52 protein-coding genes (2 of these 52 cut by a window edge) are annotated in these 56,851 nt (G+C 63.2%); 34 read left to right on the top strand and 18 right to left on the bottom strand.

What is annotated here, in order from left to right:
- The 9 genes from JMY24_RS01040 to JMY24_RS01000 form a co-directional block, all read left to right on the top strand.
- Positions 1-390, top strand: the 3' portion of a protein-coding gene (locus JMY24_RS01040; protein WP_128595722.1) for a DUF192 domain-containing protein. It extends 126 nt beyond the left edge of the window; only the last 390 of its 516 coding nucleotides appear in the window; the start codon falls outside the window, past its left edge; it ends in the stop codon at positions 388-390.
- Positions 391-755: 365 nt separating this feature from the next.
- On the top strand, positions 756-2,861 hold the full coding sequence (fusA, locus tag JMY24_RS01035) for an elongation factor G (protein ID WP_128595723.1): 2,106 nt from the start codon (positions 756-758) through the stop codon (positions 2,859-2,861).
- A 215-nt stretch (positions 2,862-3,076) separates the two neighbouring features.
- Entirely contained in the window at positions 3,077-3,601 is a 525-nt protein-coding gene (locus tag JMY24_RS01030; RefSeq protein ID WP_128595724.1) for a cupin domain-containing protein, read from the top strand.
- A 17-nt stretch (positions 3,602-3,618) separates the two neighbouring features.
- Positions 3,619-4,647, top strand: a complete 1,029-nt coding sequence (locus JMY24_RS01025) for a HoxN/HupN/NixA family nickel/cobalt transporter (RefSeq protein ID WP_128595725.1) — start codon at positions 3,619-3,621, stop codon at positions 4,645-4,647.
- A gap of 374 nt (positions 4,648-5,021) precedes the next feature.
- Complete coding sequence (locus JMY24_RS01020) at positions 5,022-6,695, top strand: ABC transporter substrate-binding protein (protein ID WP_128595726.1); 1,674 nt, start codon at positions 5,022-5,024, stop codon at positions 6,693-6,695.
- A 41-nt stretch (positions 6,696-6,736) separates the two neighbouring features.
- Positions 6,737-7,744: an ABC transporter permease gene (locus tag JMY24_RS01015; RefSeq protein ID WP_201701306.1), complete on the top strand. Its 1,008-nt coding sequence runs from the start codon at positions 6,737-6,739 to the stop codon at positions 7,742-7,744.
- A complete protein-coding gene (locus JMY24_RS01010) occupies positions 7,741-8,610 on the top strand; it encodes an ABC transporter permease (protein WP_128595727.1) in 870 nt (289 codons plus the stop codon). Before JMY24_RS01015 ends, JMY24_RS01010 begins: the two co-directional genes overlap by 4 nt.
- Positions 8,607-10,808, top strand: a complete 2,202-nt coding sequence (locus tag JMY24_RS01005) for an ABC transporter ATP-binding protein (RefSeq protein ID WP_201701305.1) — start codon at positions 8,607-8,609, stop codon at positions 10,806-10,808. Before JMY24_RS01010 ends, JMY24_RS01005 begins: the two co-directional genes overlap by 4 nt.
- Positions 10,809-11,054: 246 nt before the next feature.
- Entirely contained in the window at positions 11,055-11,525 is a 471-nt protein-coding gene (locus JMY24_RS01000; protein WP_128595728.1) for a hypothetical protein, read from the top strand.
- Between the two features lie 161 nt (positions 11,526-11,686).
- Here the strand turns inward: JMY24_RS01000 and JMY24_RS00995 are convergent, their stop codons facing one another.
- The gene (locus JMY24_RS00995; protein WP_128595729.1) at positions 11,687-12,532 is read right to left on the bottom strand and encodes an aldo/keto reductase; all 846 of its coding nucleotides are present in this window, start codon (positions 12,530-12,532) and stop codon (positions 11,687-11,689) included.
- A 207-nt stretch (positions 12,533-12,739) separates the two neighbouring features.
- On the opposite strand from JMY24_RS00995, the gene JMY24_RS00990 reads away from it, so the two are divergent.
- Complete coding sequence (locus tag JMY24_RS00990; RefSeq protein WP_128590219.1) at positions 12,740-13,486, top strand: GntR family transcriptional regulator; 747 nt, start codon at positions 12,740-12,742, stop codon at positions 13,484-13,486.
- Positions 13,487-13,528: 42 nt separating this feature from the next.
- Here JMY24_RS00990 and JMY24_RS00985 read toward each other — a convergent pair whose 3' ends face one another.
- Positions 13,529-14,947, bottom strand: coding sequence for a CoA transferase (locus tag JMY24_RS00985; RefSeq protein ID WP_128595730.1), 1,419 nt, complete (start codon positions 14,945-14,947; stop codon positions 13,529-13,531).
- Between the two features lie 127 nt (positions 14,948-15,074).
- Here JMY24_RS00985 and JMY24_RS00980 point away from each other — a divergent pair, with 127 nt between their 5' ends.
- On the top strand, positions 15,075-16,304 hold the full coding sequence (locus tag JMY24_RS00980) for a citrate/2-methylcitrate synthase (protein ID WP_201701304.1): 1,230 nt from the start codon (positions 15,075-15,077) through the stop codon (positions 16,302-16,304).
- Between the two features lie 60 nt (positions 16,305-16,364).
- Here JMY24_RS00980 and JMY24_RS00975 read toward each other — a convergent pair whose 3' ends face one another.
- Complete coding sequence (locus JMY24_RS00975) at positions 16,365-16,670, bottom strand: DUF2917 domain-containing protein (protein ID WP_128592462.1); 306 nt, start codon at positions 16,668-16,670, stop codon at positions 16,365-16,367.
- A 170-nt stretch (positions 16,671-16,840) separates the two neighbouring features.
- On the opposite strand from JMY24_RS00975, the gene JMY24_RS00970 reads away from it, so the two are divergent.
- The 4 genes from JMY24_RS00970 (at position 16,841) to JMY24_RS00955 (ending at position 21,925) form a co-directional block, all read left to right on the top strand.
- Positions 16,841-18,253, top strand: coding sequence for an aminotransferase-like domain-containing protein (locus tag JMY24_RS00970; RefSeq protein ID WP_201701303.1), 1,413 nt, complete (start codon positions 16,841-16,843; stop codon positions 18,251-18,253).
- A gap of 384 nt (positions 18,254-18,637) precedes the next feature.
- Entirely contained in the window at positions 18,638-20,098 is a 1,461-nt protein-coding gene (gene mdtD / locus JMY24_RS00965) for a multidrug transporter subunit MdtD (protein WP_128595732.1), read from the top strand.
- 15 nt (positions 20,099-20,113) lie between these two features.
- A complete protein-coding gene (locus tag JMY24_RS39550) occupies positions 20,114-20,410 on the top strand; it encodes a pentapeptide repeat-containing protein (protein WP_413231214.1) in 297 nt (98 codons plus the stop codon).
- A 240-nt stretch (positions 20,411-20,650) separates the two neighbouring features.
- Complete coding sequence (locus JMY24_RS00955) at positions 20,651-21,925, top strand: EAL domain-containing protein (protein WP_128595733.1); 1,275 nt, start codon at positions 20,651-20,653, stop codon at positions 21,923-21,925.
- Here JMY24_RS00955 and JMY24_RS00950 read toward each other — a convergent pair.
- On the bottom strand, positions 21,881-23,068 hold the full coding sequence (locus JMY24_RS00950) for a sigma-70 family RNA polymerase sigma factor (RefSeq protein ID WP_128595734.1): 1,188 nt from the start codon (positions 23,066-23,068) through the stop codon (positions 21,881-21,883). The two genes, JMY24_RS00955 and JMY24_RS00950, sit on opposite strands and share 45 nt — an antisense overlap.
- 200 nt (positions 23,069-23,268) lie before the next feature.
- Here JMY24_RS00950 and clpP point away from each other — a divergent pair, with 200 nt between their 5' ends.
- Positions 23,269-23,928 (top strand): ATP-dependent Clp endopeptidase proteolytic subunit ClpP, encoded by a 660-nt coding sequence (clpP, locus tag JMY24_RS00945; RefSeq protein ID WP_128595735.1) that lies wholly within the window; start codon positions 23,269-23,271, stop codon positions 23,926-23,928.
- Positions 23,929-24,035: 107 nt separating this feature from the next.
- Positions 24,036-25,526, top strand: a complete 1,491-nt coding sequence (locus JMY24_RS00940; protein WP_128595736.1) for an NYN domain-containing protein — start codon at positions 24,036-24,038, stop codon at positions 25,524-25,526.
- A 73-nt stretch (positions 25,527-25,599) separates the two neighbouring features.
- Here JMY24_RS00940 and JMY24_RS00935 read toward each other — a convergent pair whose 3' ends face one another.
- From JMY24_RS00935 to xseA, 3 genes are all read right to left on the bottom strand, one after another.
- Positions 25,600-26,175 (bottom strand): glycine zipper family protein, encoded by a 576-nt coding sequence (locus JMY24_RS00935; RefSeq protein ID WP_201701302.1) that lies wholly within the window; start codon positions 26,173-26,175, stop codon positions 25,600-25,602.
- A 342-nt stretch (positions 26,176-26,517) separates the two neighbouring features.
- Positions 26,518-27,096 (bottom strand): superoxide dismutase [Fe], encoded by a 579-nt coding sequence (gene sodB, locus JMY24_RS00930; RefSeq protein ID WP_128592567.1) that lies wholly within the window; start codon positions 27,094-27,096, stop codon positions 26,518-26,520.
- Positions 27,097-27,314: 218 nt separating this feature from the next.
- On the bottom strand, positions 27,315-28,694 hold the full coding sequence (gene xseA, locus JMY24_RS00925; protein ID WP_201701301.1) for an exodeoxyribonuclease VII large subunit: 1,380 nt from the start codon (positions 28,692-28,694) through the stop codon (positions 27,315-27,317).
- A 546-nt stretch (positions 28,695-29,240) separates the two neighbouring features.
- On the opposite strand from xseA, the gene lpxK reads away from it, so the two are divergent.
- From lpxK to JMY24_RS00900, 5 genes are all read left to right on the top strand, one after another.
- The gene (gene lpxK / locus JMY24_RS00920; RefSeq protein ID WP_201701300.1) at positions 29,241-30,257 is read left to right on the top strand and encodes a tetraacyldisaccharide 4'-kinase; all 1,017 of its coding nucleotides are present in this window, start codon (positions 29,241-29,243) and stop codon (positions 30,255-30,257) included.
- The gene (locus JMY24_RS00915; protein WP_007180583.1) at positions 30,238-30,441 is read left to right on the top strand and encodes a Trm112 family protein; all 204 of its coding nucleotides are present in this window, start codon (positions 30,238-30,240) and stop codon (positions 30,439-30,441) included. The genes lpxK and JMY24_RS00915 overlap by 20 nt, the downstream gene beginning before the upstream one ends.
- Before the next feature lie 298 nt (positions 30,442-30,739).
- On the top strand, positions 30,740-31,540 hold the full coding sequence (gene kdsB / locus JMY24_RS00910; protein ID WP_201701299.1) for a 3-deoxy-manno-octulosonate cytidylyltransferase: 801 nt from the start codon (positions 30,740-30,742) through the stop codon (positions 31,538-31,540).
- 207 nt (positions 31,541-31,747) lie between these two features.
- Positions 31,748-32,413, top strand: a complete 666-nt coding sequence (gene adk / locus JMY24_RS00905) for an adenylate kinase (RefSeq protein WP_128585168.1) — start codon at positions 31,748-31,750, stop codon at positions 32,411-32,413.
- A 172-nt stretch (positions 32,414-32,585) separates the two neighbouring features.
- A complete protein-coding gene (locus JMY24_RS00900; RefSeq protein WP_128595740.1) occupies positions 32,586-33,344 on the top strand; it encodes a 3-hydroxyacyl-CoA dehydrogenase in 759 nt (252 codons plus the stop codon).
- 147 nt (positions 33,345-33,491) lie between these two features.
- Here the strand turns inward: JMY24_RS00900 and JMY24_RS00895 are convergent, their stop codons facing one another.
- Both JMY24_RS00895 and murJ read right to left on the bottom strand, forming a co-directional pair.
- A complete protein-coding gene (locus JMY24_RS00895; RefSeq protein WP_128595743.1) occupies positions 33,492-34,334 on the bottom strand; it encodes a SirB1 family protein in 843 nt (280 codons plus the stop codon).
- 5 nt (positions 34,335-34,339) lie between these two features.
- The gene (gene murJ / locus JMY24_RS00890) at positions 34,340-35,890 is read right to left on the bottom strand and encodes a murein biosynthesis integral membrane protein MurJ (RefSeq protein WP_201701298.1); all 1,551 of its coding nucleotides are present in this window, start codon (positions 35,888-35,890) and stop codon (positions 34,340-34,342) included.
- 503 nt (positions 35,891-36,393) lie between these two features.
- Here murJ and rpsT point away from each other — a divergent pair.
- Complete coding sequence (gene rpsT, locus JMY24_RS00885) at positions 36,394-36,672, top strand: 30S ribosomal protein S20 (RefSeq protein ID WP_020069158.1); 279 nt, start codon at positions 36,394-36,396, stop codon at positions 36,670-36,672.
- A 182-nt stretch (positions 36,673-36,854) separates the two neighbouring features.
- On the opposite strand, the gene JMY24_RS00880 is transcribed toward rpsT, so the two are convergent.
- Positions 36,855-37,202 (bottom strand): DUF3579 domain-containing protein, encoded by a 348-nt coding sequence (locus JMY24_RS00880; RefSeq protein ID WP_128585165.1) that lies wholly within the window; start codon positions 37,200-37,202, stop codon positions 36,855-36,857.
- A gap of 449 nt (positions 37,203-37,651) precedes the next feature.
- On the opposite strand from JMY24_RS00880, the gene argF reads away from it, so the two are divergent.
- Both argF and JMY24_RS00870 read left to right on the top strand, forming a co-directional pair.
- A complete protein-coding gene (gene argF / locus JMY24_RS00875; RefSeq protein ID WP_128595741.1) occupies positions 37,652-38,581 on the top strand; it encodes an ornithine carbamoyltransferase in 930 nt (309 codons plus the stop codon).
- 272 nt (positions 38,582-38,853) lie between these two features.
- On the top strand, positions 38,854-40,080 hold the full coding sequence (locus JMY24_RS00870) for an argininosuccinate synthase (protein ID WP_128585163.1): 1,227 nt from the start codon (positions 38,854-38,856) through the stop codon (positions 40,078-40,080).
- Between the two features lie 302 nt (positions 40,081-40,382).
- Here JMY24_RS00870 and murB read toward each other — a convergent pair whose 3' ends face one another.
- A complete protein-coding gene (gene murB / locus JMY24_RS00865) occupies positions 40,383-41,435 on the bottom strand; it encodes a UDP-N-acetylmuramate dehydrogenase (protein ID WP_201701297.1) in 1,053 nt (350 codons plus the stop codon).
- Between the two features lie 174 nt (positions 41,436-41,609).
- Between murB and JMY24_RS00860 the strand changes: the two genes are divergently transcribed.
- Positions 41,610-42,095 (top strand): YajQ family cyclic di-GMP-binding protein, encoded by a 486-nt coding sequence (locus tag JMY24_RS00860; RefSeq protein ID WP_128585161.1) that lies wholly within the window; start codon positions 41,610-41,612, stop codon positions 42,093-42,095.
- Positions 42,096-42,357: 262 nt separating this feature from the next.
- Here the strand turns inward: JMY24_RS00860 and plsY are convergent, their stop codons facing one another.
- The gene (gene plsY, locus JMY24_RS00855) at positions 42,358-43,002 is read right to left on the bottom strand and encodes a glycerol-3-phosphate 1-O-acyltransferase PlsY (RefSeq protein ID WP_128595744.1); all 645 of its coding nucleotides are present in this window, start codon (positions 43,000-43,002) and stop codon (positions 42,358-42,360) included.
- A 161-nt stretch (positions 43,003-43,163) separates the two neighbouring features.
- Positions 43,164-43,655 carry a Cys-tRNA(Pro) deacylase gene (ybaK, locus tag JMY24_RS00850; protein WP_128595745.1) on the bottom strand — a complete coding sequence of 164 codons (492 nt, stop codon included), beginning with the start codon at positions 43,653-43,655 and terminating at the stop codon, positions 43,164-43,166.
- A 140-nt stretch (positions 43,656-43,795) separates the two neighbouring features.
- Between ybaK and JMY24_RS00845 the strand changes: the two genes are divergently transcribed.
- On the top strand, positions 43,796-45,358 hold the full coding sequence (locus JMY24_RS00845; protein WP_128595746.1) for a class I adenylate-forming enzyme family protein: 1,563 nt from the start codon (positions 43,796-43,798) through the stop codon (positions 45,356-45,358).
- A 43-nt stretch (positions 45,359-45,401) separates the two neighbouring features.
- Here JMY24_RS00845 and xerD read toward each other — a convergent pair whose 3' ends face one another.
- The 3 genes from xerD to queG form a co-directional block, all read right to left on the bottom strand.
- Positions 45,402-46,361, bottom strand: coding sequence for a site-specific tyrosine recombinase XerD (xerD, locus tag JMY24_RS00840; protein ID WP_128595747.1), 960 nt, complete (start codon positions 46,359-46,361; stop codon positions 45,402-45,404).
- Positions 46,358-46,828 (bottom strand): methylated-DNA--[protein]-cysteine S-methyltransferase, encoded by a 471-nt coding sequence (locus tag JMY24_RS00835; protein WP_128595748.1) that lies wholly within the window; start codon positions 46,826-46,828, stop codon positions 46,358-46,360. Before JMY24_RS00835 ends, xerD begins: the two co-directional genes overlap by 4 nt.
- Positions 46,829-46,913: 85 nt before the next feature.
- Positions 46,914-48,161: a tRNA epoxyqueuosine(34) reductase QueG gene (gene queG / locus JMY24_RS00830; RefSeq protein WP_128595749.1), complete on the bottom strand. Its 1,248-nt coding sequence runs from the start codon at positions 48,159-48,161 to the stop codon at positions 46,914-46,916.
- 17 nt (positions 48,162-48,178) lie between these two features.
- Here queG and tsaE point away from each other — a divergent pair, with 17 nt between their 5' ends.
- Both tsaE and JMY24_RS00820 read left to right on the top strand, forming a co-directional pair.
- Positions 48,179-48,751, top strand: coding sequence for a tRNA (adenosine(37)-N6)-threonylcarbamoyltransferase complex ATPase subunit type 1 TsaE (gene tsaE, locus JMY24_RS00825; RefSeq protein WP_128585155.1), 573 nt, complete (start codon positions 48,179-48,181; stop codon positions 48,749-48,751).
- Positions 48,733-50,328 carry an N-acetylmuramoyl-L-alanine amidase gene (locus JMY24_RS00820; RefSeq protein ID WP_128585154.1) on the top strand — a complete coding sequence of 532 codons (1,596 nt, stop codon included), beginning with the start codon at positions 48,733-48,735 and terminating at the stop codon, positions 50,326-50,328. The genes tsaE and JMY24_RS00820 overlap by 19 nt, the downstream gene beginning before the upstream one ends.
- A gap of 119 nt (positions 50,329-50,447) precedes the next feature.
- Here JMY24_RS00820 and JMY24_RS00815 read toward each other — a convergent pair whose 3' ends face one another.
- Positions 50,448-51,329: an EamA family transporter gene (locus JMY24_RS00815; protein WP_128595750.1), complete on the bottom strand. Its 882-nt coding sequence runs from the start codon at positions 51,327-51,329 to the stop codon at positions 50,448-50,450.
- A 176-nt stretch (positions 51,330-51,505) separates the two neighbouring features.
- Between JMY24_RS00815 and JMY24_RS00810 the strand changes: the two genes are divergently transcribed.
- Together JMY24_RS00810 and trxA are read left to right on the top strand one after the other, a co-directional pair.
- A complete protein-coding gene (locus JMY24_RS00810; RefSeq protein WP_128585152.1) occupies positions 51,506-52,381 on the top strand; it encodes a pirin family protein in 876 nt (291 codons plus the stop codon).
- Between the two features lie 96 nt (positions 52,382-52,477).
- On the top strand, positions 52,478-53,326 hold the full coding sequence (gene trxA / locus JMY24_RS00805; RefSeq protein ID WP_128595751.1) for a thioredoxin: 849 nt from the start codon (positions 52,478-52,480) through the stop codon (positions 53,324-53,326).
- 212 nt (positions 53,327-53,538) lie between these two features.
- On the opposite strand, the gene tcdA is transcribed toward trxA, so the two are convergent.
- Positions 53,539-54,390 carry a tRNA cyclic N6-threonylcarbamoyladenosine(37) synthase TcdA gene (gene tcdA / locus JMY24_RS00800; RefSeq protein WP_128595752.1) on the bottom strand — a complete coding sequence of 284 codons (852 nt, stop codon included), beginning with the start codon at positions 54,388-54,390 and terminating at the stop codon, positions 53,539-53,541.
- Between the two features lie 218 nt (positions 54,391-54,608).
- Between tcdA and pdxH the strand changes: the two genes are divergently transcribed.
- The 3 genes from pdxH to JMY24_RS00785 form a co-directional block, all read left to right on the top strand.
- The gene (pdxH, locus tag JMY24_RS00795; protein ID WP_128595753.1) at positions 54,609-55,250 is read left to right on the top strand and encodes a pyridoxamine 5'-phosphate oxidase; all 642 of its coding nucleotides are present in this window, start codon (positions 54,609-54,611) and stop codon (positions 55,248-55,250) included.
- A gap of 143 nt (positions 55,251-55,393) precedes the next feature.
- Complete coding sequence (locus JMY24_RS00790; RefSeq protein ID WP_201701296.1) at positions 55,394-56,608, top strand: SAM-dependent methyltransferase; 1,215 nt, start codon at positions 55,394-55,396, stop codon at positions 56,606-56,608.
- A gap of 71 nt (positions 56,609-56,679) precedes the next feature.
- On the top strand, positions 56,680-56,851 hold the beginning of the coding sequence (locus JMY24_RS00785) for a DUF72 domain-containing protein (protein ID WP_201701295.1). Its footprint extends 1,193 nt past the window's final position; the window shows 172 of its 1,365 coding nt (coding positions 1-172); the start codon lies at positions 56,680-56,682; the stop codon falls past the right edge of the window.

Below are 56,851 nucleotides of genomic sequence, written 5' to 3'. Positions count from 1 at the left end.
GCCGGCGCGAAACAGCCTGGCGAATTTCCGCGCGCGAAGCTCACCGCCGGCATGTTCGTAATCGACGCGGCCGTCGCCGCTAACGACGCGGATCGCGAGCAAGGTCTGATGTATCGCACGAAGCTGGCACCGAACGAAGGCATGCTGTTCGTGTTCAACGAGAACGCCGTGCATTGCTTCTGGATGAAGAACACGCTGATCCCGTTGTCGATTGCGTTCATCCGGGCGGACGGCACCGTGACCGACATCGACGAAATGCAGGCGGAAACGACCAACAACCACTGCCCGAAGAACAACGGCGTCTACGCGCTCGAGATGAGCAAGGGCTGGTTCACGTCAAAGGGTATCAAGCCCGGAATGAAGATTCAGGGGCTGCCGGCTGCGCAGTAACTCGCGCACGAGTTTGCACGGCGGTTCGTGGGTAGATCGCGCAGTGCTCCGCCGCACACACCGCCTCATTTCGCAGCGGCAGCGCTGCTGAAAAGCCAGCCGCTTCGTCAGATGCGTCACCGAAAAGCCGTCGCCTTCTCAGAGGCGCCGGCTTTTGTCATTCTCGCCGTGCGCTGCCCGTTAATCTTGCATTACAGCACCGCCGCCCCCCGCCCCGCCCCGCCAGCCCTCGCCTGGCAAGATTCCTGCAAAAGACGGGCCGACGCGCTATCCTAGTATTCTTAGCAACGCAGCATCCCGCGGTCCGGACGGCACAGACTGCCGCCCGCCAACCGTTTCAGGCGCGCTATTCCAAGGAGGTTCACGTGCCCCGCAAGACTCCCATCGAGCGCTACCGGAATATCGGCATCAGCGCTCACATCGATGCCGGCAAAACCACCACCACCGAACGCATCCTGTTCTACACCGGCGTGACCCACAAGATCGGTGAGGTTCACGACGGTGCGGCGACGATGGACTGGATGGAACAGGAGCAGGAGCGCGGCATCACGATTACGTCGGCGGCCACGACTGCCTTCTGGAAAGGCATGGCCGGCAACTATCCGGAGCATCGGATCAACATTATCGACACGCCGGGTCACGTCGACTTCACGATCGAAGTCGAGCGCTCCATGCGAGTGCTCGACGGCGCCTGCATGGTCTACGACTCGGTGGGCGGTGTGCAGCCGCAATCTGAAACCGTCTGGCGTCAGGCGAACAAGTACAAGGTGCCGCGCATCGCGTTCGTCAACAAGATGGACCGCGTCGGTGCAGACTTTTTCCGTGTGCAGCGGCAGATCGGCGAGCGCCTGAAGGGCGTCGCGGTGCCGATCCAGATTCCAATCGGCGCGGAAGAACACTTCCAGGGCGTGGTCGATCTGGTCAAGATGAAAGCCATTTTCTGGGACGATGAGAACCAGGGCATCAAGTTCGAATACCGTGACATCCCGGCGGAGCTCGCTGGCACCGCGAAGGAATGGCACGACAAGATGGTCGAGGCCGCCGCCGAGGCGAACGAAGAACTGCTCGACAAATACCTGGGCGGCGAAGCGCTGACCGAAGAGGAAATCAAGCACGGCATTCGCGCGCGCTGCATCGCCAATGAAATCGTGCCGATGCTGTGCGGCAGCGCGTTCAAGAACAAGGGCGTGCAGGCCATGCTCGACGCGGTGATCGACTATCTGCCGTCGCCGGTCGACGTGCCGGCGATTACCGGTCACGACGAACACGACAAGGAGATCGAGCGTCACCCGAACGACACCGATCCGTTCTCTGCGCTCGCCTTCAAGATCATGACGGACCCGTTCGTCGGCCAGCTGATTTTCTTCCGTGTGTACTCCGGCGTCGTGAATTCGGGCGACACGGTCTACAACGCGATCAAGGAAAAGAAGGAGCGCCTCGGCCGGATCCTGCAGATGCACGCGAACGAGCGCAAGGAAATCAAGGAGGTCTACGCGGGCGACATCGCCGCGGCAGTCGGCCTGAAGGAAGCGACTACCGGCGACACGCTGTGCGATCCGAACCACGTGATCATCCTCGAAAAGATGATCTTCCCCGAGCCGGTGATCTCGCAGGCCGTGGAGCCGAAGACCAAGGTCGACCAGGAAAAGATGGGCATCGCGCTCAATCGTCTCGCGCAGGAAGACCCGTCGTTCCGCGTGCAAACGGACGAAGAATCCGGCCAGACGATCATCTCCGGCATGGGCGAGCTGCACCTGGAAATTCTCGTCGACCGGATGAAGCGCGAGTTCGGCGTGGAAGCGACCGTCGGCAAGCCGCAGGTCGCCTACCGCGAAACGGTGCGCAACAAGGTCGAAGACGTCGAGGGCAAGTTCGTCAAGCAATCGGGTGGCCGCGGTCAGTATGGCCACGCGGTGCTCACGCTCGAGCCGGCGCCGCAGGGCAAGGGCTACGAGTTCGTTGACGCGATCAAGGGCGGCGTGATTCCGCGCGAATACATTCCTGCCGTCGACAAGGGCATCCAGGAAACGCTGAAAGCCGGCGTGCTCGCGGGCTATCCCGTGGTCGACGTGAAGGTGACGCTGACCTTCGGCTCGTACCACGACGTCGACTCGAACGAGAACGCGTTCCGCATGGCCGGTTCGATGGCCTTCAAGGAAGCAATGCGCAAGGCGAAGCCCGTGCTGCTCGAGCCGATGATGGCCGTCGAGGTGGAAACGCCCGAAGACTTCATGGGCAACGTAATGGGCGATCTGTCGAGCCGCCGCGGCCTCGTGCAAGGCATGGAAGACATTGCGGGCGGCGGCGGCAAGCTGGTGCGCGCCGAAGTGCCGCTCGCGGAAATGTTCGGCTACTCCACGTCGCTGCGCTCGGCCACGCAAGGCCGCGCGACCTACACGATGGAGTTCAAGCACTATGCTGAAACGCCGAACAACGTCGCCGAAGCCGTGATCAACGCAAAGCACAAGTAGGCGCTTGCGCCGATGAAAAAAGCCTGCGTGCCGCAACAAGGCCGCTCAGGCTGACCGGTCAAAGCCCGTCCTTCACAAACGGGCTTTTTTTTCGTCCATGAAGGACGCAGGCGGTCACTCGCCCCACGCACGTTTTTTAACGTGTAAAAATGCCGAACGGCGCCGCGACGATTGCCACGACGAATGTCAAACGCAAGCCCACGAGGAGACATGCGATGAGCCAGGATCACGAACATCCGCACTACAACGACGAGCACGACAAGCAGGAGTCCGCACCTGTCGATTGGCGCGAGCACGGCGTGAAGGTGATTCGAGGCGATCAGCTCGACACCAACACCGCGCAGACGCCAGGCATGAATCGCGCGGCCGCGATCAATGCCGCACGCGTCGGCGCGCAGAAAATCTGGGCCGGCACGGTGACGATCCATCCGAATGCGAAGACCGGCGCTCATCATCACGGCGCGCTCGAAAGCGTGATCTACGTGGTGCGCGGCCAGGCGCGGATGCGTTGGGGCGAGCACCTGGAGTTCACCGCCGAAGCCGGTCCTGGCGACTTCATCTTTGTGCCGCCGTATGTGCCGCATCAGGAAATCAACGCGAGCACCGACGACCCGCTCGAATGCGTGCTCGTGCGCAGCGACAACGAAGCTGTGGTGGTCAATCTGAATATCGACGCCGTCGAACAACCCGAAGCGGTGTATTGGGTCGATCCGATTCACAAACATCCGCACGATCACTAACTACTTTCACGCGACTCATGACGCCGACTGCTTCGCTGCGCCCTCGCCTTCTCACGCTGTACGCGGTTCTGATCGCGGCCAATCTGGGCGCATGGGCATGGGCGCTGATTGCGTTTCGCCACTATCCGCTGCTGCTCGGCACGGCGTTGCTCGCATACGGTTTCGGTCTGCGCCATGCAGTCGACGCGGACCACATTGCCGCTATCGACGCCGTCACGCGCAAACTGATGCAGACCGGCAAGCGGCCGCTCGGCGTGGGCCTGTCGTTCTCGCTCGGACATTCGAGCATCGTGATTCTTGCGACGCTCGGCATAGCGTGGACCGCGCATTCGCTGCACGGCCGCTTCGAGACCTTCAAGGCCGTGGGCGGCACGATCGGCACGCTCGTTTCCGCAACCTTCCTGCTCGTGCTCGCGGCCGTGAACCTCGTGATTCTGCGCGACGTGTGGCGGCGTTATCGTCATGTCCAACGTGACGGCGAACCGGCTGCTGCCGCGTTGGACACCGACCACACAGCAGGTCCGGGAGGTCTCTTGTCCCGCGCGTTGCGGCCGCTGTTCCGGCTCGTGACAAAAAGCTGGCATATGTACCCGGTCGGCGTACTGTTCGGGCTCGGCTTCGACACAGCGACCGAGATCGGCTTGCTTGCGATTGCCGCGTCCGAAGCCGGCAAGGGCTTGCCGTTGTATTCGATCCTGGTGTTTCCAGCGCTTTTCACCGCTGGCATGACGCTCGTCGATTCGACGGATAACGTGCTGATGGTCCACGCATACGGCTGGGCCATGGACGACCCCAAACGCAAGCTCTACTACAACGCGAGCATTACCTTCGTGTCGGCTGTCGTCGCGATCGTCATCGGCGGCGTGGAGGCGTTGGGACTGCTGTCGGACAAGCTCGGTCTGAATGGCGGGATATGGGACGCGGTGACGAACGCCAATGAGCAGTTCGGCGTGCTCGGCTACGGCATCGTCGCTGCGTTCATGGCGTGCTGGATCGGCTCGGTGCTGTTTCATCGCTGGAAGCGCCCTGCCATCGCGGCGCGGTAAATGCGTCCACGTCGACGCGCGCGTGAGCCGCGGGCGGTAAGCTTTCCATAGCTGCCACGCCGGTTCGTCCGCTGTAACGTCGCGAGCCCCGGCGCGGCGCGCGCGAGGCGCCGAAGTGCCACAGCAATGTCGCGCCGACCGTTGTGATGACGACACACACCGGCCCTTTTATCCACGGATCGCCAACACGACACCGCCGCAAGCGCTCCAATCCGCGAGCAATCGCTTAAACTGAAGCCGCCTAATATCGTCACAAGCATCGCCACAAGCATCGCCACAAGCATCGCCGCAATCGCGCCGCCTCGCAGTCTGCCTGGCGCGCATCCGGCGCGGCTTCTCAGAACCGGCAACCGAACGGACTGGACATTCCATCGATGAAGACTCCCGCTGACCGATTCCCCGCTCTCGACCTCGCCCGCAGCACCGCCGACGCGTACGGCAACCATGCAATCGACGAGTTTCTCGCCGGCCGCATCACTCGCCGCGATCTGCTGCGCTATGCGAGCGTGATCGGTTTGTCGCTCGTTGGCGGCGGCGTGCTGAATGCACCGGGAGCGCGGGCACAAGGTCAGGCGGGCGCAGGTGTTCCTTCGAACCAGACGATTCGCGTCGCGCATCTGACGCCTGCAGGCGCCGTCGACCCGCTGACCGTGACCGATGCCGCGAGCCTCGCGCTGCTGAACCAGACCGGCGAATTCCTGATCGACGACGACGGCGAAAAGCTCATGCTGAAGCCGGCCCTTGCGCTGTCCTGGAAGCCGAATGACAAGGGCGACGTGTGGACGTTCAAGCTGCGCGAGAACGTCAAATTCCACGACGGCCAACCCTTCACAGCCAAAGACGTGGTCGCGACATTCGACCGTCTCGCCGACCCTGCGAGCGGCTCGGCGGCGCTCTCGGTATTGAAGGGCGTGCTGTCCAAAGGCGGCGCGAAGGTGGTTGACGAGCACACCGTCGCGTTCCATCTCGACGCGCCGAACGGCAATTTCCCGTACTACGTTTCCTCGGACAATTACAACGCCGTGATCTTGCCCGCGAATTACGCGGGCGGTTATGAAAAGAGCTTCATCGGTACCGGTCCGTTCAGGTTCGAGAAGTATCAGCCGAAGGTCGGCGCATCGTTCGTGCGCAACCCCGATTACTGGGGCGAAAAAGCGTTACCGCAACGCGTACAGTTTTCCTTCTACGCGGACCAGCAGGCGCAACTGCTCGCATTGCAAGGCCATCAGGCCGACGTGATGGGCACCTTCACCGTGCAAGGCGGCGCGGCCATTCTGAACAATCCCGACTACAAGGCAATCGGCGTGAAGTCGAGCGCGCATCGGCAGATTCACATGCGCAACGACAACCCGCTCTTCAAGGACAAACGCGTGCGTCAGGCGCTTGCGCTATCGATCGATCGCGAAGTGCTGGTGCGCGGCCTCTTCAAGGGTCGCGCGCAACTCGGCAACGACAGTCCCTTTGCGCCGGTGTTTCCGTCGTCCGATGCTGGTGTCGCGCAGCGCAAAATCGACGTGGCGAAAGCGAAGCAACTGCTCGCGCAAGCGGGCGTGCCCAACGGTTTCGACGTGACGCTGACCACCGAAAAGTACATGGAGATTCCCGATCTCGCGGTCGTCGTGCAGAACGCGGCGAAGGCGATCGGCGTGCGTATCAATCTGAAGGTGGAGAGCCAGTCGCTGTATTACGGCGCGGGCACGCCGGGCAAATCCGACTGGCTCGACTCGCCGCTCGGCATCACCGACTACGGTCATCGCGGCGTGCCGAACGTGTTTCTCAATGCGCCGCTCACGAGCAGCGGCACGTGGAATGCCGCGCACTTCAAGAACCCGCAATACGATCAACTGGTCGCGCAATTCGTCGCGGCCATCGACCTCGCATCGCAGAAGAAAATCTCCGGCCAGATCCAGACGCTGCTGCTCGACGAGACGCCGATCATCATTCCGTTCTTCTACGATCAGCTGATCGCTATGCGCAAGGGCCTGAACGGCGTGCGCTTCACCGCGCTCGCGCAGCTCTATTTCGACCGCGCGGTGTTGAGCGCGTAAGCGTCTCACATCGGCGCGCAATTCTTCGGCAAGCGTTCACGATGTCGACCACAGTGAGTCCTCCCGCCTCGGCCCCGAACGGCAACGCCGGGCGCGTCGTGCGTTTTCTTGCAACGCGCGTCGGGCTGTCGCTGATCACGCTATGGCTGTTGTCCGTGATCGTGTTCGCGGGCGGACAATTGTTGCCCGGCGATATCGGTCGCGCGGTGCTGGGGCCGCTCGCCGACGCGCGTGCGGTTGCGGCGCTCAATCATCAACTCGGCGCCGACCGTCCGCTGATGACGCAATACGTCGAGTGGATTTCGCATTTCGTGCGCGGCGACATGGGGCTTTCGTACGCTTATCGCGAGCCGGTGCGACCGTTTATCGCCGACGCACTTGCGCATTCCGCGAAGCTCGGCCTGCTCGCGTTCATTGTCGTGGTGCCGCTGGGGATTGCGGGTGGCGTGTGGTCCGCAATGCATGCGGGACGCTGGCTGGATCGCACGATCAGCATTGCGGGTTTGTCGGCGACCGTGGTGCCGGAATTCGTGTCGTCGATCGTGCTGATTCTCGTGTTCGGCGTGTGGCTGCGCTGGCTGCCTATCGAAGCTTCGTATCCGCCCGACGCCGGCGCGCTCGAACAACTGCGTCATCTGATCCTGCCGGTGCTGCCACTCGTACTCGTGTTCTTCGGCTACATCGCGCGGATGGCGCGCGCCGGCACCGTCGAAGCGCTCGACGCCGACTACACGCGCACCGCGATCCTCAAGGGCTTGCCGCGTCACACCGTGATCTGGCGGCACGTGTTGCGCAACGCGCTGCTGCCGACCATCACCGTGGCCGCAACCCAACTCGGCTACATGATTGGGGGGCTCGTGGTGGTCGAGACGCTGTTCCACTATCAGGGCATCGGCTCGCTGATCTACAACGCCGCCAAGGCGAAGGACTTTCCGATGCTGGAGGCAGGCGTACTGACCATCGGCGTGGTGTACACCGTTGCCAATCTCGTTGCGGATGCGTTGCATGTGCTGCTCAATCCGCGCCTTCGCGTAAGGAGCGCCGAATGAGCACCATTGTTCCGCCGGCCGCGTCGCGCGCCGCCAGCGAGCCGCGCTTCGATCAGTTGCGTGTGCTGCTGCGCTCGCCGACATTCGTGGTGGGCCTGCTCATCGTCGTGTGGTGGATCGTGTGCGCGATAGCCGGGCAATGGTTCGTGCCTGTCGATCCGTATGCGTCCGACCCGCTCAATTCGCTCATGCCGCCCGACCGCGCGCACTGGTTCGGCACCGATCAATTGGGCCGCGATGTGTTCTCACGCGTGATCGTCGGCGCGCGCGACATTCTCACGATTGCGCCGCTCGCCACACTGCTCGGCACGGTGGCGGGTACGGCGCTAGGTCTCGTCGTCGGTTACTTCGACGGTTGGGTCGATAACGTGATGGGCCGCGCGATCGACGCGGTACTTGCGCTGCCGCTCGTGATCGTCGCGCTGCTCGCGCTTGCTGCGGTGGGCGCGTCGAACTTCACCGTGATACTCGTGATCGGCATCACGTTCACGCCGATTACCGCGCGCACCGTGCGCGCCGCCGTGTTCGCCGAGCGGCATCTCGACTACGTTGCCGCCGCGCAACTGCGGGGCGAACGCGCGCCGTACATCATGTTCGCGGAAATTCTGCCGAACGTGCTGCCGCCGATCATCGTCGAGGCGACGGTGCGGCTCGGTTATGCGATCTTCGCGGTAGCCACCCTATCGTTTCTTGGCTTCGGCATTCAGCCGCCCTCGGCCGACTGGGGCCTCGCGCTTTCCGAGTCGTACACGCTGATGGCGGGCGGCGCGTGGTGGACCGTCGTATTCGCGGCCGGCGCAATTGCCACGCTGGTCGTAGGTGTGAATCTCATCGCCGACGGCGTACAAGGCGTGCTCGACCGATGAACGGACCTCCGCCCTCCTCGTTCCCCGCCTTCGACGTGTCGAAGAGCGACCGCACGGATGCGCTGACCGTCGTAGGCTTGACGGTCACATACCGGATGCGCGGTCGCGATCGCGAAGTGTTGCAGGACGTGTCGTTTCGTGTGCGGCGCGGCGAAGCCTACGGGCTCGTCGGCGAATCGGGCTGCGGCAAGTCGACGGTCGCGATGGCGGCGCTGCGCTATCTGCCGCGCAACGGCAAGGTGAAGGCGGGCAAGATCGTCATCGCCGGCGCCGATGTCAACAAGCTCGACGCCGACGCTTTGCGCATGATGCGCGCCAACACCATTTCAATGGTCTATCAAGACCCGGGGCGCGCGCTGAATCCGTCGTTGACCATCGCGCGGCAAGTGTCCGAAGCGTTCGAAGCCGCCGGCGTTGCGCCCGGTGAAGCATTGCAACGCTCGCTCGAGATGCTGCAGCGCGTGCGCATTGCATCGCCTGAACGGGTGATGGACAGCTATCCTCATCAATTGTCGGGCGGCATGCAGCAGCGCGTGGTGATCGCGATGGCGCTCGCGTCGAACCCGGCGCTGCTGATTCTCGATGAGCCGACCACCGGGCTCGACGCCACCGTAGAAGCGGAAGTGCTCGACCTGATCGCGCAACTGCGCGCGGAACTCGGCACCGCCGTGCTGTTCATCAGTCACAACCTCGCGGTGATCGGGCGCATGTGCGAGCGCGTCGGCGTGCTTTACGCGGGCAAGCTCGTCGAGGAAGGCGCGACGCAAGACGTTTTCACGCGGCCGCGTCATCCGTACACCGTGGGTCTGTTGCGCTGTCTGCCCACCACGGGCCGCAGCAAGGATACCGAGCGGCTCGATACCATTGCGGGCGGCCTGCCCTCGCCGGGCTCGGTGACGCAAGGCTGCATTTATGCGGAGCGCTGCCGTCTCGCCGACGACCGTTGCCGCCGCGAAGCCCCGCCGCCGTACCGCGTGAGCGCGGCGCATGGCGATCAGATGTCGCGCTGTCACTATCACGAGCGCGCCGTCGAGTTGCCGCGCGCGCTCGCGCAAACATTGCCCGAGCATAGCCTTGCGGCTGCAGACGACGATCCGCGAGAACTCGTCTTGCGCGCCGAGAATCTATCGAAGACTTTCCATGTGTCCGGCACAGCGCTGCGCGCCGTCGACAAGGTTTCGCTCGAACTCGCGGCCGGCGAAACCTTGGGGCTCGTCGGCGAATCGGGCAGCGGCAAGACGACGCTCGCGAAACTGATGCTCGGCCTTCTGACGCCGGACGCGGGCAGCGTGCTCGAACTGGACGGCGCGCCGCTCGCCGCACGCGTCACACGGCGCAACGACGAGCAGGTCAAGTCGTTGCAGATCGTGTTTCAGAACCCGGACTCGGCGCTTAACCGCGCGCATTCCGTGAAGCGGCTGATCGGCCGCGCGTTGTCACGCCTCGCCGCATTGCGCGGTGCCGCCATCGACGAGCGGCTTGCGACGTTGACGGCCGCCGTGCGTTTGCCGGAGCGCTATCTCGGCTCGCGCACACGCCAGCTTTCCGGCGGACTCAAGCAACGCGTGGCAATTGCCCGCGCGTTTGCCGGCGAGCCGCGCGTGGTGGTGTGCGACGAACCGACTTCCGCGCTCGACGTCTCCGTGCAGGCGGCGATCCTCAATCTGCTTGCCGATCTGCAGCGCGAACGTGGCGTCAGCTACGTGTTCATCTCGCACGATCTGCATGTCGTACGGTATTTGTCCGATCGCATCGCCGTGCTCTATCTCGGCAGACTGCTGGAGATCGGACCGGCCGCGGCGGTATTCGGCGGACCACAGCATCCTTATACGGAAGCGCTGCTGTCTTCCGTGCCGACACTCGAAGGCCACGCGAGCGCGGCCCGCATCCGCCTGTCGGGTGACCTGCCGAGCGCCGCGTCGCCGCCGTCCGGCTGCGTGTTTCATACGCGTTGTCCACGCAAGCTCGGCGCGATCTGCGAACAGCAAGACCCGCCATTTGCAGATGCGGCCGATTCAGCCGATTCACCCGATTCAGCCCGCGAGGCCACAAACGGCATGGGTCGCAAGCATCTGATCCGCTGCCACATTCCCGCCGAGGAACTGCGTGCATTGCAAACCGCGTCGCGCGATGAAGCGAGCGACGTTGCTCGTGACAAGCCCGCGAGTCCCGCCAACGGTGCCAGGCGCGACTCATAGCGCCACCTCACAAACGTTGCTTGCGGCCCGGCTGCTGCCCACTGTTGAAGCTCACGCATTGCGGCTTTCTGCGTCTGCTTCTGAAGTAACGCACCGCGGCGAATGCGCTAATGCCGCTTCCGCTTTATCGCATGCATGCGGGCACGCGCGACAACTGCCGCAATCCAGCGCGGCGCGTACGCCCGGAACCAAAGCGCGGCAATTGCCTCATATCAGATTCAACGTTCGATATGAGGGCACCACAACATGCAACATAACGTCCGCTACTCCGCGGCACGCACGGTCGCCGGCCTCGCAGCGGCAGCTGCTCTGAGCTTCGCCTCGCTCGCCGATGCGCAAACCGGCGCGCAAAGCCCGGCACCTACGGCGCAGCCGTTGTCGCAAGCCGCGCCGCCTGTGGACCCCAGCTTCTCCGCATACTCGCTCGCGCAAACCTGCAAGCAGAAGAACGACAACGTCGCGCACGGTCAATGCGTGGGCGCGATCCGCGGCATCATCCACGGTTATCAGTACGGCGTGCTGTTCCTCGGCCAGCGGGCGTCGTTGCCGGCCAACGAAACACAGCGCGTGTCGCTGTGTCTGCGCAATACACCGGTTTCTTCGATCGTCGACGAATTCGTCGGGGACGCGGGCCAGGTCAACGAAGAATCGCTCAAGCACACGCCCGCCGAAGTCGCGGTGCTCGGCTCTGTGCACATGCACCACAGTTGCAATTGACGAAGACGTGCGGCACCTGAGCGGCACCGAGTCGCGCCGCCGTGCATGGCGTGACGATTTCCCGTTGCGACTTCGCGTCCGTGGTACGCGGCGCGCCACGAATGCCCAGAACGGCGCCGGGCGCTCACTGTCGCGCGATACCTCTGCGGCGCGCGCCAGGCTCAGAGCATTTCGAGCGGGCGCTTGCCGCGCGGCGGCTTGAAATAGCTGTCGATGGCGGCGAGTTCCTGAGCCTCGAGCCGCAACTGCAGCGCACGGTGGTTGTCGCGCACGTGCTCGACGCGGCCCGTCTTTGGAATGGCGCACACGCCCGGCTGCTGAAGCACCCACGCGAGCGCCACCTGAAACACGGAGACGCCGCGCGCGGCGGCGATGTCGTCGAGCGGCGAGCGCTTCGGCAGACGCGCGTGATCGACGGGACTGTAGGCCATGGCTGGCATATTGCGTTCGGCGAGCCACGGCAGTAGATCGAACTCGGGCCCGCGCCGCGCGACGTTGTAGAGAATCTGGTTCGTCGCGCACGCTGCGCCGCCGGGCGTGGCAATGAGTTCTTCCATGTCCTCGGTATCGAAGTTGCTCACGCCCCAGTGGCGGATCTTCCCCGCGTCGCGTAGCGCTTCGAAGCCGGCGACCGTTTCTTCGAGCGGTATAGAACCGCGCCAATGCAGCAGATACAGATCGAGCCGATCGGTCTTCAGACGTTTGAGGCTCTGCTCGCAAGCAGCGATCACACCGCGCCGGCTCGCATTATGCGGATACACCTTGCTGACGAGGAACACCTGATCGCGCAGCCCCGCGAGCGCTTCGCCCAGCAGCGATTCGGTCGCGCCGTCGCCATACATTTCCGCGGTATCGATCAGCGTCATGCCAAGCTCGACGCCTGAGCGAATCGCGTCGATCTCGGCCGCGCGGCGCGCCGGCTGCTCGCCCATTTCCCACGTGCCTTGCCCGAGTTTGGGGATGCGCTCGCCGTCGGGCAGGCTCACGCTTGCGATATCGGTCGTCATTCTGACTCCTGAAGTGACTGACTGTGGACTGTGGCCGGATGTGTGACCACGCGCCGGCGCAAAACCGATGCACGGCGGCGCTGCAAGAAAGCGTATCGACGAGTTTAGCCGCTGCAAGACCATCCGACAGGCCATCAGGCAAAAGCCCGCTATAACGTAGCGCGCCGATGTCTTAGAATTGCTCCTCGCCCTTCTAGCGTAAGCCCCATGACCTCTGCCTCGGAAGACCGCTGGCGCGACCTGCGCCCGGACCCGGAAAACGACACACCGCTTTATCTGCAACTTGCCCGCAAGCTCGGCACGGCCATTCACGAGAACCGCTGGAACGCCGGCGAGGCACTGCCGTCGGAGCGCGTGCTTTCGGAGGCGCTCGGCGTCTCGCGAATCACTTCACGCAAGGCTATCGCGCTACTCGTCGAGCAGGGATTGATTCGACGCACGCAAGGCGCCGGCAGTTTCATCACACCACGCTATGAAGATCCGCTGTCGCGTCTGTCGAGCTTCAGCGAAATGTTGCGGCGGCGAGGCTTTACGCCGAGTTCGAAGTGGCTGTCGCGCGAGATTCAGCCGGCCAATCGCGAAGAAGTGATCCAACTCGGGCTTTCGCCGGCTGCGGCCGTGACGCGTCTGCGGCGCTTGCGTCTCGCCGACGGCATTGTGATGGCGGTCGAGAACTCCACCTTCCCCGCTGCGGTGATTCCCGATCCGCAGGCAATTGGCGATTCGCTGTACACCTATCTGGAGAACCGCGGACTGACGATCGTCCGCGCGCTGCAGCATTTCCGCGCGGTGAATGCGAGCGAGGAAATCGCGCAGCAAATGAGCATCGCGCCGAACGAAGCGCTGCTGCTGATTACGCGCGTCGGCTACACGGCCGACCAGCGCGCTATCGAATTGACCGATACGTACTGCCGCAACGACTACTACGATTTCGTCGCGGAGCTGCGCAAATAGGCGGACCTGGCAGGGCCGGTCCGATGCAGCGAAGTGGCTCCGTTAAAGCCACTTCGCGTCATGCGCGCCGATACGCGATGGCGGCAGCGCAAGGAAAGCCGGCGTCTCTTCCAGTTGTTCGGCCGGTTGCACGGCTTGTACGCGACCGAATTCCGAATCGACCGTGACAAGGCAATCGCGCACGTCATCGAGCGAAACATCGGGTGCTTGCCACCCGTCGGCAATCTCGCCGAACGATTGCAGCCACCGGCCTGTCTGCGCGAGCGAAACTTTGACGTGCCAGCTTCCGCCTTCGGTGGCGCGCCGGGCCAACGCAGCCATGGCACCGAAAGCGGCGAGATAGCCAGTCGCGTGGTCGAGCGCCTGACACGGCAGATGTCTCGGCTCGGGCGATCCGGCCGCGCGCTGCTCGGTCATCGCTATGCCGCTCGCGGACTGCACGAGACTATCGAAACCGCGCCGTGAGGCCCATGGTCCTTCGTATCCATACGCGCATACCGATACATAGACGATGCCGGGCCGCAAGCGCGCCACGTCCTCGGGGCCGAATCCGCGCGCGGCCAGTGCTCCAGGCCGATACGCCTGCAGAAAGACGTCGGCGTCGCGCGTCAGACCACGCAGAGTCTCGCGTCCCGCCGCGTCGCGCAGATCGACCACAGCCGAGCGTTTGCCGCGCCCGTTGTCGATGACGAGCGGCGCAATGTTCGGCAGATGCGGCCCGTTGATCATCAGCACCTGAGCGCCATGCTGCGCGAGCGCTCGCCCGGCCACCGGTCCCGCGATGATGCGCGACAGGTCTAGCACCCGCACGCCGGAGAGCGGCCGGTTCCCAATATTGCGCGATAGCGGCTCGAACGGCGGCTGGGGCTTGGGCAGTGCCGGGGGCGCATCGCCGATCCGCTCTATTTCAAAGAGCGGCACACCCGCGATTGCTTTCGCCTGGTCGAGCGCGGCCCATTCGCCGGGCGTGCGGATCAGCGCGGCGCATAGGCCCGCATCGGCGAGAGTCTGATCGAGCGTGGCGCCCTCCCAGCCGCGAATTGCCGCCGCGACCGCGGCGCGATCGTTCTGGCAACCGAGCACCTTCAACACACCGTTCAGGTGATGCGCGAAATTCGTATGGAGCTGGATCCAGCGGCCATCTCCCGTCTCGTAGAAACCCGTCACCGGATCGCGCAGCGCGGGCGGCGGCCCGTCGTCGACGCGCAGGTAACGTTCGCTACGGAACGAAGCCAGCGCGCGCCGCATGTCCACTGTTACGCGCTGCCCGTGCCTCGTGCGCAACCGATGGTATTCAGCCGCCGCCAACCCCGTGGCCGCGATGGTCGCGGACGCCAGAGCGCCGACGCGAAACACCGACGGCAAGCCCGGCTCCGAGCCGGTGAAATGCACGGAACGGAGCGCGGCTGGCTCGCAGTTCGCAAGGGTCCAGATGTGGTCGAGCGCAAGTTCAGGCGTCATGTCGTTCACATTCGAGTAACGAGGATGCGATCGAGTCTAGAATCGCGCCTTGCGTTAATCAATCTTGATTATGATAATCAACATATATTGATTTCTTTGGTTAACCTCCAATTTGCCGCGCATTCCAATGCCTTTGTCCGACTCGTTGACCGCCCGCGAAGCCGCCGCCGAACTCGGCATCAGCCTCGCCACGCTTTATGCGTATGTGAGCCGCGGCTTGCTGAACTCGTCGCCGCACACACAAGGCAAGCATCGCCGCTACGACGCGCGCGAAGTGCGGCGGCTCGCGCGACGCAAGGAAGACGGCAAACGCGCGGGCAAAGTCGCGCAGAAAGTGTTGGACTGGGGCGTGCCGGTGCTCGAATCTTCGATCACGCTGGTCGCGCAGGGCCGCCTGCTGTATCGCGGGCACGATGCGACGGCGCTCGCGCGCACCGAATCGCTCGAAGACGTCGCCGCGTTGCTATGGGAGTGCAGCGCGGCGCGCATTGCCGACGCGCCAGCCGTTCCGATCGCCGCTGCTCAATGGGCCGCGTGGCTGAAGCTGTGGGGCGACAGTACGCCGCTCGATCGCGCGCTGGTGCTGCTGCCTGCGGCCGCGGCGCAAATGCCGCGGGTCTGGGCGCTCGGTCGCGATGCGCAGTTGGACAGCGCCTGCGCCGTGACGCGGCTGCTGGCCGCCGCCATGATCTCGGCGGCGCCGTCGAATGCGCCGCTGCATCGGCAACTGGCATCGGCCTGGCAGGTGCGCAGCCGCCAGCAAGCGGGGCTGCTGCGCGCTGCGCTTGTTGCGTGCGCGGATCACGAACTGAACGCGTCGACGTTCACGGTTCGCTGCATCACGTCGACGGGCACTCATCTGTTCGGCGCGGTCTCGGGCGGTCTCGCCGCGCTTGCGGGCCCGCGTCACGGCGGAGAAACCGTGCGCATTGCCGCACTATTGGACGAAGCTTCGCGCGCCGCCGACCTCGATCGTTACCTGGCTACCCGTTTGTCGCGTCACGAGCACGGCACGCAAGGGCCGGTGCTGTCGGGCTTCGGGCATCCGCTTTATCCGGAAGGCGACCCGCGCGCCCGGCTGCTGCTGGAGTTGCTGCAAGACTGTGCGCCGGCCCGCTCGCCGCTCCCTCAGGTGCTGGCGCTGGCGCGAGCGGTGCGCGATACGACCGGCGCGGAGCCGACCGTCGACTTCGCGCTTGCAGCCATCGAGCGTGTGCTCGGCTTGCCGGCGAGCGCCGCCTTCACGCTCTTCGCAGTGGGGCGAGTGGTCGGATGGATCGCGCACGCAATGGAACAGGCGCGCGACGGCAGGCTGATCCGGCCGCGGGCGCGCTATGTTGGGGAGCTCGAGGCGTGAGCCGGCGGGCAACCGCCCGTCGCGCCGGCACTTCCGCCGGCACTCCCGTCGGTACTCTTGTCACGCAGCGCCAAGCCAGCGCGGCAGCCAGTTCGGTGCCGGCACGCTGAGCATCGGCTTCATGGTTCCGCGTTCCGATCCGCTTGCGAGCGCGAAACGCGCGCCGTCACGCCCCGCGCTGACCCACGCCACAGCCCGGCGCGGGAGTTCGATAGATTCACCCGTGGCGAGCCAGTAGTCCTCGCTGTCGCCTTCGACCGTCAGCCAGATCTCACCCGAGATCACTTTGAAGGTGGACGGGCGCGCGACATGCCAGGCCGCGGCAGGCTCATCATGTTCCAGTTCGAAAATCCGCACTTCACGCATTGCCGTTCTCCTTCAAAGGGCTTTTCTGTTGTACCGATTATTGACGTGCGATGATCGAATACCCATGCACAGTTCCGAACACTTTCATCGGAACTGTGCAGCTGAAAAACCGAACAGTTGACGCGCGACGGCTCCGTTGACCCGCACAACGCGTTCGGGAAGGAAACGATATGCGACTCGAAATTCAGCTCGACCGAGACAATGGTGTGCCGCTGACCGAGCAGATCGTCGCGGGCGTGACCGCGTGGATCCGCTCGCGCACCGCGCATCCCGGCTCGAAATTGCCGTCGATCCGCCAGTTCGCAGCCGACTATGGCGTGAGCCGCTTTCCGGTGATCGAGGCCTATGACCGGCTGGTGTCGCTCGGTTACGTCGACTCGCGCCACGGTTCGGGCTTCTACGTGGCCGACCGGCCGCCGGGCGGCGCGCAGTGCGACGGCACGTCGGACCCGCGCCGCGCCGAGGACGAGTCCGACCACCTGCTTCAGCAGTTCAACCATCCCGGCGAAACGCTGAAGCTTGGCAGCGGCTTCATTCCGGAGGCGTGGCGGGACACCGACGGCATCGCCCAGGCGATACGGCACGTGTTGCGAACCGATCCCGCGAGCATGGTCGACTACGCGACGCCGCTCGGCAACCTGAGCTTGCGCGAACATTTGCAGGCACGAATCGCACAACTGGGGATCCGCGCGGACACTTCGCAGATTCTGATTACGAACGGCGCAAGCCAGGCGTTCGATCTGCTGATGCGTTACATGCTGAAGGCGGGCGACACGATCTTCGTCGAGGATCCCGGCTACTACAACCTGTATGGCCTGCTGAAGTTGCACGGCGTCCGGCTGATCGGCATTCCACGCACGCGGAGCGGCCCGGACCTCGACGTCATGCAGGCGCAGTTGAAGCTGCATAGGCCGAAGCTGTTCTTGATCAACACCGTGTTCCACAATCCGACCGGAACAACCGTTGCCCCGCCGGTGGCGTTCCGGCTGCTGCAACTCGCGCGCGAGCACAACTTCACGATTATCGAAGACGATATCTACGCCGACTTTCAGACCGATATCACGGACCGCCTCGCGACCCTCGATCAGTTGGAACACGTGATTTATATCGGCGGACTGTCGAAGACGCTGTCGTCGTCGTTGCGGATTGGCTGTGTGGTGGCGAGCCACGCGATCATCAAGGATCTCGTCGATATCAAGATGCTGACGAGCATCGGCGGGTCGCTCTTTGCAGAGACGGTGACGGCGTCGCTGCTCGAGCGCGGCGCATACCGCAAATATCTCGAGCGACTGCGCCGCCGCATGCGCGATGCTTTGGGCTCGACGATACAAACGCTCGAAGATGCCGGTTGGGAGGTGTTCGAAAAGCCGGTCGGAGGGAAATTTCTGTGGGCTCGCGTGCCGCATGTGGACAACGCTGAGCGGCTGGTGGAGTGCGGTGCGCCCCTGGGCGTGACCGTTGCGCCGGGCAGCTATTTCCGTCCGGGAATGGAGCAGAGCCCGTGGATCCGGATTCACGCCGCGTTCGGAAACGAGCCGAGGGCGCAAGCGTTTTTTCGCGCGGCGGCGGGGTTGCGGGGGTAGGGGTGGGTGGGAGGGGGCTTGGGTTCGTTGGGTTCGCTGGGTTCGCTGGGTTCGCCGGGTTCGTTGGGTTCGTTGGGTTCGTTGGGTTCGTTGGGTTCGCTGGGTTCGCTGGGTTCGCTGGGTTCGCTGGGTTCGCTGGGTTCGCTGGGTTCGCTGGGTTCGTTGGCTCGCTGGTTCGCTGGTTGGTTCGCGGCTGGCCCGTGTGGTCCGCGCCTGACTTCGCGGCCTCACCAAGTTGCATCTACAGCACAAGGCCCGCCGCGCGCATTAGCACCTCGCAACCTGCCTGCCTCGCGCGGCTCCCGGCTATGCCCTTCCTGCGTCGTCGGCTGCTTTTCCCTAGAATAGCGGGTCCCTGCCGCCCTTGCGCCTAGCCGCTACTTCATGTCCACGCCGCCAACTCCGCCCGCCTCGGCAACCGTTGCACCCAGCGCTCCATCCGCCCGCTCGCTCACGGTGATGCTGTGGCTCGTCGCCACCGGCTTTTTCATGCAGACGCTCGATTCGACGATCGTCAACACAGCCCTCCCCGCGATGGCGACGAGCCTCGGCGAACTCCCGCTGCGCATGCAGTCGGTCGTAATCGCCTATTCGCTGACGATGGCCGTGATGATCCCCGTGTCCGGCTGGCTCGCCGACAAACTCGGTACGCGGCGCGTGTTCTTCAGCGCGATCCTGGTCTTCGCGGTCGGCTCGTTGCTGTGCGCGAACGCTCATACGCTGAACCAACTGGTGGTGTTCCGTATCGTGCAAGGCGTGGGCGGCGCAATGCTGCTGCCGGTCGGGCGGCTCGCGGTGTTGCGGACGTTCCCCGCGGAACGCTATCTGCCGGCGCTGTCATTCGTTGCCATCCCCGGACTGATTGGTCCGTTGATCGGTCCGACGCTGGGCGGCTGGCTCGTGAAAATCGCATCGTGGCACTGGATCTTTCTGATCAACGTGCCCGTGGGCGTCGCCGGATGCATCGCCACATTCATATTCATGCCGGATAGCCGTAACGAACAGGTCGGCAAGTTCGACGTCAAAGGCTATCTTCTTCTCGTCGTCGGCATGGTGGCGATTTCGTCCGCGCTCGACGGCCGTACCGAATTCGGCATTCAACACGCGACCGTGCTTGTGCTGCTGATCCTGAGCCTGGCCTGCTTTGTCGCCTACGGTTTGCACGCGGTGCGCGAGCCATCGCCTATTTTTCCGCTCGATCTGTTCAAGATCCACACCTTCAGCGTCGGACTGCTGGGCAATCTGTTCGCGCGGATCGGCAGCGGCGCGATGCCGTATCTGATTCCGTTGCTATTGCAGGTGAGTCTCGGGTATAGCGCGTTCGAAGCCGGCATGATGATGCTGCCCGTCGCGGCTGCGGGCATGGCGTCCAAGCGCCTCGTGACAAAGCTGATCGTCAAGTACAGCTATCGCCGCGTATTGATGACCAACACGATTCTTGTCGGCTTGATGATGGCGAGCTTCTCCCTCACCAGCGCGGGCCAGCCGTTATGGTTGAGGCTCGTGCAACTGGCATTGTTCGGCGCAGTCAACTCGATGCAATTCACCGCGATGAACACCTTGACGCTCAAGGACCTCGGCACTGGCGGCGCAAGCAGCGGCAACAGTTTGTTCTCACTTGTCCAGATGCTGTCGATGAGCCTCGGCGTGACAGTGGCCGGCGCCCTGCTCGCCACATTCACGGGCCTGTTGCCGCGCGTGACAGCCGCTAACTCGCTGCCCGCCTTTCATGCGACTTTCCTTTGCGTTGGCATCATCACCGCAGGTTCGGCGTGGATCTTTGCGCAGCTGTCGCCGGATATCCGGACGCCCGCCAAAAAGACCGATCCCTCTGAGCGCACCTGAGTCTTCAGGGTTCGTATGCGGCGGGTTCGCTTGAGGCGGGTTCGCTTGCGGCGGGTTCGCTTGCGGCGGGTTCGCATGCGGCGGGTTCGCATGCGTTGGGTTCGCATGCGGCGGGTTCGCATGCGTTGGGTTCGCATGCGTTGGGTTCGCTTGCGGCGGGTGGGGTTGGATTGCGTTGGGTTGGGGGCGGCGCGTTGGATGTCTGCTGGGGTCGACCGCTGGTGCCAGTGGAAGACGTTAGCTGTCAGTCTTCGACGGGAGTTCCACCACCTGCCACCGCTTCACGCACAGTTCCTACGGGGCTTTTCCTGAAAGATCGTCGCCGCCAACGTGGGCTCTGCCGCGGGGCGCCGCCCGCACCAGCAAAGTGCGAACTACTGCGAGAGCCCCCGGGTTGGCGCACAATGTTCCCGATCCCTCGTGGCAACGACGCGCGCACGCAGCATCTCTGCACGCGCATAAATCTTGCTCTTCAATCCTGTAAACTTACGTATCCCGCATGCACATCTGCTTCGAGCATGCAATCGCGCCGCCCCTCACACGACTGACATGATGAGCATGATCGAACTCGATCCTCCCGGTTTCCAGCCTCCCCGCCCGATGGCCGGCGACGAAGGCTCCCGGCGCACCGTTCTATACGGCGGCTACACCGTCTTCAGCGTGTTCCAGCCGGTTTTTTCGGTGTCGCACCGGCGCGCAATCGGTTATCACGCATCGCTGCGCGCCCACGACGAGCATGCGTTGCAAGTACCCTCGCACGAGGTCTTCACCCAGGCCGCGCGCCGCGGCGACCTGCTAGAACTGGGTCGGCTGGCGGAATCGCTCCACCTCGGCAACTTCAACGCGTTCGACAGTCACGATGAATGGCTCTTTCTGAGCCTTCACCCGGCCGCACTGATGGACACCAGTTATGGCGACGCACTCCTGGCCGGCCTCAAGGCGTTGGGCTTGCCGCCACAACGCGTGGTCCTGGAAGTGTCCGAACAGGCGGGCGGCGAAACAACCCGTTTTGCGGAGATCATCGACGCACTTCGCAAGTCAGGCTTTCTGATTGCGCTCGATGGCTTTGGCGCCAAGCATTCGAACATTGACCGTGTCTGGAACCTGCGCCCCGACATTGTCACGCTCGATCGCTGCATTCTCGCCCAGGCCAGCGAACATTCGCACATTGAACGCGTGTTGCCCGGCCTCGTCTCACTGCTGCATGAGTCCGGCCAATTAGTGCTGATGGGTGGCCTCACTACCGAACGCGATGCGCTGATCGCTCTCGAATGCAACGTCGACTTCGTGCAGGGCGCCTTCTTTGCGGGTCCGAGCGTCGAGGCGGTCAAGCCGCAAACCGCTGCTGGTTTGATGGACTCGCTCTCGGCAGCGTTGCGCGAGCGCGTTGCAGCGCGTGAGCGCGCGCAGGCTACGCGGCTCGCGCCGTACGTGACTGCGCTCCAAACGGCAGCCGCAGAGCTTGATGCTGGGCGGCCTGCTGCTGAGGCGACCGCTCCGCTGCTGAAGCTCGGCGAAACGGCACGCTGCTTCATTCTCGACGGCTCGGGACGGCAGATCGGCGACAACGTGCTGCCTCCGGGGCGCGCCTCGCAACGCGCCAAACGCTTTCGCCCGCTGTTGCATTCCGAGGGCGCAAGCTGGGAGCGCCGCCCGTATTTCATTCAGGCAATGCGTGTGCCGGGCCAGGTGCATCTAACACCTCCCTATCTTTCGATCAACGAAGCGCATTTGTGTGTGACTGCCTCTATCGCCGCGCATACGCCGAGGGGTACACAAGTGCTATGCGTAGACATCAACTGGGAAGTCGCGGCCCATCGCAATTGACTGCACCGGGTTCCGCGTAATTCGCGCCAGCAACTCAGTGACCGCCGCGCGGCCTAAGACGCGGTTGGCCGCCGCCAGCCGCGCCGCGCTCGTTACCGCGCGCAACGACACGATCTTCTGAGCGCCGCTGGTCGCGCTGCAGACCGGGCCGTGCATCTGCCCGTGTGTCTGACCGTCCATCTGACCATGCCTCTCGCCGCTTGTCCGGCCGTTGTGCGAGCCTTCCGTAGAGACGTCGATCAACGCGACGACCTCGCCTTCGATAAGGAAAGCGATGGACGGCGCTCCGCCCACCGACACCAGTTCGACATGACTCGCCTGCCCTGCCAGCGACGTGACCTTCTCGATCCAATCGCCGAACGTGGAGCCGAGCGTAGATTCTTGCTTGCAGGCAGGTGCTTGGGCGAGGGCCTGTGCCGGTAGTCCCGGCGGGTTTGTTACCGCTTCCGCATCGGCACGCGCGACTAAAGGTGCGGGCGAACGTGCCACCACATTCAGCGGCCCGAACACCGGCTCGTCGCTAACGACTTCCGGCGTGTCGCTAAACAGGTCGAGCATGCTTGCACGGTCTTGCGCCTCCAGCGCGCTGCGCAAACGCTCGACGATCCGCGCGTGCGCCTGCGCATCCGGCCTTTGCAACGGCGCGCCCGCGCGCTGCAAACGAACTCTCGCTCGATGGACAATCTGCCTGCAACTTGCTGGCGTACGCTGCAGGATCTTGCCGATCTCGGCATAGTCACAGTCAAACGCTTCGTGCAGCACGAACGCCGCACGCTCGTCGGGTTTGAGACGCTCCAGCAATAGCATCACGCCATACGACATTTCCGCGGCGCGCAAGGCGAGTTCTTCGGCCGATGGCGCGACTTCGTCGAGCCAAGGCTCCGGCAACCAGCCGGTGGCCTGCGATTCCCGCTCGCGCTGCACATTTCGCAGACGGTCGATCGCCGTGCGCGTGGTCAGTGTGGTGAGCCAGGCGGCCGGCGTCTGCACCTCACGCGTATCGGCAAGATGCCACTTCAGCCAGACGTCCTGCACAATGTCTTCCGCCTCCGCGCGGCTGCCTAGCATGCGGTACGCCAACGCGATGAGACGGGCGCGCACCGCACCGAAGCTGGATGCCTTGTCGTTTTCGTGTTCTGTCATGCCTTGACCTCCAGATCGTGCGTGATGAAAAGCGCGTGCGCTGATATGCAGGATTCTCCAGCGGCACGCCGCAAAAGGCATCCATTGCAGCTTGACGGTTGGGCGGTCCGTTGCGTGACAGGCGCGCCAAAAAATATTTACGTCACGCGGCCGGCAGCGGGATCGTCATAGGGACAGCAGCCCACTTCCGCGAGGCAAAAATGCATTCCAGTTATCCATCCGTCACAGGTCTCGGCCTTGTGCCAACCGTCATAGAGCAGTCCGGTCGCGGTGAGCGCGCCTACGACATCTATTCCCGTTTGTTGCGCGAGCGCATCGTGTTTCTAGTCGGGCCCGTCAATGAGCAGTCGGCCAGTCTCATCGTGGCGCAATTGCTGTTTCTGGAATCCGAGAACCCCGACAAGGATATTTCGTTTTACATCAATTCGCCGGGCGGCTCGGTTTACGACGGCCTCGCAATTTACGACACCATGCAGTTCATCAAGCCCGAAGTGTCGACGTTATGCACCGGCTTTGCTGCAAGCATGGGCACGTTCCTGCTGTGCGCCGGCCAACGCGGGAAGCGGTACGCATTGCCCAACGCGCGCATCATGATTCACCAGCCCTCGGGCGGCAGCCAGGGCACGGCGGCAGACATCGACATTCAGGCGAAGGAAGTACTCTATCTGCGCGCACGCCTGAATGCGATGATGGCCGAACGGACAGGACGAAGCATCGAGGAAATCGCGCGCGACACAGACCGCGACAATTTCATGTCCGCCCTCGCGGCAAAAACCTATGGCCTCGTGGACGAGGTATTGGAAACGCGTGCGGCGCTAGGCCTGTCTCCGGTCGTGCCAGACAGACGCCATGACCTGTAGGCGGCCCGTTGGACTGTGTTGTCCCGACAAAAGCTGATCAGCTTCGCTGGAATCGCTATCATGGTCGCGATTCGTCGACATCGACGAGCGCTTCAATGGAGATATACATGGCGTCATCCAATGAAACCGTCAGCATGGCGCTCTTCTGCGACTTTGAAAATGTCGCGCTGGGCGTGCGCGATGCGAAGTACGACAAGTTCGATATCAAGCTGGTGCTCGAACGTCTGCTGCTCAAGGGCAGCATTGTCGTGAAGAAAGCGTATTGCGACTGGGATCGCTATAAAAGTTTCAAAGGCGCAATGCACGAGGCCAACTTCGAATTGATCGAAATTCCGCACGTGCGCCAATCGGGCAAGAACTCGGCGGATATCCGGCTGGTCGTCGACGCACTCGACCTCTGCTACACCAAGTCACACGTCAATACGTTTGTGATCATCAGCGGCGACTCGGATTTTTCACCGCTGGTCTCGAAACTGCGCGAAAACGCGAAACAGGTGATCGGCGTCGGCGTGCAGCAATCCACGTCAGACTTGCTAATCGCAAACTGTGACGAGTTCTTTTTTTACGACGACCTCGTCAGGGAAAGTCAACGGACGGTTGCGAAGCGGGAGTCGTCGCGGCCCCAAAAGGCGGCTCAGCCGACCGGCAAGCCATCGCAGGAAGAAGATAAAAGCCGCAGCAAGGAAGACCTCGAAAAGCGTCGCACTAAAGCCGTCGAGATTGCGGTGCAAACGTTCGACGCGCTCGCTTCCGAGCGCGGCGACAGCGGAAAAATCTGGGCGTCAGTGCTGAAAAATGCGATCAAGCGTCGCAAGCCTGATTTCAACGAGACATATTATGGCTTTCGAGCGTTCGGCAATCTGCTGGAAGAGGCGCACGCGCGTGGACTGCTGGAATTCGGCCGCGACGAGAAGTCAGGCGCCTATGTGTACCGGAGCACGGTCTCGAACGTGCTCGGAGAAAGTGCGGGCGAGCAGGCGGCCGAACATGCGAGCGAACGTGCCTATACCGCAGAGGTGGCCGAACAGTTTGTTGAGCCGCAAACGGTTGAAGCGGTGACAGCCGAGACAGGCGGTAAGCACGATCAGCGTCGTCGGGGCCGCGGCAACCGGAAAGGAGGCGCGAGTCAGCAAGTCGCGCGCGAAGTCGCACAAGAAAGCATGCAAGAATCGGCGAAGAGCGCTGATCCACAAGACGACTACGGCGCGACCGGCCAAAGCGATCCGGACACTGGATTGAGGCAGGCACCCGCGCAGGCAAGCACGGATTCCTCGTCAGAGTTGCGTCAGGCACCCGCCGCGCAACCGGACAACATTACTAGTGAAGCTGACGCAGCCGCGAGCGCCGAGGCAGAGCAGGCAGACGACACGCAGCCTCAACGTCGCAGGCAGCGCGAACCGCGCAAGCCAGCCGCGAAGAAAGCCAGAAAGACGGCAGCACAAAGATCGGATAACGCCGCGGAGACTGCCCCGCCAGCCGCGGAATCGTCAGCGGACGTGGAGGAAACGCCAGCACCAAAGAAGAGAGCCGCGCGAAAGACCGCGTCGTCACGCAACCGCCGGCCGCGCAAGACGGCGGGAAGCAGCGACGCGGAATAGGAATACGTCGCGCCACTCATCCATCTGCGCATGTGCCGGACGTGGCTCATGCCCGCGCATGCATAACGTACAGTCAGTAGTACGGATAAGGCGAGTAGATAACCGGCGGCGGCCCGTAATAACGCGGCGGCGGAGCGACGTAGACCGGCTGCGGCGCATACACGGGCTGCGGCGCGTACACCGGCATTTGCGGCTGCGAGATGGTGTTGCCTTTCGACGTCATGCACTGCGCGTACGCAGCGTCATACCGTGCCTGGAGGCTGTTCGCCGAGTACTGCGCACCATTCGCGCCAGCAGCGCCGCCGATCAGCAAACCACTGCCCGCGCCGATGGCCGCGCCCGCGCCGGGGTTGCCCGCTGCCGCGCCCAGAAGCGCGCCGACGGCCGCGCCGCCGAATGTGCCGATCGCTGCACTGTTAACACTGCTCGTGGTCGCGCTCTGCGAGGCGCCGGATGCATCGGACGAATGGAACGCATAGTCACGGCACGTGTAATCGTCCTGCTGGAACTGACTGAGCGGCTCGCCGCTGCGCGGCAGGGCCACCACCGAGGGACCGCTCGGCGGCACGACGGCGCAGCCGCCTAGCAGCGCGAGCGCAACGGCCCCGAGAGGCAGCGCGGCGCGCACTGGTTTTAGATTTGAAATCATGATGGCGCGTGTAGCAGGGGATGGGAGAACACACGTTAGACCAATCCGCGCACGCTATGTTTACGGGATAGTTACCGTATGTTTTGGGCCGACACACAAAGCCGCGCAAGTGGCTTGAACAGCGCCTTTAGCCTATTCGCGCGGTTACGAACAGTGACAAACTTGTGTAAGCATGCGAACCATAAATATGACCCAACGCGACAAAAGCAAAAGCCCTCACGTGGAGGGCTTTTCTTTCTGCTTACGCTTTAGGCTCAATTTCCAGCCAGCTCAGAGCGTAAGCACAACGACACCGCCGTTCATTAACTCACCTGGGGAGTCGTTGCTACGCTCACTGTCGACTCACGCGAAGTTCTTCGACGCGAATTCCCAGTTGACGATGTTCCAGTAAGCTTCAACGAACTTCGGACGTGCGTTGCGGTAGTCGATGTAGTACGCGTGTTCCCACACGTCGATCGTGATCAGCGCTTTAGCGTCCGTGGTCAGCGGCGTAGCTGCGTTGCTCGTCGACACGAGATCGAGCGAACCGTCTGCCTTCTTCACGAGCCATGCCCAGCCGGAGCCGAACGTGCCGATAGCGGTCTTCGCGAACTCTTCCTTGAATTTGTCGAACGAGCCCCACTTGGCGTTGATCGCGTCGGCCAGTGCGCCGGTCGGAGCGCCGCCACCTTGCGGCGACAGGCTGTTCCAGAAGAACGTGTGATTCCACACTTGAGCCGAGTTATTGAACACGCCACCCGACGACTTCTTCACGATTTCTTCGAGCGACAGATTCTCGAACTCCGTGCCCTTGATCAGATTATTCAGGTTGGTCACATAGGTCTGGTGGTGCTTGCCATAGTGAAACTCGAGCGTCTCTTCCGACATGTGCGGAGCGAGTGCGTTTTTCGCGAACGGCAGCGGCGGGAGCGTATGTTCCATGGTGCTTTCCTTCAGTCTGTATCTGTTGTGGGGAGTCTGCGGATAACGCTTCAGAGCACTCGATTGTAGGCGACTTGGAATAACCCCGCAAACAAACGGCCTTTATGTCCGGCATCGGCGAATTGCCCGCAAAACGGCGTAATTACTGCTCGCGCTCGACCTGAACGCGCTGCACAGAACAGTCAAAAGTACGCGCGCTGCACCGTGTCAGCGCAATGTCAGAAACCGTCCGCAAGACGCGGTTGCACATCGGCGAGCGCGACATCAGCGGCGCCTTCCGCGAGATGCACGGTCAGGCGGCGGCCAGGTTTCAACGACGACGGCGCACGCACCGCGCGACCAGTTTGCGCATCGAGCACCGCGGCATAGCCGCGCTCGAGCGTGCGCTGCGGACTCAGCACTTCGAGCCGTGCCGCCAGCGTCGCGATGCGCGCGGTCTGACGCTCATGTTGGCGCAACAACGCGGCGTCGAGCCGTTGCGTGAGATTGTCGAGGTTCGCCTGATGCGCGGCGAGGTCGGGACGCCAGCGCTGCCAACGCATGTGCAGCAGCGAAAAACGCGCTCTAGCGTCACGCACTGGTCGCGCACCGGCCGACGACAGCCGCGCGCTCAACTGCTGCAGATGCATGCGTTGCCGCGCAAGACGCTCGGCCGGCGACACGAGCCGGCGCGCGAGCCAGTCGAGTTGCTGGGCGCGCCGCTCCATCATCCGGCCGAAGCCGCGAGCGAGCGCGGCGTGCCGATGATCGAGTTCGCGCAACAACAGCACGCGTTGCGGGCTTACCAGTTCGGCGGCGCCTGTGGGTGTCGGCGCCCGCATATCGGCGGCGAAATCAGCAATCGTGAAATCGGTCTCGTGACCGACGCCGCTTACCACCGGAATCGCGCTCTCTGCAATCGCGCGGGCCAGCACTTCTTCGTTGAAGGCCCACAGGTCTTCAATCGAACCGCCGCCACGGCATACGATCAACACGTCCACTTCGCGCCGCGCGCTGGCCGCATCGACCATCGCCGCCAGCTTCGCGCTCGCGCCCACACCTTGCACTGGCGCCGGGTAGACGATCACCGGAATGTGCGGCGCGCGGCGCAACAGCGTTGTGAGGACATCGCGCAGCGCCGCCGCCTGCAACGAGGTGACAATGCCGATTGCACGCGGATGCGACGGCAGCGCGCGCTTGCGTTCCGCGGCAAAGAGTCCCTCGGCCTCCAGCTGCGCCTTGAGCCGCAGAAACGCTTCGTAAAGACGTCCCTGACCGGTCCGCCGCACCGCTTCCACATTGAGCTGCAGCTCGCCTCGAGGCTCGTACATCGTGACGAGCGCCCGTACCTCGATACGGTCGCCCTCCTTTGGCGTGAACTCCGCGTACTGCGCGCGACCGCGGAACATCACGCAGCGCATTTGCGCCTGCGCATCCTTGATAGAAAAGTACCAATGACCGCTCGCGGCGCGAGTGAAGTTCGACACTTCTCCCGCGACCCACACGAGCGGAAACGAGCGTTCGAGCATGCTGCCGATCGCTCGGTTTAAAGCGGAAACCGGAACGACGACTTCGCCGCCGGGCATCGTCGGCGAACTAAAAGGACTATCGGAATTCATGCGAGGGACCTGTAGGACTGGCCGGACAGACGATAGACCGAGCGGCCATCGGCGTCCAGCGGGCCGCGCAAATTGTCAAAAGTGTCCACATGTCGGGACTTATCAGGCCGATGCCATCAACGAGGCCCCAGCACAGCGGAAAACCGAACCATCCCGTTGATTTATATGAATTTTACTGATGGGCAATGAGAATGATTGCCGATGCGAGGCGCTTGCAACGGCCCTCGCGGCCCGGCTACGGGCCAGTTCTCCACAAAGTTATCCACAGGCCGAAAACGGCCGGCGAAACGAAAGTCGGCCATAGACGCAATGCCCGCGACTTGCGGGCCAGGACGCGTGCGCGCTAGAGTGGCGGGTTCGACAGCACAGCAAAGCCGCGCGGCGCCTGGGTACAGTTTCGGCCCGCTTGCGCCTTTTCGTGCTCCACACTTCGATCGTCCGGAGAATCGCGTTCATGCCTGTCCCGCGTATTGCCCCTGGCGCCTTCACGCCGCTGCACTTGTACCGACTCGCGAGCGGAGCGCCGCTCGCTCACCCGGTTTGCCGATGAGCGGAATTCTCGATCGTCTGGAAACGCGCGTTGCCCGCGAGTGGCAACACCGCGGACCGCTCGCATGGTCGCTCACGCCTCTTGCCTGCGTGTTCGGCGCAGTCGCCGCGATGCGCCGCGCCGCATTCTCGCTCGGCTGGTTGAAGTCGGTGCGCGTGGGCGTGCCTGTGGTGGTGGTAGGCAACGTGACCGTCGGCGGCACGGGCAAGACGCCGACCGTGATCGCGCTGGTCGAAGCGTTGCGCGGCGCCGGCTTTAATCCTGGCGTCGTGTCGCGCGGTTACGGCGCGCGCGTGAAGACGCCGACGCCGGTGACGCCCACATCGGCGGCAAGTGTCGGCGGCGACGAACCGCTGCTGATCTCGCGCCGCACCGGCGCGCCTGTCTGGGTGTGCCCGGACCGCGTGGCGGCTGCGCAGGCACTGTGCGCGGCGCACCGGGACGTCGACGTAATTGTCAGCGACGACGGCCTTCAGCACTACCGGCTCGCACGCGACGCCGAACTGGTCGTTTTCGATCACCGGCTCGGCGGCAACGGTTTTCTTCTGCCGGCAGGTCCGCTGCGTGAGCCGCTCTCCCGTCATCGCGACGCCACGCTGATCAACGACCCGTACGCGAAAACGCTGCCTGCGTGGCCGAACACATTCGCATTGCAACTTGCACCCGCCGACGCGTGGCATCTCGAGAATCCCGCGCTGCGCCGTCCGCTCGCGCAGTTCAGTGGCGAGCGGGTGCTGGCAGCCGCGGGCATCGGTGCGCCGGAACGTTTTTTCGCCACGCTGCGCGCCGCCGGCCTCGCGCCCGAGACTCGCGCGCTGCCGGATCACTACGCTTTCGAGCGCAATCCTTTTACCGAGGCTGACGCCGATGCCATCCTGATAACCGAAAAGGATGCGGTAAAATTAGGGTCCTGGCGCGACGCGCGCATCTGGGTTGTTCCCGTGGAAGCCGCGCTCGATCATCGCCTCATTGCATTAGTTGTGGAGAAAGTCCGTGGACGCTCGCCTGCTTGAAATTCTCGTCTGCCCGATCTGCAAGGGCCCACTCAGCTACGATCGTGCCGCGCAGGAATTGATCTGCAACGCCGACAAGCTCGCGTATCCGATCCGCGACGGCATTCCGGTCATGCTGGTCGACGAGGCGCGGCAGACTGTCGAAGGCACGCCGGTCGACCTGAATCCGGGTTCGGTCGCCTAACGCAGGTCAGGCTAGCGAGGGGCGTATCGCGCAAACCGCATTCGGGTACTGCCAGGCAGCGCGTCGGCGGCAACCGCTTCGTAAGTGTGGATGCCTGGTGCGCTGGCTTCTGTGCCGGTTGCGTTGTTGATCTGCCGCCGGCGCTGTTGGCCACGCATTATTGGCCGTGCCTTGGGCGTTGGTCCTGGCGTTCATCTTCTTTGTTAGCCAGGTTGCCGGCCGTGATGTCTCCCGATTGCTGGCTCACTCCCACTGCCTCCCTGCTCCCGTCCTCCTCACCCTTCCGCGCATCTCTCCGATGAACCACACGAACCCCGCCACGCCCCCGTTCATTGCCGTCGTGCCCGCGCGTCTGGCGTCGAGCCGATTGCCCAACAAGCCCCTCGCCGATATCGGTGGAAAGCCGATGGTGGTGCGGGTCGCCGAGCGCGCGCGCGAGTCGGGCGCGCAGCAGGTGTTGATCGCGTCGGACGCGCAGTCCGTGCTCGACGCGGCCCGCGAGCATGGGTTCGAAGCCGTGTTGACACGCGCCGACCATCCGTCGGGCACGGACCGTCTTGCCGAGGTCGCGTCGCAATTCGGCTGGAGCGACGAGACGATCGTCGTCAATGTGCAAGGCGATGAACCGCTGATCGATCCGGCTCTCGTGTGCGGCGTCGCGTCGCACCTGGCAGCAAGAAACGACTGCGCGATCGCCACTGCCGCGCATCCGATCGTCGACCCGGCGGAGATTTTCAATCCTAACGTGGTCAAGGTCGTGCTCGATGCGCGCGGCGTGGCGCTCTACTTCTCGCGCGCGCCGATTCCATGGGCGCGCGACGCTTATCAGCCGCACTGGCCCGACGTCGCGTCGATGCCCGTGCCGCCCGCGCCGGCGGTGGTTCATCGGCACATCGGGCTGTATGCGTATCGCGCGAAGTTCCTGCGCACGTATCCCGATCTCGCGATCTCTCCTATCGAACAGGTCGAAGCGCTCGAGCAATTGCGCGCAATGTGGCACGGCGAGTGTATCGCGGTCCTGATCACGCCCGAGGTGCCGCTTCCGGGCGTGGACACGCCCGCGGATCTGGCGCGCGTGCGGGCTTTATTCGGGTCTTGAGCGCAAAAACCCATGGCATAATCGGACGCTTGTGCGCGCCTCCCGTTATTCGCGAGAGCCTGGGTTTGCCCGGTTGCGCCGTGTGTGTTTCTTGCAGCGCCGTCGTCGACGTGCAGCGCGAGACCAGACGGTAGCCGACGCGGGTCCCTCGCCCCTCGTGGGATGGCTGCAGCGCCCCAAAGAATTCACATAGATCTGGAGATACACATGCGTTTGATCCTTTTGGGTGCGCCCGGCGCGGGTAAAGGCACTCAGGCAAACTTCATCAAGGAAAAATTCGGCATTCCGCAAATTTCCACCGGTGACATGCTGCGCGCGGCCGTCAAGGCTGGCACGCCGCTCGGCCTGGAAGCAAAGCGCTTCATGGACGCAGGCGAACTCGTCACAGACGAACTGATCATCAACCTGGTGAAAGAGCGTCTGCAACAGCCGGACTGCGCGAACGGCTATCTGTTCGACGGCTTTCCGCGCACCATTCCGCAAGCTGAGGCGATGAAGCAGGCAGGCGTCGCGATCGACTACGTGCTGGAAATCGACGTGCCGTTCGACGAGATCATCGTGCGTATGAGCGGCCGCCGCTCGCACGCAGCGTCGGGCCGTACGTATCACGTCAAGTTCAACCCGCCAAAGGTCGAAGGAATCGACGACGTAACCGGCGAGCCGCTGATCCAGCGCGAGGACGACAAGGAAGAAACGGTCAAGAAGCGTTTGCAAGTGTATGAAGCGCAGACCAAGCCGTTGATCGACTATTACAACGGCTGGGCGAAAAACGGCGACCCAACTACGCCGCTGCAAGCGCCGCAATACCGTCGCATATCGGGCCTGGGCACGGTCGAGGAAATTCGCGACCGCGTGTTCGACGCGTTGAAGTAATCGGCCTCGTAATATTCGCTGGCAAAGAAAACCCGCCCTGTTCCGGCGGGTTTTTTATTGCGTTTCGGCACGGACGTTTTTATTCGATCTTCGGCCATGGCGTTGTGGGATTATTAATAATCGAAAGCCGATTCGATCTGACTTACTTACCGTATCAAGCAAAGGAGGACACATGGAGATTCGTGACAACGTATTCCTGATCACCGGCGGTGCATCGGGTCTTGGGGCCGCCACCGCGCGTCTTCTCGCGGAGAACGGCGGCAAGGTCGTGCTGGCCGACCTCAACCAGGATGCCGGCGAGGCGCTTGCCAAAGAGCTCGGCGGCATCTTCGTCAAATGCGACGTGAGCCGCGAAGACGACGCGACGCAAGCGGTTGCGGCTGCAACGAAGCTCGGCACGCTGCGCGGCCTCGTCAATTGCGCGGGCGTTGCGCCCGCTGTCAAAACGGTCGGCAAAGATGGCCCGCATCCGCTCGAATCGTTCAGGCGCACGATCTCGATCAACCTGATCGGCACGTTCAACATGATCCGGCTCGCGGCTACGGCCATGTCGAAGAACGAGCCGAACGCGAACGGCGAGCGCGGCGTGATCATCAATACCGCCTCGGTCGCCGCATACGACGGTCAGATCGGTCAGGCGGCTTACGCGGCGTCGAAGGGCGGTGTGGTCGGCATGACGTTGCCTATCGCGCGCGACCTGTCGCGCAATGCGATACGCGTCATGACGATTGCGCCGGGCATCTTCGAAACGCCGATGCTGCTCGGCATGCCGCAGGAGGTGCAGGACGCGCTCGGTGCAATGGTGCCGTTCCCGCCGCGCCTCGGAAAGCCGGCGGAATACGCAATGCTCGCCAAGCAGATTTTCGATAATCCGATGCTCAATGGCGAAGTGATCCGTCTTGACGGCGCCATTCGCATGCAGCCGAAGTAACAACCGTCTGCGGCGGACGTCGCTTCGCGGCGGCGTACGCAGCGCCGCAAATTCCGGCGGCGACAACGAAAAACGCCTGCACATGAAGCATGTGCAGGCGCTCTCTTTTTGAAGCGCTCGCGAGCGCCGTTCGCTATTTGCTATCCGCTAGTCGCGATCGTTGTGCTGCGTGCGCTGACGCAGTTCCTGCAACTGCGACTCGACGACCGTCGCGTCTTCGGCGTCCGGGCGCTCGCCCAGATAGCGCTCGAGGTCTTCGAGCGCCGGGCGCAGATAGTCGAGGCGCGCGTACGCGAAGCCGCGGTCGCGAATCTCTTCGATACTGTCAGGCAGGAGTATGGCGAGGCGCTGCTGGACGGCAAGCAGGCGCTGCCAGCGTTCCGTCTGCAGATACGTGGACTTCAGATTGCGCAACATACGCGCGATGATTTCGCGCCGCGTGGCCGGCTGCAGCAGCATGCGCAGCGCCCTGCTCACCGATTCGCCGGCTGAAGCGACATACGGCTCCAGCATGTCGACCATTTCCGACTCCGACAGCGAATGTCCGCTGGTCGGATCGAGCATCACGTCGCCGTCAGGCGTGGTTACGCGCAACAGGAAATGTCCGGGAAACGACACGCCACGTGCCGGGATGCCGACCTGCTCCGCCATCTCCAGATACAAGACGGCGAGCGAAATCGGAATGCCGCGGCGACGCTTGAGCACCGCGTTCAGGTGGCTGTTGTCCGGGTCGTAATAGTCGTTCAGATTGCTAGCGAATCCGAGTTCGCGGAAGAAAAACCGATTCAGAACGCCGACCTTCTGACGGATGTCGGCGTCGTCCGGCATGCGCCGCTGCAGGCGCACCACCAGTTCGTCGATCTCGGCCAGCGTGCCTTGCAAATCGAGATCGGGGTAAGCATCCTGCGCGAGCGAGAGCGCCGCCTCTGTCAGCGGCAAGCTTTCGTCTTCGGCGACGAGCGTGCTGAAATAGTCGAGAACCCGCGTCATCGTAATCACTTCACTCGCCTTTTGAAATACGCGTATTTGAAGCCCATCAGCCAAAGCATACCGAAATATAGCGCGGCAAACAGCACGAGGCAGGCGCCCAGCAGCGCAATACGGTCGATCGGCCGGTCATGCATGCCAATCCAGTCGAAGCTCTGAGCGAGCCAATGCATCAGGCCGGCAAGCACGAGGCACGCGCCGAGCAACTGCACGAAAAACTTGAGCCAGCCGCTCGACGGCATATAGATACCGCGCTTGCGCAATCCGAGAAACAACAGCAGCGCGTTGCCGCAAGCCCCGAGCCCGACGCTCAGCGTGAGCCCTGCATGCGCAAAGATCGGCACGAACACGTAGTTGCTCAACTGCGTGAGGATCAGCACGCCAATGCCGATTTTCACCGGCGTCTTGATGTCCTGCTTCGCGTAAAAACCCGGCGCGAGAATCTTGATCAGAATCAGGCCGATCAGGCCAACACCGTAGGCGGCGAGCGCACGCCCCACCATGACGACCGAGTTGCCGTCGAACTTGCCGTAGTGAAAGAGCGTGGCCGTCAAGGGCTCGGCGAAGAAGAAGAGCGCCACCGCGCTCGGCGCGGCCAGCAGGAACGTGACGCGCAGTCCCCAGTCGAGCAGCGACGAATATTCGTGGGGGTCGGCGTCGACATGCGCCTTCGAGAGACTCGGCAGCAGGATCGTGCCTAGCGCCACACCGAGCAGCGCGGTCGGGAATTCCATCAGCCGGTCGGCGTAATTGATCCACGACACGGCGCCCGGGCCGATGCGCGACGCGATGTTCGTATTAATGATGAGGCTGATTTGCGCGACGGACACGGCGAACATCGCCGGCACCATCTTCGAAAGCACGCGCTTCACGCCGCGATGCGCGAGCGCGCGAACCGGATTCAGGCCGATGCGCGGCACCATGTCGATCTTCTTCAGACCGGGCAGCTGCACGAGGAACTGCAACAGACCGCCCGCGATTACGGCCCACGCGAGCGCATAGACCGGCGTGTGCATTCGCGGCGCGACGAACACAGCGGCGACGATGAACGCGACGTTGAGCAAAACCGGCGCGAACGCGGGCAGCGAAAAGTTCTTGTACGTGTTCAGGACGCTCGACGCGAGAGACGTGAGCGAAATGAAGATGATGTACGGGAACATGATGCGGGTCATCGTGACCGCGAGCGCGTAGGCCTGGCCTTCGTGCGCGAGACCCGAGGCAACCACGAACACCACGCCCGACGCGCCCAGAACGCCGATCAGCGACAGCACCGCGAGCGCCCAGGCGAGCACCGTCGAAGTCGCGTCGACGAGCGCCTTGGTGGCGTCATGCCCCTGCTGGTTCTTGAACTCGGCGAGGATCGGCACAAAGGCCTGCGAGAATGCGCCTTCGGCGGAAATGCGGCGCAGCAGATTCGGAATACGGAAGGCGACGTAGAACGCGTCAGTGTATTGACTGGCGCCGAACGCGCGGGCGATCAGCGTTTCGCGGGCCAGTCCGGTCACGCGCGACAACAGCGTGAAGCCGCTGACCGTCAGCAGGGCTCGGAATAGATTCATGGGGCGCTTATTATAAGGGTGCCGCAGATGCGGACGACGAGCCGGAAGCGATTCGGACCGATTTACCCGGCAGACGTTCGCGGCGCGGCAGCAAATTGCCGCGCTTTTTGTTGCGTCGCGTACGGGCGGCCGCAAATGACGTGGGTACGTGGACAGCGTTGGCGCTTCCGGGTCACGAGGCGCCCGTCGGCCTTGGCGCGGCAGAGATGCGGCGCATTCCCGTTGCCACGTCCATGATTTTGTTGCTATAATCGCCGGTTTCGAAGCTCGCTCAGTTCTCGGACGGCTTCCGGATAGGGCTGAGGCTGGCACCAGGTTGTCTGCCGCCGGTCTGCAATACGCCGGAACATGGCGCCGCAAACACGGGCCCGCCTTCGCGTAGTTCGATCGTTTTTCGACACTTTTGCGCTCTTGGGCAATCGCTTCCAAGAGTTCGATCTAAAAGCAGCGCCTCACCACTTGAAGGTCAGGTACTGGAAACAGGAACAGGATAAGGAACCGTCATGGCTAACTCCGCACAAGCACGCAAGCGCGCCCGCCAGGCCGCCAAGGCAAACTCGCACAACTCGGCACTGCGCTCGAAGTTCCGCACGGCTATCAAGGCAGTGCGCAAGGCAATCGACGCCGGCGACAAGGCTAAGGCCGCTGAAATCTTCCAGGCATCGTCGAAGACCATCGACATCATCGCCGACAAGAAAATCGTTCACAAGAACAAGGCAGCTCGCCATAAGAGCCGCCTCGCCGCAGCCATCAAGGGTCTGCAGGCGTCCGCAGCACAGTAATTCCGGTCAGCCCGCTTCGGCGGGCTACCTCCTGTTTCCGCTGCGCATGAAAGCCCGCTTTGGCGGGCTTTTTTGTTTGCTGCGAAAGACTGGAGGGCGGCTCGCCAATCGCCGTCACGCCGGCATAAAAAAACCCGCTGATCGCGGGTTTTTTTCCTTTTGGGGAGCCGATGCGGCCTGCCTTAAATGAAGTGTCGCTTGGTTTGCGGCGGCGGAGCATGCTCGAGTTCGAGTTCGCACGCTTCGGTCACCACGAGGTCGTTGTCTTTCGCGAAGTTCATGACGAAGTCGAACGCCATGGGCTCGATGTCCCGCAAGCGCGAATCGAGAATCACGCACTTGAGGTCGCCAATCATGGTTGGCCGGACGTACACCGAGTACTGCATGTAGGCGTTCGGGCCTTTCCGCGCACCCGGCCCGAAGCATGACATCACACCCGCGAGCCGCTCCGACCAGTCGCTCGGTCGGAATTTTTTTCCCGTCGACGTGATGCCCTGAATGAAATATTCGGTTGGAGCTGCTTCGGCCATGTAGGAATACCTGTGTGACTGCCCAGCGGACGACGGCGACAGCAAGCGATAAAACGGATTACGAAACCCTGAGCCTCGCGTGTGAGCCGCTCCAGAGAGCCGCGCCGCCGGAGACCATGAAAGGCCGGCTGAGCCGCTGTGACGCACTGGAGACGGCGCACCGCGAACTGCCCTTCCGAACCGCGCGAGCCATACGAGCCGTGCCCCCGCCAAAGCGAAGCACCGGCCTGCTGGGCCTTGGAATAACCCGCAGATTATAGCGCAGCGGGTCTTTTTCCGCACTGCACACAAGCTTGTTCCGACAGCGCAACGAGGCTTTCAAACCGCTTTCCCGGCCTCTGCGCCGACTCGTCAAATGAGGCGAAATCCTTTATGCTGCATTGAGTTACCACATAACGACGGCGGCGCCGTCCGGCAATCCTGCCGGGTGAGACCGCCGTATTTGTTTCATGACCGCCAAGAAAATTCGCCACTATCTGCAGTTCAAGGATTTCTCGCTAGACGACTACGAGTACGTGCTGGAGCGCGCGCGAATTCTTAAGCGCAAGTTCAAGAACTACGAGACTTACCATCCGCTGCACGACCGCACGCTGGCGATGATTTTCGAAAAGAATTCGACACGCACGCGCCTGTCGTTCGAAGCCGGCATTTTCCAGTTGGGCGGCCACGCCGTCTTCATGAGCACGCGCGACACGCAATTGGGTCGCGGCGAGCCCATCGAAGACGCAGCGCAGGTGATCTCGCGCATGGTCGACATCATCATGATTCGCACGTTCGGGCAGGACATTATCCAGCGTTTTGCCGAAAATTCGCGCGTGCCGGTGATCAACGGACTCACAAACGAATTTCACCCGTGCCAGGTACTCGCCGACATTTTCACGTACTTCGAGCATCGCGGTCCGATTCGCGGAAAAACGGTTGCGTGGGTCGGGGACGCCAACAATATGCTCTACACGTGGATTGAAGCCGCGCAGATTCTCGGCTTCAGGCTGCGCCTGTCCACGCCGCCGGGCTACAAGCTCGACCGCGCGTTGGTCGCCGCGGAAAGCGCGCCGTTCTACGAGGAATTCGACGACCCGAACGAAGCCTGCGCGGGCGCCGACCTCGTCACCACCGACGTGTGGACCAGCATGGGCTTCGAAGCCGAAAACGAAGCGCGCAAGAAAGCCTTTGCCGACTGGTGCGTCGACGCGGAGATGATGGCGCGCGCCAATGCCGATGCGCTCTTCATGCACTGCCTGCCCGCCCATCGCGGCGAAGAGGTGAGCGCGGAAGTGATTGACGGCCCGCAAAGCGTCGTGTGGGACGAGGCCGAAAATCGTCTGCACGTGCAGAAAGCGTTGATGGAATATCTGCTGCTGGGCAAGCTCAATCACTGAGCCGACCGCTCCGCAGCAACTGCGTGAGGCGCGCCGGGGCGTCGATTGCGAGGCAAGGCATCGGCGCCGACGCCTCGCACGAAATCCCAAGTGCGCCGCCGCAAATGCGGTCGCGTATCGGGCCGCCAATGAGCGCGCGAATGCGCCGCCACTTCGTCGCAGAAGCCCAAAAATGCGGCCACGCAGCCGTTTAGTGTCAAAATAGTTGTTTTCCGCGCTCCGGAACCGCCGGCGCGCCTTGTTTTCCCGCTTTTTCCAGCTACGAGTTCACCATGAGCGATATCAAGAAAGTCGTGCTCGCCTATTCGGGCGGCCTCGACACCTCCGTCATCCTGAAGTGGTTGCAGGACAACTACGACGCCGAAGTCGTCACGTTCACGGCCGACATCGGCCAGGGCGAAGAGCTGGAACCGGCGCGCAAGAAGGCACTGCAACTCGGCATCAAGCAGGAAAACATCTTCATCGAAGACCTGCGCGAAGAATTCGTGCGCGACTACGTGTTCCCGATGTTCCGTGCGAACACAATCTATGAAGGCGAATACCTGCTGGGCACGTCGATCGCGCGTCCGCTGATCGCGAAGCGTCAGATCGAAATCGCCCGCGCCACCGGCGCGCAGGCGGTGTCGCACGGCGCAACCGGCAAGGGCAACGACCAGGTTCGCTTCGAACTCGGCTACTACGCACTGGAACCTGGCATCAAGGTGATCGCACCGTGGCGTGAATGGGATCTGCTGTCGCGCGAAAAGCTGCTCGCGTACGCGGAAAAAGCCGGCATTCCGATCGAAATGAAGCACAAGCAAGGCGGCGCACCGTATTCAATGGACGCGAACCTGTTGCACATCTCGTTCGAAGGCCGTCATCTGGAAGACCCGAAGGCCGAAGCTGAAGCCGATATGTGGCGCTGGACCGTGTCGCCGGAACAGGCGCCGGATCAGGCGGAATACCTCGACATCGAGTACGAACACGGCGATCCGGTCGCGATCAACGGCAAGCGGCTGTCGGCCGCTGAAATGCTGACCGAGTTGAACCGCCTTGGCGGGAAGCACGGCATCGGTCGTCTGGACCTGGTGGAAAACCGCTATGTAGGCATGAAGTCGCGCGGCTGCTATGAAACGCCGGGCGGCACGATCATGTTGAAGGCGCACCGCGGTATCGAGTCGATCACGCTCGACCGTGAAGTCGCGCACCTGAAAGACGACCTGATGGCTCGCTACGCGTCGCTGATTTATAACGGCTACTGGTGGAGCCCGGAGCGCCGCGCGATTCAGGTGCTGATCGACCACACGCAGGAGAAGGTCAACGGCTGGGTGCGCGTGAAGCTGTACAAGGGCAGCGTGTCGGTGGTCGCTCGCGATTCGAAGGAAACGTTGTTCGACAAGACCATCGCAACGTTCGACGACGACGGCGGCGCCTACAACCAGGCCGATGCCGGCGGCTTCATCAAGCTCAACGCTTTGCGTATGCGAATCGCGGAGAACGCCCGCCGTCAGCGCGGCTGAGCGGCTGAGCGGCTGAGCGGCTAGCTCCGGTGCAGGCCAACTTCGCGCCAGTGTGAAGTTAAGCGCCGAGAGGTCCAGTCAGCGCGGCTCACGGTAGCGGACGGCGACGCCCAAGCCGCGACAGAGGCGTGATGCGCCGAAAGCGCGGCTGAAGCCAGAACGCAGACTCAGAAAAAGGCGCCGGGGCCAAAAGCCCCGGCGCCTTTATTTTTTTACTCACCGTCAGACGGTTAGCGGCTTATCAGACCCGCTTGCGGCGACCACTAATCATCCGCGACCGGCACCCCGCTCCGAAGCGCCGCTCACAATCCCACGCACACGGGCTCGGCTTCCAGTTCGACGCCAAATCTCACCCGCACATCGTGTTGAATTGCTCGTGCAAGCGCCAGCACATCGGCCCCGCTCGCACCGCCACGATTGACCAGCACCAGCGCCTGGCGCTCATGAACGCCGGCGGCGCCCAGCGCGCGGCCCTTCCACCCGCACCGGTCGATCAACCAGCCCGCCGCAAGTTTTACGCGTCCGTCCGGCTGGGCGTAGGAGACCACGTCCGGCTCCTTGCTTTTCAGCGCCTCGAACTGGGAGGCGTCGATCACCGGATTCTTGAAGAAGCTCCCCGCATTACCCAGTTCGAGCGGGTCGGGCAACTTCGCGCGCCGCACCGCGACGACGGCGTCGAAGATCGCCTGCGCGTCGGGCTGCTCGCAATTTGCGGCATAGCCGTTGGCGGCGAGTTCGCGCGCCAGATCCGCATAACCCGCGCGCGGTTGCCACGCCTTCGGTAAACGGAAAACGACCGACGTGATCACGAAACGATCGCGCCCTTCGCGCTTGAAAAAGCTGTCGCGGTAGCCGAACGCGCAAGCCTGCGCATCGAACTCGACGGTCTCACCCGACGCAAGCTCGACGGCCCGCAGCGACGCGAAGCGCTCGCACATTTCGAGGCCGTACGCGCCGATGTTTTGAATCGGCGCCGCGCCCACCGTCCCCGGAATCAGCGCAAGATTTTCGAGGCCGGGCAGCCCTTGAGCGAGAGTCCAGGCAACGAAGTCGTGCCACGGTTCGCCGGCGGCCGCTTCGACATACACGGCGTCGGCGTCCTCGCGCACGATCCGGCGCCCGCGCAAGGCCACCAGCAGCACGAGTCCAGCGAAGTCGCCTGCCAGCACGACATTGCTGCCGCCGCCCAGCACGAGACGCGGCAAGCCGGCCGCGCGCGGATCGCGCACCGCTGCGAGCAATTGCGCTTCGCGCTCGATGCGGCACGCCCACTGCGCCCGGACATCGAAGCCGAACGTGTTGTGCGCCTTTAGCGGATAGCCGGCAACGAATTCGGCGGAATCGGTTTGAGACATTGGATATGAACTATGAGGCGACGAGGCGAAAACGGCTTCGGGCTGCGGCCGCGCGGCGGCCTTAGGCAAATGGGGGCGGCGTCGGTAAAATGACATCGGTCCGTGATTATAGCGAGTGCCCCGTGGCGAGCCGACCGGCTGCGTCACGCACCGCCGCACTATTGGGAGAATGCAATGCCATCGTTTGACGTCGTCTGCGAAGCGAACATGATCGAAGTCAAGAACGCGATCGAGCAGTCCAACAAGGAAATCTCAACCCGCTTCGACTTCAAAGGGTCCGACGCGCGCGTCGAACACAAGGAAAACGAAATCACCGCCTACGCGGACGATGACTTCAAGCTCGGCCAGGTGAAAGACGTGCTGCTGTCGAAAATGGCCAAGCGCAACGTGGACGTACGCTTTCTCGACTACGGCAAGATCGAGAAGATCGGCGGCGACAAGGTCAAGCAGGTCATCAAGATCAAGAAAGGCGTATCCGGCGATCTGTCGAAGAAAATCGTGCGACTCGTGAAAGACAGCAAGATCAAGGTTCAGGCGAGCATCCAGGGCGACGCGGTTCGCATCACCGGAACAAAGCGCGACGATCTGCAAAGCGTGATTGCGATGCTGCGCAAGGACGTGACCGACACGCCGCTGGATTTCAACAACTTCCGCGACTGAACGTTTGTTTGAGCGACGCAGCGCGCAAGGCATGGGAAGCGCTGCGGCGGCAAGCTTGGATGCAACAGTTGCAAGGCATGGCGGGGCCGCGGAACGCAGCCGCAGCGGCCGAACCCAGCCGCGAAACGCAGCTGCAAGATACAGCGACAGCGACAGTAACTACAGCAGCTCGAACAGCGATAGGGGCTACAGCTACAGGTACAGCTACACCGCTACGGCCAAGGCAACCAAAGCAGCCCCAGCCACGCAGCCACCCAGCCGCTCACCGATCCTCGCCCGCCCCCGCGCTCGCAGCCGCAGCCGCCTTTTTCTTGTCGCCGATGCGGCTTTCCTCGCCGCGCATCAGCTTGGCGATGTTGCCGCGATGACGCCACACAAGCAGCGAGCTCATCACGACAATGGCGAGCGCGATGACGTGCGGCCCGAACAGGAAGCCGTCGAAGATCGGCGCGAACACTGCCGCAGCCAACGCGGCGAGCGACGAGTAGCGCGTGAAGAACGCCACGATCAGCCATGTCAGCAGAGTCGCCACGCCGAGGATCGGGTTGATCGCGAGCAGCACGCCGGCCGCCGTTGCCACGCCCTTGCCGCCCTTGAAGCGGAAGAACACCGGATACAGGTGGCCCAGAAACACGGCGACGCACGCAATCGCCACCGACGTATCGTCGAGCCCATAGCGCGCGCCGAAATGCACGACGAACCACACCGGCAGCCAGCCTTTGAAGGCGTCGCCGATCAACGTCAGGATCGCGGCCTTCTTGCTGCCGCTGCGCAACACATTGGTCGCGCCGGGGTTGCCCGAGCCGTAGGAGCGCGGGTCGTCCAGCCCCATCGCGGCGCTCACGATCACGGCGAACGACACCGAACCGATCAGGTAGGCAACGACAGCAACGATCAGGTTTTGCATCTGTGACTCTTATAAGGATCGGCGGTCTGCAACTGAATACCTCAACCGCTCGGAAAACGAAAATCGCAACAGAACGCGACGCAATGCGGCGGACCACAGTGGCGGACCGAGCGGCGCACATTCTACCGAACGCGCGCTTGCCGGAAACATTCAGGCAAACGTCAATCGACGCTCGCGCACTGCACCGGCCTCGCTGCCAGCAGGTCGGTGAGCACTTGCGGCTCGATACTGACGAGGAAGCCGCGCCGGCCGCCGTTCAGCCAGATTCTGTCCATCTCGAGGATGCTCGACTCCACGTACACCGGCATCTGCTTGCGCGTGCCGAACGGCGACGTGCCGCCGATCAGATAGCCGGAATGACGGTTCGCCACCTCGGGCTTGCAAGGCTCGACGCGCTTCGCGCCAATCTGCCGCGCGAGGTTCTTGGTACTGACAGTACGGTCGCCATGCATGAGGACGATGAGTGGCTTGGCATGCTCGTCTTCCATGACGAGCGTCTTCACCACATGATGTTCGTCCACGCCCAACTGGCGCGCCGATTCACCTGTGCCGCCGTGCTCCACATAATCGTACGGATGCTCGCCGAAAACGACGCCATGACGGCGCAGGAACTGCGTGGCAGGCGTCTCGGAAACGTGTCTGGATTTGCTCATCGGCGCATTGTAATGGCGAGTTTGCACAACGGCTATTTGCCGAATGGTCAATTGTGCGGCTCGATGCGTTGTGGCACGATCGTTCGAAAATCTTCCGGCGCGATGCACGCCGGGCATGCAATCGCACTTAGGAGACGCTCTTGAGTACCGCTTCGCCTTTACGCTCCACGATAGACGTTCCCGCGCTGCTGGCCGCCCTGCCCGCGCGCATCTCCGATATTCCCGCGCTGGCGGCCGAGCGCGATCCGCAGCATGTTGCGTTGATCGAAGACGCGCGCCGTCTCACCAACGCCCAACTGGTGCAGGCCGTCGAGGCCACCGCTGCATTGCTCCGCCATTGGGGCGTGCGTGGCGGCGACCGGGTCATGATCGTGGCGGAAAACAGCATCGCGCAAATCGTGCTGCTCTTCGCGACCGCGCGGCTCGACGCCTGGGCGCTGGTGTCGAATGCACGCCTGTCGGCGTCCGAGCTCGACGCGATTCGCGCGCACGCGCAGCCGCGCGTAACGGCCTACGTGGTGGAAAGCTCGGTCGATGCCGGTCAGCATGCGCAGCGTCATCACGCGAGCAGAGCGCCAGAGGTCGCGCCGGGCATCGGCGCGTGGTCCTACACGGTGGACTCGTCCGCGCAAGCCGAACCGGTCGAAACGGCGAACGACCGCCAATGCGCGGCGCTCATCTACACCACCGGCACCACCGGCGCGCCCAAGGGCGTGATGCTGTCGCATCGCAATCTGCTGTTCATCGCCTCGGTATCGAGCCGTCTGCGCCAGGTCCGTCCTGACGATGTCGTCTACGCCGTGCTGCCGATCTCCCATGTCTACGGCTTTGCGTCCATGTGTCTCGGCAGCCTGTACGCTGGCGCGACCTTGCGCCTCGCGCCGCGCTTCGCGCCGGAAGCCGTGCGGCGCGCGCTTGCCGACGAACGCGTGTCGATTTTCCAGGGCGTGCCGGCCATGCATGCGAAATTGCTCGAACATCTGCAGACGCACGGGCATCCGTGGCACGCGCCACACCTGCGCTTCGTCTATTCGGGAGGCTCGCCGCTCGACGCCGCGCTGAAAGCGCACGTCGAAAGCGTGTACGGTCTGCCGCTGCATAACGGCTATGGCATGACGGAGAGCAGTCCCACGGTTTCACAGACCATGCTCGACGCGCCGCGCCGCGACTGTTCGGTGGGCGAGGTCATTCCGGGCGTCGAAGTGCGTTTCGTCGGCCTTGACGGTGGCGATGTCGCGATCGGCGAAACCGGCGAGCTATGGGTGCGCGGCCCGAACGTGATGCTCGGCTACTATCGCAACCCGCAGCAAACCCGCGCCGCCGTGACACAGGACGGCTGGCTGAAAACCGGCGACCTGGCGCGGCAGGACGCCGACGGCGCGCTGCATATCGTCGGGCGCAGCAAGGATTTGATCATTCGCTCTGGCTTCAACGTGTATCCCGCCGAGGTCGAGCATGTGCTCAACGCGCATGCGCAGGTCGTTCAGTCGGCGGTGATTGGACGCCCGGTCGAGGGCAATGAAGAGGTGATCGCGTTCGTCGAACTGGCGGCGAATGCAAGCGTGACGCCAGCCGAACTGGTCGCGTGGTGCGCCGAGCGCCTCGCGCCCTACAAGCGGCCCGCCGAAGTGAAGGTACTTGCCGCGTTGCCGGCTGCATCCACGGGCAAGATTCTCAAGCACCGGCTGCGCGAATTTCTCTGAAGCCGGAAAACGCCTGCGGCAGCGGCCAGCGCTTGAACCTTCGTCACCCACGCGGATGATGCTGCGCATGCAGCGACTTCAGCCGCTCGCGCGCAACGTGCGTGTAGATTTGCGTGGTCGAAATATCGGTGTGGCCAAGTAGCAATTGCACCACGCGCAGGTCCGCACCGTGATTGAGCAAATGCGTTGCAAACGCATGCCGCAACGTGTGCGGCGACAACGGCGCATGCACGCCAGCCACCGCCGCATGTCGCTTGATGATGTTCCAGAACTGCTGGCGCGTCATGCCCTCAGCACGGTTCGTGACAAACAGCGCGTCTGTCGCGCGCGCGCCGAGCAGCGCCGGACGGGCGTCGCGAAGGTAGCGCTCGATCCAGCCGTGCGCCTCTTCGCCGAAAGGAATCAGCCGCTCTTTCGAGCCTTTACCCATCACTCGCACCACGCCTTCGTTCAGGCCGACTTCCACCGTCTTCAGCGTGACGAGTTCGGTGACACGCAAGCCGCTCGCGTACATGAGCTCGAGCATCGTGCGATCGCGCAGACCCAAGGCAGTCTCGATGTCGGGCGCGCCGAGCAGCGCCTCGACTTGCGCTTCGCTGAGCGTCGATGGAAAACGCGGCGGTTGCTTCGCCGACCGGATGCGCAACGTCGGATCGACTTTCGCGCGATGCTCGCGCACGGCCCACCCGTAGTAGCGGCGAAACACCGAAAGGCGCCGATTCGCGGACGTCGATTTGTCTTTCTGACGCGCGGCGCTGTACGCGTTCAGATCGGCCTCGCTGGCGGTGTCGAGCGATGCGTTGCGCGTTTGCGCGAGCCATTCGCTAAAGAGACGCAGGTCGCGGCGGTACGCGTCGAGCGTGTTGCGCGACAGACCGTGTTCGAGCCAGAGCGCGTCGCAGAATGCGTCGATCGACGCGGAACTCGTCGCGAACAAAGGCGACGATAGCGGCGACGGCGGAGGCGATTGCGCGCTCGCGTCTTCAACCAGGGTATCGCTCATGCGTAGGGAAGGCCTTCATGCGTCAGCAGCCAGCGCTTGACGTTGCGAAAGAAACCGTCTTCGGCGTGATGCGCGAATCCGCCAATGCCGCTCGAACTCACCACGCGATGACACGGAATGACAATGGGAAAGTAATTGGCGCCGCACGCCTGACCGACCGCGCGCGGCACGCTGCCAAGCTGCCGGGCGAGTTGGCCGTAGGTCAGCACGGTACCCGGCGGAATCTCGCAGATTGCCTGCCACACGCGCCGCTGGAAAGCGGTGCCGACCGGCGCGAGCGGCAGTTCGAATGTCGCCGACGCCTCGCCGAAATACCGCTCGATCTGCTCGACCGCCTGTCGCGCCAACGGCGTATCAGGCGCGACGTTCTGCATCGACTCGGGCAAATAGACGATCTCGCGCACGGCCTCGCCTTCGAGGCGAATGCCCACCTTGCCGAACGGCGCGTCGATCACTGCGTTGAACATGGCGCCTCCTTACTCCTTACTCGCGCGACGTGATGATTCGAGACGTACAACAGACTCGCGAATTGCCGATACTTTACGCCGCTTTTTACGCCGCTTCGAGCGCCCATTGCACGTGCTCGCGCACCACGTCAGAAGAGTCGCAGGCGCGGCGCGTGAGCGCCTCTACAATCGCCCCGCGAGCGTCCGCACTCAACGTCTCGCGCGGTGCACGCAGCGCGTTGCCCATGCCCACGGCAAGATTGCGTAGCCAGCTTTCGTAGCCGATACGGCGGATCGCACTGCCCTGCATGCGCGTATCGAACTCGTCCGCGCTCCAGCCGAACAGTTCCACCAGCGACGCGCGGTCGAGCCCGTGCCGCACGTCGAAATCGGCGACCGGCGCAGCCTGCGCAAACTTGTTCCACGGACACACGAGCTGGCAATCGTCACAGCCATACACACGGTTGCCGATCAGCGGACGCATGTCGACGGGAATGCTGCCCTTCAGCTCGATCGTCAGATACGAGATGCACAAGCGGGCATCCACCTTGTAAGGCGCGACGATCGCGCCTGTCGGACATGCGCCGATGCAGCGCGCGCAACTGCCGCAATGCGAGCCCGGCGTTTCGGGCGCGATCTCGGGCGACGTCTCGGCGTCGGTCGGCAAAGGCACGTCGACATAAATTTCGCCGAGGAAGAACAGCGAACCCGCATCGCGCTGCAGCAGCAGCGTATGTTTGCCGCGCCAGCCGATGCCGGCCTTTTGCGCAAGCTCCACTTCGAGCACCGGCGCGGAGTCGGTGAACACGCGATAACCGAACGCGCCGATCTCCGCCTGAATTTTCTCTGACAGATGTTGCAGACGGTTACGCATCACCTTGTGATAGTCGCGGCCTCGCGCATAAATCGACACCACCGCGGCCGAAGGATCGGCTAGCCGCGCATGCTCGACGGCCCGCCAGTCCTCGCTGAGCGGCCCTTTCTGCGGTTCGCTTTCGTCCGGCTTTCCGCTCATTGCATGGGCGGGCAAATAGGCGATGCGAGCGGTAATCACACGTAGCGTGCCGGCCACAAGCTCGGCAGGCCGCGCGCGTTTCATACCGTGTTTCGCCATATAATCCATCTCGCCGTGGCAACCCGCTTCCAGCCAGGCTGCAAGCGGCGCTTCGGCAGCGGAGAGATCGGTATCGCTAATGCCGATCGCCCCGAAACCCAGTTCACGGCCCCACGTCTTGATGTTTCGCGCGAGCGCATGCAGCGCCGCTTCATCGAATTGACGCTCGGCGCGCGCTTCGTCGCAAGACGTTGGCGCATTGGGCGCAGGGGACACGGGAGACTCCGGACTTCGGTTCATCACGCCATTTTACGAGAATGCCTGACCATCCCGATCGCGCGATCGCGCCGCCCGCCGAAGTTCTGCTCGAACGCGCCTTCACGTTCGCGGACGAAGCCGCCACGCTCGCATTCGGCGAGCGCTTCGCGCGGGCGATCGAAAGCGTCGCCGTCGCGACACAAGGCCAGGGCAGCGGCCAGGGCGCTCAGGCATTCCACGGACTACAAGTACAACTGGTCGGCGATCTCGGCGCCGGCAAGACCACACTCGTGCGCGCCACGTTGCGCGGCCTCGGTCACACGGGCCGCGTACGCAGTCCCACGTATACGCTCGTCGAGCCCTACGTGCTCGAGCGGCCCACCGGGGAACTCGCGCTGTATCACTTCGATCTGTACAGATTCACCGATCCGGCCGAATGGGCCGACGCCGGCTTTCGCGAGTATTTCGACAGCGGCGCGGTCTGCCTCGTCGAATGGCCACAACGCGCGGGGCGTCTTCTCGGCGTGCCGGATCTCGTCTTCTCGCTCGACCTGGACAGCGAGGGCGACGGCCGCGTACTCGTCGCACGGGCATACAGCGAAACAGGAAAGGCATGTCTTCAAAGATGTTGATCAAACCGTTCCGCTCGATCGAATCGGCGGCCACCGCAACGCATAACTGGCGGCGCCGGCAGATTCTGTGCGCGGGCGCATCCACGCTTGTGCTTGGTCTCGTCGCACCGCGTCTCGCGCTAGCCAGCTCGGTGCTCGGCGTACGCGTATGGCCCGCGCGCGACTACACGCGCGTGACGATCGAATCCGATCAGCCGCTGCAAAACGCGCAGCAGTTGCTCCAGGGTCCGGACCGGCTCGTGGTCGATCTCAGCGGCCTCGATCTCGATCAGGCGCTGAAGGACCTCGTCTCGAAGATCACGCCGAACGATCCGCAGATCCAGTCGGTGCGCGTCGGCCAGTTCCAGCCGCACGTCGTGCGTATGGTGTTCGACCTGAAGGGCTCGGTGAAGCCGCAGGTGTTCGCACTGCCACCTGTCGGCGCGTACAAGTACCGGCTGGTGTTCGACCTGTATCCCGCCGTCGCACCCGATCCGCTGATGGAACTGCTCGCGCAGAGCGAGCACAAGCAGCAAACGCTGAACGAAGAAAACAGCGCGCCGCCGGCCACATTGAGCGGCCCGGGCACGACGCCGCCGGTCGCCGACAACAGCGAAGCGTTCTTCGAGCGTTATGCGCAAAACGGCGGCAGCGGGTCTGCGCCGAGCGTGCCACATCCGCCCGTGCACGGCGCACCCACGCCGATGCCGCCGATCATCGCGAAGCCGGCGACACCGGGCGCCCCCGCGTCGCCGCCTACCGCAATCGCGCGTAATAAAGGCACCGGTAGTAACGGTGGCAATAGCGCTAGCAGCCTGGGCAAGGACGACGACGCCAGCGACGACACCTACGCGTTCACCACGCCGAAGTCAGGTAAGAGCAACACGGTCCGCCTTCTCACGGTCGCGATCGATCCGGGGCATGGCGGCGAAGATCCGGGCGCAATCGGCGGCTCGGGCACTTATGAAAAGCACGTCGCGCTCGACATCGCCAAGAAGCTGCGTGCGAAGATCGACGCGCAGCCGAACATGCGGTCCATGATGACTCGCGACGCCGACTTCTTCGTGCCGTTGAACGTGCGTGTGCAAAAGGCGCGGCGCGTTGGCGCAGACCTGTTCGTGTCGATCCACGCGGACGCGTTCACCACGCCGGAGGCGCGCGGCTCGTCGGTGTTCGCGCTGTCGGAGCATGGCGCGTCGAGTGCGGCCGCGCGCTGGATGGCGAACAAGGAGAACTCGTCGGATCAGATTGGCGGTATCAACATCAAGTCCGCCGACGCGACCGTCAACCGCGCGCTGTTCGACATGTCCACCACCGCGCAGATTCGCGACTCGATGCGCTACGGCAACTTCGTGCTGAAGGAGATCGGCGGAATCAACAAGCTGCACAAAGGTTCGGTCGAACAGGCGGGGTTTGCGGTGCTGAAGGCGCCGGACATTCCGTCGATCCTCGTGGAAACCGCGTTCATCAGCAACCCGGACGAAGAACGCCGCCTGAACGACGACGCGTACCGCGACAAGATGGCCGACGCGATCATGACGGGCATCAAGCGTTACTTCGCGGCGAACCCGCCGCTCGCGAAGAACCGCATGACGTGATGCGCGTGCAGCGCCTCTTCATACGACGAGGCAATAAAAACGGCCGCAGCGATGCGGCCGTTTTTATTGCCTCGTTTTTATTCCCTCGTTTTTATTCTCTTTTCGTTCAGCAGCACGATCTAACGCGCCGGCGACAGACGTTGAACGACCCACCCACCGAACACATTCACAGCAAGACCCGCCATCACGAGTACCGCGCCGGCGATCTGCGCGCCGGAGAGCCGCTCATCGAGAAAGAGAGATGCCGACGCCAGGCCGACGATCGGCACGAGCAGCGAAAACGGTGCGACCTGGCTCGCCGGATAGCGCGACAGCAGGCGGCTCCACAAGCCATAGCCGATCAGCGTGGCGATAAACGCGAGATAAACGATCGCGAAAATCGACATGGCGCTGATACCCGAAAGCGCCGCAGCGATCCGCTGCGGACCCTCCAACGCATACGACAGCGCAAAGAACGGCAGCGGCGGAATCAGGCTGCCCCACACCACGAGCCCAACGAGATCGACCTTGCCGACTTTCTTCGTGACGATGTTGCCGAGTGCCCACGAACACGCGGCGCACAGCGTGAGGACGAAACCGGCAAGCGTCATGGCGTGGCCGCCTTGCATGCCTATCACGGCGAGCCCGGCGGCCGCAATCAGCAAACCAGCGACGTTCGGCAAGCGGAAGCGTTCATGCAGAAAAAACGCCGCAAAGATCAGGGTGAAAAAAGCCTGTGCCTGCAATACGAGCGACGCGAGCCCCGCAGGCATGCCGACGTACATGGCGGAGAACAGGAAGGCAAACTGCCCTAACGAGATCGTCATGCCGTAGGCCAGCAGCCAGCGCCACGGCAATTGCGGGCGCTTGACGAATAACACCGCCGGAAACGCGGCGAGCGTGAAGCGCAGCGCGCCGAGCAGCATGGGCGGCACGCCATGCAAGCCCACCTTGATCACAACGAAGTTCACGCCCCACGCGATCACCACGATCAGTGCGAGCAGCAGGTCTCTGGGCGACATCCCAGTCTCCAATTGATTATTGAACCTGCCAGTTTAGCGGAGGGCGGCGCGTCATGTGATTGTTCGCGCTACGGACTTTCGCAGCAGCACTGTGCTGTGAAACGTCGTCGTTGCGCCCTCCGCAGTAGAATCGTCCATTGCGAATTATCTTTCTCCTCATTCAGCCGAGCCCGCCCATGTCCTCTTCGATCAAAGCAGTTCTCAAACCGCATCTGCGCGATGTCGGCAGTCTGACTGTGCGGCGCGTGCTGCCTGCAATGGCCGCGCGGCTGATCGGACCGTTCATATTTTTCGACCACATGGGACCGGCGACGCTGGAACCGGGCGTCGGCCTCGACGTTCGTCCGCATCCGCATATCGGTCTTGCCACGGTGACCTTTCTGTTCGAAGGCGCGATCATGCATCGCGACAGTCTCGGCTCCGAACAGAAAATCGTCCCTGGCGACGTCAACTGGATGACGGCCGGGCGCGGCATCGTCCATTCCGAGCGCACGCCCGCCGACGACCGCGCGAACGGCCAGACCATCCACGGTATACAGACGTGGGTCGCGCTGCCGCTCGAAGACGAAGAGGTGGAACCGTCGTTCGCGCATCACGCTGCCGACACGCTGCCCGTGGTCGAGCGCAACGGCGTCACGCTGCGCGTGATCGCCGGCACGGCCTTCGGCGAAACTTCGCCCGTCACGACGTTTTCGGGCACGCTATATGTCGCCGGCGAGTTTGCGCCGGGCAGCGCCTTCGCGCTGGAACCCGAGCATGAGGAACGCGGCGTGTACCTCGTCGAGGGCGATCTGGAAATCGACGGCACGCCGCTCGAAGTCGGCCAGATGGCAGTGCTCGCGCTCGACGAGACCGTCACGCTCGCGAGCACGCACGGCGCGCGCGTGATGGTGCTGGGCGGCGAGAAACTCGACGGCGAACGCTTTATCGAATGGAATTTCGTCGCGAGCTCGCGCGAGAAGATCGAAGCCGCGAAACTCGCGTGGACAAATCAGGAGATGGGCAAAGTGCCGGGCGAAACCGAATGGATTCCGCTGCCGCAAAAGAAGTGACGGCCAATCCCGGCTACGTCGCGGCGCGCATTGAACATTGAATCCACGCCGTTCGGCCCCATCTGGCATACAAACCGTTTTATCGACGAGGACGCAATGGACACCACTCTGGCCACATTCGAACAGGACGTCATCACGGCGTCGACACTGGCCCCCGTGCTGGTCGATTTCTGGGCGCCGTGGTGCGGCCCCTGCAAGACGCTCGGCCCGATGCTGGAAAAGCTCGAAGCCGAAGCCGCCGGCAAATGGAAGCTCGTCAAGGTGAACGTAGACGAGAATCAGGAACTCGCCGCGCACTTCCAGGTGCGCAGCATCCCGCACGTCATGGCGTTCGCCGACGGCCAGCCGGTGGACCAGTTCGTCGGCGTGCTGCCGGAAGGCCAGCTGCGCGAATTCATCGAACGACTCGTGCCGCAAGGCGCGGATGCCGCGCGTCTCGAAGCGCAGGCCGCGCTTGCAGAAGGCCGCCGCGAAGACGCTTACGATGCGCTGCAAGCCGCGCTCGCCTACGACCCGGGCTTCGACGAAGCGCGCATGGATCGCATCGAGATGCTGCTCGACGACAACCGCATCGACGAGGCGCGCAACGAAGTCGATCTGCTGTCGCCCAAAACCACGCAGGGCATCGACGCGCGCTTCAACGCGATCAAGACGCGGCTCGACGCCGTGGATGCCGCCGCCGATCTCCCGCCCACCGATGCGCTGGAAGCGCGCGTAGCAAGTCATCCGGACGATCTCGAGGCGCGTTTCGATCTGGCGAGCGCGCTGATCGCACACCGCAAATACGCGGACGCGCTAGAACATCTGCTGGTCATCGTGCAGCGCGACCGCACGTTCCGCGACGACATTGGCCGTAAGACGATGCTGTCGGTGTTCGATCTCGCCGCGCATCAGCCGGAGCTGGTGTCGCAATGGCGGCGCAAACTGAGCGCGGCGCTGTACTGAAGCGAGCCTGAAGCACGCGGGCCTCGCGTGCGGCGTCGGGCTGCATCCCGGCTCGTGCCGCACGGCGCTTGCCGCTTTTCCGTGCGACGCTTGCCGCGTGCCGCTGGTCTCGCGCCGCTGGTCTCACGCCGCTTTTCCGCACGCCGTCTGTCTCTCGCCGCTTTTCCGCACACCGCTTTCCCCGGCAAACCCGTCGCGCTAAAAAGCGCGCATCACCCCGCCTGCTTCGCCAAAGCCCGCAGCACATGCGCGGCCGCGGCGAAACCGAAACTCGCCGTCACGCAAACGCTCGAACCGAAGCCCGCACAGTTCAGGCCGATCGGTCCCGTATGACCCGGCGACGTGGTGACGTGCTCCGCTTCCGCATCGATATCGCAGACCGCCACCTCCGGGTAGATCAGCGGCTCGTCCGAATACACCGCGCTCACCTTGAATTTCGCTTTCGGCCCGCGTGGAAAACCATGCTGCTTCCGCAACTGCCCACGTACCTTGGACAGCAACGGGTCCTGAATCGTCAACGCAAGATCGTCGATGCGAATGCGCGTCGGGTCCAGTTGACCGCCCGCGCCGCCGATCGTGATCAACGGCTGTTTGCGCTCGACGCACCACGCGATCAGCGCGGTTTTGGTGCGCACGCTGTCGATAGCGTCGATCACAAAGTCAAAGCTGCCGCCAAGCGTTGCCGCGAAATTGTCGGGCTCGACGAAGTCTTCCACGAGGCGCACGTCGCAGAACGGATTGATTGCCGCGATGCGCTCGGCCATTGCTTCGACTTTCGGTTTTCCGTAGTTGCCGTCGAGCGCGTGAATCTGCCGGTTCGTGTTGCTCTCGGCAACGTTGTCGAGATCGATCAGCGTCAATGTGCCGACAGCGCTGCGCGCCAACGCTTCGGCCACCCACGACCCGACTCCGCCGATACCGATCACCGCGACATGCGCGCTTTCGAAAGCGGCAAGCGCCGGCGCGCCGTACAGACGCGCAATGCCGCCGAAGCGCCGCGCACGGTCGGCGGTTTCACTCCCGTCGAGGCTGGTAGTAAGATCGGATTGCGCGGTGGTCGACATGATGGACTCATTGAACAGGCAGGAAACGGAAGCGCTTTTAGCTCGCCAGCCGTATTTTGCCTGAACGCTTGCATGAGCATCGCCGCCGCAATCACCCTGTCGCGCTCCGGGGCATTAGCCGACCATGCGTGCCTGGGCCGCGTTGCGCTTGATCTGGTCGCGCGCAAAAAATTAACGCCTTAGCTATACTGCCCTGACTGTAGCGTTCGCATAAAAACATGACCTCACTCGCCGAACTTCGAAAAAACTATTCGCTGGGTTCTCTGGACGTCGGCGACGTTGACCGCAACCCGTTCCGGCAATTCGACGTCTGGTTTCAACAGGCCGTCGACGCAAAGTTGCCCGAACCGAATACGATGACGCTCGCCACCGTCGACGCGCGCGGCCGCCCTTCGGCGCGCATCGTGTTGATCAAGGGCGTCGACGAACGGGGCTTCGTGTTCTTCACCAACTACGAGAGCCGCAAGGGCCGGGAGCTAGCCACCAATCCTTACGCGAGCCTGTTGTTCTACTGGATCGAGCTCGAACGCCAGGTGCGCATCGAGGGGCGCGTCGTCAAAACGAGCGCGGAGGAAAGCGACGCGTATTTCGTGTCGCGTCCGGTCGGTTCGCGCATCGGCGCATGGGCATCGAACCAGAGTCAGGTGATTGAAAGCCGTTCGCAGCTCGAAACACGCGAGCGCGAAATGCGCCTGCAATATGGCGATGAACCTCCGCGTCCGCCGCATTGGGGCGGCTATCGTTTGGTGCCCGAAGCAATCGAATTCTGGCAGGGTCGGCCGTCGCGTCTGCATGATCGCCTGCTTTACACGCGTTCTAACGAGAATAGCGACTGGCAGATCTCCCGTCTGTCGCCTTGAATTGACACAAACAATGGCGTCAGCGTGCGGCCAATGCAGCAGCGCGCGGCGTACGGATCGCACCTCGCGGCATGGGAGTCGCGCCGCACTGAGTTGCGATTCACACAAGCTTCGCTTTAATTCAACGGACACGGAGAGATCACATGTTCTGGGAGAAAAAGCTGGCGCAGTGGGTGGAAGAAGTAAAGACCAAGGCTGACTTACCAGCACGTCTGGTGCTGTGGGACGGCCAGCAACACGACTTCGGGCGGTTCGCCGCGCCTCAGGTCACGTTGCATGTGAAAAGCGCGACGGCGCTGCCTTACCTGCTCGAACCGAGTCTCGACAATCTGGGCGAGGCGTACGTCAAAGGCAAAATCGACATCGAGGGCAAGCTCTCGGACATCATCAACGTGAGCTATCAGCTCGCGCGCAATACCGTCTCCAGTGCGAGCAAGCTCGCTCGCATGCGGCGCTATTTCCAGCATTCGAAAGCGTCGGACCGAAAGGCGATCCAGTATCACTACGACGTCTCGAACGAGTTCTACAAGCTGTGGCTCGACGAGAACATGGTGTACTCGTGCGCATACTTCGAGAACGGCGACGAAGATCTGGCCACCGCGCAGATCAAGAAAATCGACCACATCCTGACCAAGATCCAGTTGCAGCCGGGGCAGCGCCTGCTCGACATCGGCTGCGGCTGGGGCGCGCTGGTGCTGCGCGCGGCGCAGAAATTCGGTGCGCAATGCGTGGGCGTGACGCTGTCGCAGAACCAGTTCGATCTCGCCACGGCGCGTGTGAAAGCCGCGGGCCTCGAAAACCAGATCGAGATTCGTCTGCAGGATTATCGCGACGTCGACGGGCAATTCGACCGCATCACGAGCGTGGGCATGTTCGAGCACGTGGGCCGCAAGAATCTGCCGGGTTACTTCAGGAAGATGCATGACCTGCTCGCCGACGACGGCGTCGCGATGAATCACGGCATCACGTCGAGCGATTCGGATAGCGGCGAAACCGCGCTTGGCGGCGGCGAGTTCATCGACCGTTATGTGTTTCCCGACGGCGAGTTGCCGCACATCAGCCTCGCGCTCGAATCGATGCAGCGCGGCGGGCTCGAAGCGGTTGACGTCGAAAGCCTGCGCCGTCACTATGCGCACACGCTCGACATCTGGGCGGAAAACTTCGAGGCGCATGCGGAAGAAGCCCGCAAGCTCGTCGACGACGAAAAATTCCGCATCTGGCGTGTGTATCTGGCCGGCTGCGCGTATGCATTCGAAAACGACGACGTCTCCATCTATCAGGTCGTATGCCGCAAGGCTGGCCGCAGCGCGAGAACCCTGCCGTGGTCGCGCCGCTACATGTACGAGAAGCCGCTGTGACGTGAGCGCCGCGGCGTCGTGCACGAGCGTGCCGCCGCGGCGCAAACAACTGAACAGCAGGTCGAATCTCGATGGGCCAGAGCGGGACAAGCGAAGTGGAACAGGCGCCAGGCGAGCCGGATGCGCCACTCCAGGCGGATGCGCAAAGCGAAGCGGTGCAGTTCGATCTGTTCGGGATGCCGGTGGAAGCGGCGGTTGCATCGCCGGAAACCGAAGCGCGCGCGAAGCCCTCGCGCACCGTTT

Source organism: Paraburkholderia kirstenboschensis, assembly GCF_904848585.1.
GTDB classification, from domain to species: domain Bacteria; phylum Pseudomonadota; class Gammaproteobacteria; order Burkholderiales; family Burkholderiaceae; genus Paraburkholderia; species Paraburkholderia kirstenboschensis.
This window is presented reverse-complemented; position numbering and strand designations above follow the sequence as displayed.

Bases quoted from the DNA above. Each gene is read 5' to 3' on its own strand.
- JMY24_RS01030 (WP_128595724.1), top strand. From the start codon at position 3,077: ATGAGCCAGGATCACGAACATCCGCACTACAACGACGAGCACGACAAG.
- JMY24_RS01025 (WP_128595725.1), top strand. From the start codon at position 3,619: ATGACGCCGACTGCTTCGCTGCGCCCTCGCCTTCTCACGCTGTACGCG.
- JMY24_RS01020 (WP_128595726.1), top strand. From the start codon at position 5,022: ATGAAGACTCCCGCTGACCGATTCCCCGCTCTCGACCTCGCCCGCAGC.
- JMY24_RS01015 (WP_201701306.1), top strand. From the start codon at position 6,737: ATGTCGACCACAGTGAGTCCTCCCGCCTCGGCCCCGAACGGCAACGCC.
- JMY24_RS01010 (WP_128595727.1), top strand. From the start codon at position 7,741: ATGAGCACCATTGTTCCGCCGGCCGCGTCGCGCGCCGCCAGCGAGCCG.
- JMY24_RS01005 (WP_201701305.1), top strand. From the start codon at position 8,607: ATGAACGGACCTCCGCCCTCCTCGTTCCCCGCCTTCGACGTGTCGAAG.
- JMY24_RS01000 (WP_128595728.1), top strand. From the start codon at position 11,055: ATGCAACATAACGTCCGCTACTCCGCGGCACGCACGGTCGCCGGCCTC.
- JMY24_RS00995 (WP_128595729.1), bottom strand. From the start codon at position 12,532: ATGACGACCGATATCGCAAGCGTGAGCCTGCCCGACGGCGAGCGCATC.
- JMY24_RS00990 (WP_128590219.1), top strand. From the start codon at position 12,740: ATGACCTCTGCCTCGGAAGACCGCTGGCGCGACCTGCGCCCGGACCCG.
- JMY24_RS00985 (WP_128595730.1), bottom strand. From the start codon at position 14,947: ATGACGCCTGAACTTGCGCTCGACCACATCTGGACCCTTGCGAACTGC.
- JMY24_RS00980 (WP_201701304.1), top strand. From the start codon at position 15,075: ATGCCTTTGTCCGACTCGTTGACCGCCCGCGAAGCCGCCGCCGAACTC.
- JMY24_RS00975 (WP_128592462.1), bottom strand. From the start codon at position 16,670: ATGCGTGAAGTGCGGATTTTCGAACTGGAACATGATGAGCCTGCCGCG.
- JMY24_RS00970 (WP_201701303.1), top strand. From the start codon at position 16,841: ATGCGACTCGAAATTCAGCTCGACCGAGACAATGGTGTGCCGCTGACC.
- mdtD (WP_128595732.1), top strand. From the start codon at position 18,638: ATGTCCACGCCGCCAACTCCGCCCGCCTCGGCAACCGTTGCACCCAGC.
- JMY24_RS39550 (WP_413231214.1), top strand. From the start codon at position 20,114: ATGCGGCGGGTTCGCTTGAGGCGGGTTCGCTTGCGGCGGGTTCGCTTG.
- JMY24_RS00955 (WP_128595733.1), top strand. From the start codon at position 20,651: ATGAGCATGATCGAACTCGATCCTCCCGGTTTCCAGCCTCCCCGCCCG.
- JMY24_RS00950 (WP_128595734.1), bottom strand. From the start codon at position 23,068: ATGACAGAACACGAAAACGACAAGGCATCCAGCTTCGGTGCGGTGCGC.
- clpP (WP_128595735.1), top strand. From the start codon at position 23,269: ATGCATTCCAGTTATCCATCCGTCACAGGTCTCGGCCTTGTGCCAACC.
- JMY24_RS00940 (WP_128595736.1), top strand. From the start codon at position 24,036: ATGGCGTCATCCAATGAAACCGTCAGCATGGCGCTCTTCTGCGACTTT.
- JMY24_RS00935 (WP_201701302.1), bottom strand. From the start codon at position 26,175: ATGATTTCAAATCTAAAACCAGTGCGCGCCGCGCTGCCTCTCGGGGCC.
- sodB (WP_128592567.1), bottom strand. From the start codon at position 27,096: ATGGAACATACGCTCCCGCCGCTGCCGTTCGCGAAAAACGCACTCGCT.
- xseA (WP_201701301.1), bottom strand. From the start codon at position 28,694: ATGAATTCCGATAGTCCTTTTAGTTCGCCGACGATGCCCGGCGGCGAA.
- lpxK (WP_201701300.1), top strand. From the start codon at position 29,241: ATGAGCGGAATTCTCGATCGTCTGGAAACGCGCGTTGCCCGCGAGTGG.
- kdsB (WP_201701299.1), top strand. From the start codon at position 30,740: ATGAACCACACGAACCCCGCCACGCCCCCGTTCATTGCCGTCGTGCCC.
- adk (WP_128585168.1), top strand. From the start codon at position 31,748: ATGCGTTTGATCCTTTTGGGTGCGCCCGGCGCGGGTAAAGGCACTCAG.
- JMY24_RS00900 (WP_128595740.1), top strand. From the start codon at position 32,586: ATGGAGATTCGTGACAACGTATTCCTGATCACCGGCGGTGCATCGGGT.
- JMY24_RS00895 (WP_128595743.1), bottom strand. From the start codon at position 34,334: ATGACGCGGGTTCTCGACTATTTCAGCACGCTCGTCGCCGAAGACGAA.
- murJ (WP_201701298.1), bottom strand. From the start codon at position 35,890: ATGAATCTATTCCGAGCCCTGCTGACGGTCAGCGGCTTCACGCTGTTG.
- rpsT (WP_020069158.1), top strand. From the start codon at position 36,394: ATGGCTAACTCCGCACAAGCACGCAAGCGCGCCCGCCAGGCCGCCAAG.
- JMY24_RS00880 (WP_128585165.1), bottom strand. From the start codon at position 37,202: ATGGCCGAAGCAGCTCCAACCGAATATTTCATTCAGGGCATCACGTCG.
- argF (WP_128595741.1), top strand. From the start codon at position 37,652: ATGACCGCCAAGAAAATTCGCCACTATCTGCAGTTCAAGGATTTCTCG.
- JMY24_RS00870 (WP_128585163.1), top strand. From the start codon at position 38,854: ATGAGCGATATCAAGAAAGTCGTGCTCGCCTATTCGGGCGGCCTCGAC.
- murB (WP_201701297.1), bottom strand. From the start codon at position 41,435: ATGTCTCAAACCGATTCCGCCGAATTCGTTGCCGGCTATCCGCTAAAG.
- JMY24_RS00860 (WP_128585161.1), top strand. From the start codon at position 41,610: ATGCCATCGTTTGACGTCGTCTGCGAAGCGAACATGATCGAAGTCAAG.
- plsY (WP_128595744.1), bottom strand. From the start codon at position 43,002: ATGCAAAACCTGATCGTTGCTGTCGTTGCCTACCTGATCGGTTCGGTG.
- ybaK (WP_128595745.1), bottom strand. From the start codon at position 43,655: ATGAGCAAATCCAGACACGTTTCCGAGACGCCTGCCACGCAGTTCCTG.
- xerD (WP_128595747.1), bottom strand. From the start codon at position 46,361: ATGAGCGATACCCTGGTTGAAGACGCGAGCGCGCAATCGCCTCCGCCG.
- JMY24_RS00835 (WP_128595748.1), bottom strand. From the start codon at position 46,828: ATGTTCAACGCAGTGATCGACGCGCCGTTCGGCAAGGTGGGCATTCGC.
- queG (WP_128595749.1), bottom strand. From the start codon at position 48,161: ATGAACCGAAGTCCGGAGTCTCCCGTGTCCCCTGCGCCCAATGCGCCA.
- tsaE (WP_128585155.1), top strand. From the start codon at position 48,179: ATGCCTGACCATCCCGATCGCGCGATCGCGCCGCCCGCCGAAGTTCTG.
- JMY24_RS00820 (WP_128585154.1), top strand. From the start codon at position 48,733: ATGTCTTCAAAGATGTTGATCAAACCGTTCCGCTCGATCGAATCGGCG.
- JMY24_RS00815 (WP_128595750.1), bottom strand. From the start codon at position 51,329: ATGTCGCCCAGAGACCTGCTGCTCGCACTGATCGTGGTGATCGCGTGG.
- JMY24_RS00810 (WP_128585152.1), top strand. From the start codon at position 51,506: ATGTCCTCTTCGATCAAAGCAGTTCTCAAACCGCATCTGCGCGATGTC.
- trxA (WP_128595751.1), top strand. From the start codon at position 52,478: ATGGACACCACTCTGGCCACATTCGAACAGGACGTCATCACGGCGTCG.
- tcdA (WP_128595752.1), bottom strand. From the start codon at position 54,390: ATGTCGACCACCGCGCAATCCGATCTTACTACCAGCCTCGACGGGAGT.
- pdxH (WP_128595753.1), top strand. From the start codon at position 54,609: ATGACCTCACTCGCCGAACTTCGAAAAAACTATTCGCTGGGTTCTCTG.
- JMY24_RS00790 (WP_201701296.1), top strand. From the start codon at position 55,394: ATGTTCTGGGAGAAAAAGCTGGCGCAGTGGGTGGAAGAAGTAAAGACC.